The following is a 57671-nucleotide window of genomic DNA, read 5'->3' as shown; positions in this document are numbered from 1 at the left end:
CCGCGTGGATGTGAGCGCCTTACGGTTCTGCACCGCACCCGGATGCTCGTTATAAAGGTGATAGGCCTCGATCGCACCGGTGGGCCCGTATTCGATCCCCTCGATCACAAGGTTCTCGCCATGCGACTGGACAGTCGGATCGAGGTAATCGGCTTCGATCAGCTCGACCTGATAGGGCAAGCGAAGGTGTGGATCGAGCCGAGGGTTGCGCATCCGCCGCCGAGCCAAAACCTCGCCATCGGCAAAGACCGTCGACATCACGATCCCCTGCATCTCGAAGAGATCATACTCGCCAAGTGCATCCGCATCCTGCGTCAGAAGATGCTGGAGGTAGTGCTGCAGCCGCGCCTTGTCCGGTTCGTCCGTGGCGGTCCCCTCCATCCGGATCGAGGGGGCGATCCCCTCTCCCACCACATTGGCCACCACCACATCGCGACCACGCGCCGCATAGGGGCGGTTGCGGATCATATCGCGCGAGAGGTTGCGCAACCGCCCACGATGGCCATAGGCCGCCGCATCCGCCGAGGAGCCCGGAGCTTTCCAGCCATAGGTACGCCGCCCGCGCGAGGCGGCGTCGAAGTTCATCAGCTGCGCCGCTCCCGCACGGGCGCGCAGCCGTTTATAGCCCGCTTCAGGACTGAAGAAGGACACCACTCGATCGATAGGGTTCATAGGTCAGAGGCCTCGCAGCGTCTTCGGGTAGGAAACCTGGAACGCGCCGGCCGCAGCCCCGCGCAATTCCTCCTTCATCATCACCAGAATGGAGCGCATCTCCTCAAGCGATCGGTATTCCACCCGCTCGCCATTGATCTGCACGACCCGCGCCCCTGTCGCGATGGCCCGCTCCATCTGGGTAATATCGGACTGTGTCCAAGCCATGTTCTAACGTCTCCGAAGATAACGAATGCCCGAGAACGGGCGAGAGGCCGATTGCGATGCAGCGGCGGTGAAGTCATCGACCCCGTCCTGCTCGGGCGTGGCCTCTTCGTCAGATGGATCATGCTGTGCCAAAGACACTGCAAAGGCATTGGCCATGCCCAGAACTGCCCAGTCGGGCGGTGCTTCCCAGTTCACACGGTTCACACCCATATGCTCGGCGAGCGCCAAGGCTTGCACCGAGAGATCGAGACCCTCGTTGCGCTTGATACCGGCCTTCAGCTCATAGCCTTTGAGCCCCTTACGCTCGGCCACCAGCTCATTGCGGTGATCCTCTTCCAGCCAGTCGGGCGTATGCTGGGCACCAGAGCCACGCTCGAACCGCCCCATCGCCGCCATAACCGAGTCCTTCAACCGGTCGGTGGCCATGTTCAGAAGCTTGATCGACCGGGCTTTCTTGCCTTTCGATCCCCGCTCGGGCGAGGCGTACCAGACCCGATCCGACTGGTGGAAGCCACCGCGCCCGACCGAAAGAAACCACAGATCCCCGTCATTGGCCGAACGGCGCTTGCGCCAGAACTTCTCGGCATTATCCGACCAGCCCGCAGGCCCGTTGAAGTCGATGGCAATGGCGCAGGATGTCAGCCCCCAAGGCTGACCTTCCACGGGATAGACGCGGCCCGCCAGAGCCATGAGCGCATCCGCATCCTCGGCATAACGACCGGGATCAACGGCGCGATACTGGCCGTCCTCGTTACGCGCCTTGGGTGCATGATCCGGCGGCTGCGAGATCGCGAAGCGGTCGATGATGATCCGCTCGCCCTGCGACCCCCATGCCATGACCAGCACCTCGAAGCGGTTGCCTTGCACATCGACCGAGGTGGTGATGAAGCGGGCCCAGCCCGGTGCAACGCGCTTATCGAGGCGCACGGCATTTTCCGAAAGCATCGTAGCCGTCAGCTCGCCCTCGATCTGGGTGCGCTTCGGCAGATAAGGCTCGCCCCGCTCGGTGAAGTAGACGCGGGAAAGCTCGGTATAATCGCCAAACTGTTCGACCTGCCGGAGTGCCAGCTCGTAAGAGGTCACCAGCCCTTCCCAGCTCGCGAACGCTGCAGCTGCCCCGTTGAGCGAATAGCTCGCCACATCGGTGGCGCGCAGATCCGGATCATCGATCGTCACCAGCGCCCGCCTGCCATCCTCTCCGACAGATGTCCCCTCATGCAGCCAACCGCCGCGGCCTTTGAGGATCTGGCGGTTCATTTCGTTCTTGTGGCGGTGGCTGTAGAGGCTACCGCAATGCGGACAGCACATCTCTGCCTTGGCACCAGCCACAGCCGGTTCGAGCGTCTCATCATATTTGAGAAGCTTGAAGTGCGGCTCAAACAGCTCCCCGCAGTCGCGGCACTGCCAATAGAACCGCCCCCGTGTTCCCTCGTTATAGATCCGCACAATGCCCCCAGACACAGGCGGCAGCTCATGCGGGTTTTGCGGCCCCGCCTTCCAGGTCTCGTCAGTGACCGGAAAGGCGGGTGTGCTCTCGAGAAGCACGCAACCGCGCGACATGAAGGTCCGGATCCGCTGGCGCGCCATCCCGTAGGGGCTGCCCTCGGGCGCGTCCTTCGGCCCCAGCACCTGCGGCATGTGATCGTAATCCGTCAGCAGCACCAGCCGCTGCGAGCGCGAAGACAGCTGGCGTGCCACCGGATAGCCGATGGAGAGCCGCATGCCCTTGAAGCGCTTGCGCGAGAAGGTGCTGTCATCACGCGCCCGTCCCAGCCGCTCGCGCACCCTGCGGCTATGCTCGATCATCGGATCGAGCTTCTCTTCCACCCAGGCATCGGCATCGGGCTTCGACATATGGATGATCTGCACCGGCGCCGGCGCGCACATTACCGAATGCACCGCCACCGTGATCAGCATCGTGGTCTTGGCCGATTGCGAAGGCCCCACGAAACAGACCGATTTGAACTTGCGCGACTGGGTGATATCGGCAGGCTCGACCATATAGGGCGCAACCGAGCGGTCAAAGCGCGACCAGTCGGTCCCGATCGGCACCTGCATGAACTTCTCGGCCGCATCGGTCACCGAGATCCGCGAGGGCGGATCCAGAAGCGGTAGCGCATCGGCCAAGAGCTCGCGCGGCTGGATCCATGCCGGAAGCGGCGGGATGCTCAGCACCGAGGCCCCGCGATCCATCATCTCGACCATGCTTAAAGCCCCATGTCCTGCTGTTCGCTGTAATCGGCAAAGCTTGTCACCTGCCCCGTGCCCATGATCGACAAATCAATCATGTTACGCATTTTCATCACTACCTGATCGCAGCGGACCTCGACCTTCGAGACCTCCTCGACCCCGAGGCCCAGATCACGCTCGAGATGGTCGGGCATCGTGCCCAGGGCCGTGGCCACCACGCCGATCAGATCTTCCAAGAGCTCGGAGACCTTGGCCGCCCGCACCAGCTCGCCGCGCTGTTCGGCCACGCGGTTGCGGTGATACTCGGCTTCCGACCATTCGCGCAGCTGCTTGGCGGTCAGGCCGCCCTCTTCCTCTTCCTGCTCGCTATCGAGGTTGCGGAAGGCCAGAGACGCCTGCATCGCATGCGCATCGCGCGTGGCCTTGGTCGCGCGGCTCTGTTCGTCCCGCGTCCTGCGCCAGGCATAGCAATGCGAGAGCTGGAACTCGTAAGACACCCCGTTCTGACCGGCGGTCAGCACCGGCATGCCTTGGCCGACCCATTTGGTGACCGAGTTCTCCGAGACATTGAAGGCGATGGCGAGTTGTGCACGGTTCATCACCCCATCCGACAGCCCGTCGGGCAGCGGATAGAGCGCAGTATCGAGCACGCCCCCATCCGTCAGCGTGACAAGCGTATCCATGGGATCAACCCCCTGTAAAGAATAACAACAACAACCCCAACCCCACCTCCCCGAAACCCAGAAACAGGTGGATGTAACGGGGCGCGAATTACCCGCATGCGTAAAAATCGCCGGAAGGACCCATGCCATGGGCCATTTTTGTCGGGACCGACTATGCTCAGCCAGCACTTTTGCTCGGCCCGACTTTTCCACCCGAGCCGATGGTCTGGCCGGAGTTTCACCGGCGCGTGGCCATCGCCTTCGCGAATGCCGCGCGGAAGTTCTCGGCAAAGCGGGCGTCGAACACTTCCTGCGCCCCGTCATAGAACCCGAGGCGCATGTCATAATGCGGCATCGCATCGACGAAGGTCAGGACCGGCGCGAGATCGCCCGAGCGATCTCGCCGCCAAACGCCAGGGCTGAGCGCGCCATTCTTCGGCACGAAATAGGTGGCCCGCTTGGAGCCTTTACGTTTGCGCGACCGATCCGTCTCGTTCGACCGGCTATCGCGCTGCGCCATCAGCTGCGAAAGAACTTGGTTCCGCTCGCCCCGTGACCAGTTGCCATAGCTATCGAGCTTGGCCCCCGAGGCTGGCAGTGCCGCCGCGATAACCCCGTCATAAGCCAGCCGCCCAGCGAGCAGCTTCTCGATGCCGGTCTGGCCACGCGCTCCGCCTGTCTCCTGCCGCTTCAGATAATGCCGGGAGCCGACCGAAGGCCGCTCCTGAACGGCGGCGCTCAGATTGCTCTTCGTCGCCCGCCAGACCTGAAACGCATTCTTCGTGAACTTGGTCGGGCGGTCGAAGACCACGTCCATCCGATCCTGCACATGCTTGAGCACGTCGCTCGCGGTCTCGTTAAGCGCCAGCATCGTGGCGTAGGGCACCTGTTCCTTCTCGACCGAGAGCAGACCCCGCTCAAGATCCTTCTGATCATAGGACATGTTGAACATGTGGCCTCATCAACAAAAGAGCGGCGAGATTACAGTATCTGACAGAGATTTCTCCGATAATATCCTTGAAAAACAAAGGACATGATGCGCGGATGGTTTCTGTCAGATTCGATTTCAAGGCATCGCAAATGAAACTTTCTCACTATCCACTGACTATCGCGCTTCTTGCTGCTCCGATTAGTGCGCTTGCCGACGTGGCAGACTGCGTCAAAATTACCGACCCCGACGAGCGACTGGCTTGCTTCGATACTGCCACCGCCGAACAGAAGTCGGAAGAAGAGACCAAACCGGATACCAATGCTATCGCGAATGAAGAGACAGGCGACACAGGACTTTGGACGGTCCAACAGGAGACTTCTGAATTTGACGACTCGTCAACCGTCTTCGTTTCAATCGCGAGTTCTGAAAACACCAATTGCCCTTACAAAGACGAGCCCCTTAGGGTCACTCTTGCTTGTCGCGAAAACTCCACGAATGCTTGGGTTACGTTTGGCGGATGCTTCATGTCATCGCTTCAGGGCAGAGGAAAGGTAACCTATCGCCTTGATAGCCTTCCCGCTGTAACCAAATCATTTAGAGAGAGCAATAATCATATGGCGTTAGGCCTTTGGAGCGGCGGAACCGCGATTCCCTTTATCAAAGAAATGCTTGGCAAAGAGAAACTTGCACTTCGCGCAACCCCATTCTCTGACAGTACGGTTTCAGGCACCTTTGATATTAAGGGGCTTGATGAAGCGATAAAACCATTGAGGGCCGCCTGTAACTGGTGATCTTTCGCAACAAACAACAAAGCGCCCGAGGTCTTTCAACCTTCGGGCGCTCGTGTGGTGACTGCAAAATGTCAAATCGCGTTTATGCAGTCAACATTTATTTTTCCACGGAGAGAGCAAAGGCAGCGACGAGGTAACACGGATCGTGTCCAAATAGCCCGGCACACGCAGTTGCATAGACACCTCCAGAAGTGCGCCATACCAATCGAGATATGCCCTTCGCCGCGCCCCAGTTTCGGCACCACCACCGACATAAGAAATGGGGCAAAACTTTGAGCGCAGCTCCAACCGGTTGCGACAGGTTGGATGGCGATAGGCCCAGACATCCCCTTTCTGTTCCAAAGCCGTTTGGTTGCCCTCTTTGTCAAAGTCCCAACCGACCGGCACCACATGCCGCCGCGCTGATCCGCGCCAGTCAGGCGCAGTCCCTGCCCTCGCATGCGTGGCCACCAGCACCGCCATCTCGCGCCCGAACATCGGGTTCAGCTCCAGCGCCTCGACTGCCGCCGCGATCATCGCCGCGTCGGGATGCACATGCGGCGCGGGGCCAGCTCCGCCGCCATCGATCCGGCACCCGAGCTTGGCCTGTTGCATCATCCGCCACTCGGGCGAGACGCCCACGCGATCGAACTCATGCGCCCCGCTATGGTCGAAATCCATCCGCGCATTCTCCGGACCGAAGGCCCATTCCAGTGCCGAGCGCACACTCATCACCCGAGGCCCCGCCGCTACGATCCGGTCCCGCCGCACATCCGTCATCATCATTGCTCTGCCCCTGCCAGCTTCGCGATCTTCTCGCATTGGTTCATCGCCACCTGCCGCCGGTGGCGGAAGGCCATGTCATCATCAGAGACCTGCCGGCCGGCGGCCATGTTCTCTTCGATCAGCCTCAGGCGGCGCAGGTTTTCCCGCGCCTTCTCGCGCAGCTGGCTGGCGGCGAACGCATTGGGCCAGCGGCGGCTATCCTTGACCGCACGGCGCAGCTCGGGGGCCCAACCATCGCGCAGCGCCTCGCGCCCCATCCCGCTGGCAAAGACTGCCCGCATCAAGGGGCTGCCGGTCTCCTCCGGCGGATCAATCTCGGCGGCCTTCTTCAGGATCTGCGGCCCCGCCCAGATCCGGTCCTCACGGCTGCCGCCCGGATGCGCGACAATCTCTTCCTTGAGCGCGTCGAGATTGATCTCGGACATATAGGCAAGCTTGCCGCTCACCTCCTCGATCATCTCCTCGAAGACCGCCTTGGTCACGGTCGAAGGCCGCCCGAGCCCCAACCGCATAAGCGGCTCGAAGAGCACCGTCCGCACACGCTTCTCACCGGCTGCCTGTTCTGCACTGTCCATGTCGCCTCTCCTTTCTCTCAGCATTCCCCGCTCGGGCACTCTCGACTGTCACGGGGGTAAGGGGGGTCTGATCTGATCTTCTCTATTCAGACCGGAAAAAAGCGTGACAGTTTTCGGGCAAAAAAAAGCGAACCAGAACAGGTCCAATCAATATCTTGTGGAATTTGCTGCATCGGACACAAACGGACTGTCCGAACTCTGTCCACGGACTGTCCCGTGACTGTCCCGTGACTGTCCGGAAAGTGTCACGCGTGACAGTTTGTGACTGTCCACGGACTGTCCGTTTGTGTCCGCGGACAGTTTCCGGACAGGCCCGATGATCCCCGCCCGCGAGGCAGCATCATGGACAAGCCGCAGCTCGAGGCGGCCCTCGCCAAGCTCGGCCAGAACCATGTCCTGTACATCGCGATTGGCGGCACCGTCCTGCGACAGGCCGCATTTGATAAGCTGCTCGCCAAGCCGCTGCCGCCGCTTGCGCAGGGCGTCTTTCGAGGTCTTCCCCTTGCGCCGTCCCCATGCCGCCTCGATCAGAGGAACGCAGCGCGCCCAGTAACGGCGGCCATCGCTATGCACCGGCCAGAGCGCCAGCGCCTCTGCGATATCATCTCCACGCTCAAGCCCCGCGACCAAGCGGCAGATCTGGTCGGGACAGCCGGGCAACGAGCCCGCAGGCGATTGCCGGATCGAGGCGCTGTAAAGCCGGAACATGATGCCGAGAGCGGCATGCGACAGCCCGAGCGCCCATTCTTCCGAGAGCCAGTCAATCGGCATCTCGATCTGCTCGAAAGTGTTCAGCGACACATGCGCCTCAATCGGCGGCTCGGGCAGATAGCCCTCTTCGTTCCAAAGGTCAGTCATCACATCACCCCTTTCGCTTCGACCATGACCGGCACGCCACGCGAGGCAGCCCATTGCACATCGGCCCAGATTTGCGGGCAGCGTGCCCAGCCACGGCAGGCAGGCACCCAGATCGTGCCAGCCGCATTACGGAGACCTGCGACCTGTTTGGCCCACCCGACCGGCTCATTGATTTTGAGATGCATATCGACCTCGAGCATCGCGGCCCCGAGGACCACAGGCGAAACCGCCCAGATGCCCATGCGTGACAGCTCAGCACAGGCCCGCGCCGCCGAGAGCGCGTCGGCTTCGGTGACCTGACAGAGATCGAGGCGGACAGTCGAGGTCACATAGACAGGCTTGCCTCCCGAGCGCCCGACAATATCCGAAGGCCCGACCCCGAAGACGATCGGGCTGGACCAATCCAGCGGTTTCGCCGAGCGAGAACAAGCCTCCCATAGGTCATAGGGCTCGCATCGGGCTGGCGAAGCGGGGTGTCCGCGCATCACCGATCTCCTTCGCGCGCCGAGCGCCCGAAGGCCATAGCAGCGGTAATCGCGGTCACCGCCTCAGGACCTTCCTTGTCGAGCTTGGTGAAATCGCCGGTGCGTACCGCATCAAGAAGAGCGGGGCCGATATCGCCCACCTCCTTCATCGTCCGCACCGCCAGCTCGTCAAACTGCGCCTTGACCGGATCGCCGGGCACCCGCGCCATCAGCATCGTGCGGATCGGGAACCGCCCCGCAATCTCTTCCAGCTGGAAAGCGAGGTTCCAGTCGAACCGCCCCTCCCCGCTGATGATCTTGCTCAGCGTTCCTTCCGACATCTGCCGCCCCGTAGTTTCACGGATCGCAGCGACAACGGCGGGACCTTTCCCCGCGTGCTGCACAAGGCTGGCAAACATTGCCCGAAGCGCCGCGCTTTCGTAGCTTTCAATCATTGGTTTACCTCGGAAAGCGGTTTTCCTTGCCCGCTCGGCGTCAGGAAGCCGATAAATATTTCATGACAGACCTGATCAAAGCAGCGCCCCAATCCCATTATTCCCACCGCTCCGCCTTTAAGAGCGACGAAGGAAAGAAGTGTTCCGGCTTCAGTGGGATACCGCGAGCAACCGCCTCACGAAGAAGCTGCTGTTGTAGTTCTGCCGGAATAAGCCCGCCGCTACCGCCGCGAGCCTTCGGATATCCCCACCGGCGAACACGCACCTCACTACGAGACACCATCTCGGCCACAGCGGAGATCCCCCCGCAAATTCTAATCACTGTTTGAGCAGGTTCCATCATGACGAGAAACTTGCGAATATCGCATAATGAAGTCAATACAAAAGTTGCGAATTCGCCGATATTCATTATTTCGCAGATTTGCGACAATCGCAGTATGGAAGTGATCGATGCAGAATGGATTAGACGTCATCTGACGGGCGAGCGCGGGGAACAAACCCGGCTGGCGGATGCTATAGGGCTTTCACCTGACGTTATCTCCAAGATCATATCAGGAAAAAGGCGCGTTAAGTCGGAAGAAATCCCGAAGATCGTTTCCTTTTTTGGCGTCGATCTCAGCTCTACTGACCGGAACCATCACTTACTTGAGCTTTATGATTCTCTTTCTGAAGAGAAAAAGCGGCAGGCGGAAGAGTTTCTTCGTTTTCTAGCAGAGAAATAAGGTAGGAATACAGCTCTTCTCGCTGTGCATATGTCAATCTTTCTACCCGATCCTGAACTTCATCACGCGTCATAGGGCCTCCACAAGGTAGAGCCTAGCAAGAAACGCCCGCGCAATGAAGACGTAAAATCCTCAAGTCTTCTATTTTACGTCCAGTTTCATTTTTCGCAAATCCAAACTCCACCATCTTGCTGAGAATTCTTCTCTGAAATCAGAGCCCATCCTCAAGCGATACTAAAAATTGCGTTTTTCGCATTTTTTATGTTGACCAAATAGTTGCCAATATCGCAAGTTGCGTATATCGCTACATTTGGAGCCGCGCAATGCAGACGTTTTACCAGACCACCAACTCGCGGAAGCCCTTTAGGGCCATCGTCTGCGCCTGCGCGGCTCTCCTGCTTTTGCTGATCTACCTCGACCCCATCGCGCAGATGACCTGCGCCCGATGGCAGGCTGAGAACTCCGCCTTTTGAAATCGGTTGCCTGTGAACTGCTCGCAACCCAACTGCCGGGCGGCGCACTGCTCGCCGCCGCCCGGCCTTTTCTCGAGAAGCCCATCGTGAACGCCATGACGCCCATTCCCCAGGACACAGAGACGCCCGAGCTCCTCGCCCGCTCGGCCCATAACATCAGCCGCGCCAATGCAGGCAAGCCACCCATGAAAGCAGATGCCGATTTCCAAGCCGCCGCAGAGAAAGCCTATCAGGTGACCGGAGACGAGCTGCGCCAATTCATCGAGCAGTTCGAGAGCCTCGCCGCCGAGAAGGCCGATATCGCCGAGCAGCAGAAGGACGTGATGGCCGAGGCCAAAGCCCGCGGCTACGACACCAAGGTCATCAAGAAGATCATCGCGCTGCGCAAGCGCGACAAGAACGACATCGCCGAGGAAGAGGCGATCATGGACATCTACAAGCAGGCGCTCGGGATGGACTGACAGCATCCGGCCCCACCCCCTTTCCTCCCGGGGCCAGATACGGGGCGGCGCCCAATACCCACCAGCGCCGCCCCAAGATCCCGAGCTTCGGCTAGCGCCCTCGAGGCCCTGCCCCAAACTCAGGAATTCGGCGTGTCCCACGCGCGCCGGACAGGCGGACACGGCAACCAGTTCGGAGGCCCGCCGTGTCCGCCGACCATCATGAAAGGAAACGCGATGACCGCATCCACCAGACGCAAGCTCGCGGCGGCAGTAGACGACTATCACGAGCAGATCAGCAAGAACCGGCCTTTCTTCATCATGGGCTACCCGAGCGAGGCCGATCGCATCGGAGCGCTCCGCGCAGCAGCCCGCGCCCATGGTCTGACGATGGAGGCGCTCTGCCCGCAGGTCGGGCTCTGTGGTGGCCCCTGCAAAGGCCACACCGCCGCCGGTCGCGCGGCCTTCAGCCAGAAAGGAGCCGCATGATGCGCAGTACCGAGAAGCGGACCGTCACTATCCCCGACGGGCTTGGCAAACTCGATTTCAGCCGCCGCGATGTCAGCCTTCCCCGTGCCCCTTGGGACACCAGCCGCAGCACTCTGGCCGCTCGCCCCGAAACTGCCCCGCGCCAACCCATCATCATCACCGCAACGCCCCGCAGGCAGACAAAGGGCGCGGCCCTCGGCGCGGTCATGGTCAGCCTGATCGCCGAAGAACTCCGCCGCCCGCGCGACGACCACGGACCCACCGAAGTTTTCATCTGAAAGTAATTCGCGCGATGGTCGCGCGGATGATCTGCGGGGGACCACGCTGTCCGACGCGCCCTCGCAGATCCGGCAACTCAGGAGGCCGTCATGACACCTACACAAAAGAAGCTGGCGCGCCATGCACTTGGCCTCCCCAATCGAAACCATACCAGCTACCGGAATTGCTTCGTTACGCCCTATGGGCCGCATAGTGATTTCACCGCATGGGAAGAAATGAAGGATCTCGGTTTTGCCGAGAGAACGGAGCTGCAAAGCAGGATCAACACGGTGCGCTTCTGGCTGACGAGGAAAGGTGCAATGGCCGCCATTGATCCCAATGAGAAGCTAGACAGCGAAGACTTCCCCCACCCCCATTAACAAGAGAGGTTTCAACATGGGAAAGCAGGATCAAAGCATATTCCGGCCCTCGGATTTACGGCGGGCGGTCTCCGAATGGGTCACCAAAGGGTTTTCGGTCCGCATCGGCCCGGACGGCATGATAGAAGTGAAGCCCGCCGAGCAGCCTATCAACAGCGACCCCTTCGACATGGTGAACCTTAAGCGATGAAACGCGATCTACCGGCCTATATCTATAACAAGAAGGGCGTCCTGTATTTCCAGCGCCGCGGCTTGCCGACCGTCAGAGTGGAGCATGCCCCGGGAACGAAGGAATTTGCGCTTGAGTATGCTCAGCTCCTGAATGGCCCCGAGGCCCCCGTGATCCGTGGGCGGACATTCGATGATCTTTGCCGGTCCTATGAGCGAAGCCCGCGCTACCGGAAGCTGGCCGAGCGAACCCGTCGTGATTACGACAAGGTCATAGCGTGGGTCCGCGACAAGCTCGGCGCCCTGCCCGTGGAGGGCTATCGCCGGAAAGATGCGATCAGGGCGCGCGATGCCAACGCCGATACCGTGCGCTTTGCCAACTACACGGTGCAGGTGACCCGAATCCTTTTCGAGCATGCGATCGATCTTGGCTGGCGCGACGACAATCCGGTCAAAGGGGTCTCGCTCCTCAAATCGGAGACCAAACCCCGCGAAGCGTGGCCCACACCAATGGTCGAGAAATTCAGGGAATCCGCACCACCAAGAGCGCGCCTGATCTTCGAGCTGTGCCTGCAGACCGGCCAGCGGATCGGCGACGTACTCAAGATGCGCTGGGATGACATTGAGGATGGAGGGATCAAGGTCAGCCAGGGAAAGACCGGCGTCAGGCTCTGGATCCCCATGACGCAGAACCTGCGCAGCGTTCTGGATAAGACGCCGAGAATCGGCCTGACGATCTGCGCATGGGGTGATCATGGGAGGCCGCTCAAATACCGGACGGCGCATGAGGCCGTGATCGCCGTGCGTCGGGAAATCGGGGCCGAGGATTACGACCTTCACGGTCTGCGCTATACGGCTTGCGCCGAACTCGGGGCGCTCGGCCTTGACGACGATATGATCATGGCCGTGTCGGGCCATACGACCAAAGCAATGGTCGCAAAATATGCAGGCCCCGCTCGGCAGAAAGCGCGCGCAAAAATCGCGCAATCCATGCGCGACAAGAGCGATATTTGAGGCTGGAACAGAACAGGCCCGAAACAGGAATGTTGAGAGATTTGTTGAGAGCAATAAAACAAAGAGCCTAAAAGCCCTGCCGCGCTCTCGAAAACATCAATGTTTTGAAGTTGGTACGGGCGGCCGGACTTGAACCGGCACTCCTCTCGGAAGCGGATTTTGAATCCGCCGCGTCTACCATTCCACCACGCCCGCAATGCAATGTGCCAAGCCCTCTTACTGGGCTTCACAACCTTAGTCAACGCGGAGATCTTCAAAACGGCTATGGAAATGATTTTTCTGTCGAATACCGGCCAGATACTGCCCTATCACGAAGGTTTCCCCCGCAAGCGCTTGACCACCTGCAGCGGACGGGGCATCCCTTAGCGAGGCTGTATCAGGGGGCATTATGATCCGTCGTCTCTATGACTGGATGATCGCGATAGCGGGGCATCGCCATGCGCTTTGGGCGCTGGCCGCGGTGGCATTCCTCGAAAGCTCGATCTTCCCGATTCCGCCTGACGTGCTGATGATCCCGATGATCATCGCCGCCCCTACCAAAGCCTTCCGGATCGCGCTGGTGGCCACGATCGCCTCGGTGACGGGCGGGCTGGCGGGCTACGGCATCGGTTACGGGCTGATGGACAGTATCGGACAGCCCGTGCTCGAATTCTATGGCAAAGCCGATAAGTTCGACGAGCTGGCCGCGGGTTTCAATGAATACGGTGTCTGGGCGGTGATCATCGCGGGCGTGACCCCTTTCCCGTTCAAGGTGATCACGATCTTCTCGGGTGTCACCCATCTGTCGCTGCCGCTCTTCGTCGCCTCGTCGATCTTCGCCCGCGCGCTGCGCTTCTTCATCGTGGCGGGGCTGTTGTGGAAATTCGGTGAGCCGGTGCGCACCTTCATCGAAAAGCGCCTCGGCCTTGTCTTTACTGTCTTCGTCGTCCTGCTGATTGGCGGGCTCTATCTGGTGAAATATCTATGACCCATTCCCGCCTCTCCATCCTCTTCGCTTCGCTTGGCTCGGCCGCCCTTCTCGCCGGAGCGTTCCTCTTTCAGGCTTCTGGCTTTGCGCCCTGCCATCTGTGCCTGCTGCAGCGCTGGCCCCATGCCGCGGCCATCGTCATAGGGATCGCCATCCTCGCGCTGCGCCTGCCGCGCCAGTTCGCGTGGCTGGGCGCAGTTGCCGCGCTGGCGACCGCAGGCATCGGCGCCTATCACTCACTGGTCGAGCGGCACATTATCCAAGGCCCTACCAGCTGCACCTCGAGCGGCGTCTCGGGTTCGGTCGATGATCTCATGGCGCAGATCAACTCCGCCCCGCTGATCCAGTGCGACCAGATCTCCTGGGAGATGTTCGGCGTGACCATGGCCAATCTGAACGTGATCCTCTCGCTCGTTCTGTGCCTCTTCTGGATTCGCGGTGCACTGGGCGCGAAACGCTGAACCCCACACCGCTTTACCTGACCCGACGGCCCGGACAGGCCGTCGGGTTTTTCTTTGCCCACTCATCGGGGTTTGGAAGTTGCATACCAGCCCTCGGGCGCGCTATAAGAAGGTCCAACAAGATCTAGAAGAATTGAGGCGCGCGTGAACGATACTCCCGATACGCCGGACACCGAGGAAAACGGGGCGGGGCGCCCCTCCTCTGAACAGTTTCCCATAGTCTCCATCGCGTCCGAGATGAAGACGGCCTATCTCGATTACGCGATGAGCGTAATTGTATCGCGCGCGATCCCTGATCTGCGTGACGGCCTCAAGCCCGTGCACCGCCGCATCCTCTATGCGATGCATGAGACGGGCAATACGCATGACAAGCCCTATCGCAAATCGGCGCGTCCGGTGGGCGACGTGATGGGGAAATACCACCCCCATGGCGATGCCGCGATCTATGATGCGTTGGTCCGCATGGCCCAGCCCTTCTCGATGTCGCTGCCGCTTCTGGATGGTCAGGGCAATTTCGGCTCGATGGATGGCGATAGTGCCGCCGCCATGCGCTACACGGAAGTCCGCATGCAGAAGGCCGCGGCCTTCCTGCTGGCCGATATCGAGAAAGACACCGTCGATTTTCAGGACAACTACGATGGCAAGGACCGCGAGCCGGTCGTCCTGCCCGCGCGGTTCCCGAATATGCTGGTCAATGGTGCGGGCGGTATCGCGGTGGGTATGGCCACCAATATCCCGCCGCATAACCTGGGCGAAGTGGTCGATGCGACCCTTGCCCTGATCGACAATCCCGATATGTCGACCGAGGCGATCATGCAGATCGTCCCCGGCCCCGACTTCCCGACCGGCGGTCTGATCCTTGGCCGTGGCGGTGCGCGCAAGGCCTATCTCGAGGGCCGCGGCTCGGTGGTGATCCGCGCCAAGACCCGCATCGAGGAGGTTCGCAAGGACCGTTTCGCCATCGTGGTCGACGAGATCCCCTATCAGGTCAACAAAGCCTCGATGATCGAGAAGATCGCCGAGCTGGTGCGCGACAAGCGCCTCGAAGGCATCTCCAACATTGCCGATGAATCCGACCGTGTCGGTGTGCGCGTGGTGATCGAGCTGAAGCGCGATGCGACGCCGGATGTGGTGCTCAACCAGCTCTACCGCCTGACGCCTTTGCAAACCTCGTTCGGCTGCAACATGCTGGCGCTCAATGGCGGCCGCCCCGAGCAGCTCACCCTGCGCGATTTCCTGTCGCATTTCATCACCTTCCGCGAGGAAGTGGTCGCGCGTCGCACCGCGTTCGAGCTGCGCAAGGCGCGCGAGCGCAGCCATGTGCTCTGCGGTCTCGCCGTGGCGGTTTCGAATGTGGACGAGGTCGTGGCCACGATCCGCTCCTCGGCCGATGCGGCCGAGGCCCGCGAGCGGCTGATGACGCGGCGCTGGCCCGCACATGATATCGTCGAATATCTGAAACTGATCGATGACCCGCTGCATCCGGTCAATGATGACGGCACCTACAACCTCTCCGAGGTGCAGGCCCGCGCGATCCTCGATCTGCGCCTGCAGCGCCTGACCCAGATCGGGGTCAAGGAAGTCACCGACGAGCTGGCGGAACTGGCCGAGAAGATCAAGGACTACCTTGCCATCCTCGCCTCGCGCGAGCGGATCATGGCGATCATCTCGGACGAGCTGCGCGAAGTACGCGAGCTGTTCGCCGTCCCGCGCCGCACCGAGATTGCCGATTTCATCGGCGATATCGACGACGAGGATCTGATCGAGCGCGAGGATATGGTCGTGACTGTGACGCAGTCGGGCTATATCAAGCGCACGCCGCTGGCCGATTTCCGTTCGCAGAAACGCGGTGGCAAGGGGCTGTCGGGCGGCGGTCTGAAGGATGATGATGCGGTGACCACGATGTTTGTGGCCAATACCCATACGCAGCTTCTGTTCTTCACGACCGAAGGCATGGTCTACAAGATGAAGACTTGGCAGCTGCCGGCCGGTTCGCGTGCCTCCAAGGGCAAGGCGATCGTCAATATTCTGCCGATCCCTGCGGGCGTCTCCATAGCCGCCATCACACCGGTGGACCGCGACGAGGCCGAGTGGGACGATCTGCAGATGGTCTTTGCCACCTCGGCAGGCACCGTCCGCCGCAACCGCCTTTCGGATTTCACCAATGTCATGCGTAACGGCAAGATCGCGATGAAATTCGAGGAGGAGAATGCGGGCATGCGTCTGATCAATGCGCGCATCTGTTCCGAGGATGACGATGTGATGCTGGTCACGGCCAAGGGCCGCGCGATCCGCTTCCCCGTGCCGGAAGTGCGGGTGTTCAATTCGCGTAATTCGGTCGGCGTGCGCGGCGTGAAGCTGCTGGGCGAGGACGAGGTCGTCTCGATGTCCGTCATCCGCCACTTCGATGCCACCTCGGAAGAACGCACCGCTTATCTCAAGCAGCGCCGTCTGATGGCCGGTATCACCGAAGAGGACGAGACCGACGAGGAGGACGACGCGGTCGAGGGCGGCCAGCTCTCGCCCGAGCGCTATGCCGAAATGTCGGCGGCCGAGGACCTGATCCTGACGATTACCGCCAAGGGCCTTGGCAAGACCTCCTCGAGCCATGACTACCCCGTGCGCGGGCGTGGGGGCATGGGCGTCACCGCCTTCGAGAAGAAGATGCGCGGCGGCGATCTCGTGGCATCCTTCCCTGTCGAAATGGGAGACCAGATCATGCTGGCCACCTCGACCGGCCAGTCGATCCGCTGTCCGGTGGACGGGATCTCCTTCCGCTCGCGTGGCGCAGGCGGTGTGCGGGTCTTCAACACGGCTGTCGGCGAGACGGTGGTCTCGGTCGCCCGTATCGCCGATCAGGGTGATGAGGATGGCGAGGAGCTGCCAATCACGGAAACGTCACAGACTGACGATACGCCACCCGCTGACGGCGCTTCCGAAGACGAGTAAAACCAAGGGCAGGCACAGCGATGTGACCTGCCCTTTCCTTTACGGCTTACCAGAATCTGTGGCGCAAGATCACAGACCAACGAGCAGAGTAGACATATGAAAAAGACAGCCATCCTCGCCCTGCTGGCAGGGTTCGCGCCCATGGCCTCCCATGCGGCCGATATCGTCGGCGCCAATGTCGGCGCTTCACATTTCAATTATCTCGACGCGGATTCGCGCGACCAGTCGCGCACCAACATCGGTGGGCAGATGGAAGTCGGCTTCACGCCGCAATTCTCGCTTCAGGGCGATATGGCGCTCAATCGCTACTGGGATGACAGCTGGGATGGCCATACCACCGCGCTCCATGCCATCTACAATATGAATGGCATGATGAAATTCGGTGCGCGTGCCGGTTTCGAGCGGATCGACGGCGATGATTACACCACGCTAGGCGTCGAGTATAAGGGCGATTATGGCATGTTCTCGGTGGAGAGCGCCTATAATCACGTCAAGAGCGATGATGCCGATATGCAGGGCAACCTCTATAACGTCTCCGCAACCATGCCGCTGAATTCGCAGGTCAAGGTTGGCGGCCGCCTTGATTATTACGACACCGATGATGTCACGGGCCGCCGCTATGCGGCCACCGGTGAATATGATCTGGGCAATGGCTATGCGATGACGGGCGAGCTGGGCTTCAACGATGCCAATCATGATGATGCGGAAAGCTATGTAGGCATCGGCCTGCGTGCGGATCTGGGTCAGGGTGGTGTGAGCTTCAGCGATCACAGCCTGTCGGATCTGATCGTCGGCCACTGAACCGGGCGATCTGCGCAAGATCAGGGGCGGCCCTCTTGGGGGTCGCCTTTTCATATGCAGAAACTGGTGATCCCTGTTTCCGCTCTGGCCTATTACAGTCTGCAACCAGAGCGGGTGGAAGGATCCCGTCCCCAGCCTCGAAAGGTTTGTGTCAAAACCGATAGAAAGGTTCTTTTTGAGGGGCTTTTTTTAATCGAATATCAAAATGTTCCTGCTCTTTTCGAGGCGTGACCGGGAGGGCGGAGATGAATCTCTATCATTGTATGATCGAATTGAATTCGGGCAGTAAGGCGCTGGCTTTTGCTGCGGCAGCCGATGGCTGGTATGGGGCTTTGCAGGAGCGCGGACTGATCCGCTCGTGGCGGCTGATGCGGCGCAAGCTGGGGCTCGGGGCCGATGGTCAGGCCGATTTCCTGCTGGAGATTGAGGTGACGGATATGGCCATGCTCGAGGAGGCGTTCCGCGCCGTGGGGCATGGCGACGATGCGCTGGCTCATAAATATGACCTGATGCATGGTATGATCGCCACAAGCAGCGTGGGGCTCTACCGCGAGTTCCCCGACCCGGAGCGCCGCGAGCGCATCGCGCTGATCTGAGGGTCCCGCGCGGCAAAGCGGCATCGAGCCCCTTCACCGCGCGCGGGATCGGGCCTGTGGCCCGCCCCGAGGGGGCCTTGTGTCTCCTCAACGCTCCAGTTGGCTTGGCCACGAGAATGTCTCTTTTCAAATTACCGGCTTTGGCCTAGACCCGCGCCATGACAGATACACTCCATATCCTTGGCGGCGGCATGGCCGGTTCCGAAGCCGCGTGGCAGGCCGCATCCGCAGGCGTGCGTGTCGTGTTGCACGAGATGCGCCCCACCGTTGAAACCTTTGCCCACCGCACCGGTGATTTCGCCGAGATGGTGTGCTCGAATTCCTTCCGCTCGGATGATGACGAGCAGAACGCCGTGGGGCTCCTGCATTGGGAAATGCGGGCCGCGAACGGTCTGATCATGTCGATGGCCGATCGTCACAGCCTGCCCGCAGGGGGCGCGCTGGCCGTGGACCGCGATGCGTTCTCGGCAGGTGTGACCCGTGCGATCAAGGATCACCCGCTGATCGAGACGCGCTATGGCGAGATTACCGAACTGCCCAAGGACGGGCATTGGATCGTGGCCACCGGCCCGCTGACCTCGGGCGCGCTGGCCGAGAGCATCCGCCTCGAGACCGGCGCCGACGCACTGGCCTTCTTTGATGCCATCGCCCCGATCATCTATTTCGACACGATCGATATGGACACGGCATGGCTGCAATCGCGCTATGACAAGGGCGAGACCGAAGAGGAACGCACCGCCTATATCAACTGCCCGATGACCAAGCCCGAATATGAGGCCTTCATCGACGCGCTTCTGGCCGCCGACAAAACCGAATTCCATGATGGCGAGACGGCGAAATATTTCGATGGCTGCCTGCCGATCGAGGTGATGGCCGAGCGTGGACGAGAGACGCTGCGTCATGGCCCGATGAAGCCTATCGGCCTGACCAACAGCCATAAGCCCGAAGAGAAAGCCTATGCCGTCGTGCAGCTGCGCCGCGATAACGCATTGGGCACGCTATATAATATCGTAGGCTTCCAGACCAAGATGAAATATGGCGCACAGACCGAAGTGCTGCGGATGATCCCGGGCCTGCAGAATGCGAGTTTTGCACGGCTGGGCGGCATCCACCGCAATACCTTCATCAACTCGCCCACGCTTCTGGATAATCAGATGCGACTGAAATCGCGCCCCAATATCCGCTTTGCGGGGCAGATCACCGGCGTCGAGGGCTATGTGGAATCCTCGGCCATGGGGCTTCTGGCAGGCCGGATGGCCGCCGCCGAGATCCTTGGCCGCGATCTGCCGCCGCCCTCATACGAGACCGCAATGGGCAGCCTTGTGAACCACATCACTGGTGGCGCGGAGGCCAAGACCTTCCAGCCGATGAATGTGAATTTCGGGCTTTTCCCGCCGGTCGAGGCGCGTGGCGGGCGGCGCGGCCGCAAGGACCGCTACAAACTCTATACCGACCGCGCGAAAGAGCAGTTCACCGCGTGGCTTGACGCCCAGCCCAAGTGAGGGCCGATGCGCACGCGGTTTGCTCCCTCGCCCACGGGGCTTCTGCATCTGGGGCATGCCTATTCCGCGCTTCTTGCGTGGGATAGGGCGCAGGCCGAGGGCGGCGTCTTCCTCCTGCGGATCGAGGATAACGACACGCAGCGCTGCCGCCCCGAATATGAGGCGGCCTGCTACGAGGATCTGCGCTGGTTGGGGCTGTCATGGCCCGAACCCGTGATGCGGCTCTCGGACCGGCGCGAGACCTATCAGGCCGTGATCCATGATCTGATCGACCGCGGGCTGGCCTATCCCTGTGCCTGCACGCGGCGCGACATCCAGGAGGCGCTCTCGGCACCGCAGGAAGGGGTGGCTGCCCCCCATCTCTATCCGGGCACCTGCCGCCACCGCAAAGGCGAATATCCGCAGGAGGGCGATGCGGTGCGGCTGGATATGGCGGCGGCACTTGGCACGATCCAGCATCCGCTGACACGGGAAGAAACCGGCCTTGGGGCGGGACAGCATGTGCTCGACCCTGCCCGCCTGCTGCAGGACCATGGCGATATCGTCCTGATGCGCAAGGATATCGGCACGGCCGCCTATCATCTGTCGGTGGTGGTCGATGACGCCGAACAAGGCATCACCGATGTCATCCGTGGGGCGGACCTTGCGGAGGCGACGATGCTGCACCGGCTGTTGCAGGCGGTGCTGGAGCTGCCCACGCCGCGCTACCATCACCACCGGCTGATCCGCGACGAGAATGGCAAGCGGCTGGCCAAGCGCGATGATGCGCGCGCCATCTCGCTTTACCGCCACGAGGGCGCATCGCCCGCTCAGATACGGGCGATGGTCGGACTTTAGTCGTCCATCGGCTCGGAGGTGATGACCTCGTGGCCATTCTCGACCAATGTATAGAAGCAGCTGCGGCGGTTGGTGTGGCAGGCCGGCCCCTTTTGCGTGACCTTCATCAGCAGGCAATCACGGTCGCAATCGATGCGCAGCTCGACCAGATGCTGCATATGCCCCGAGCTCTCGCCCTTGGCCCAGAAGCTCTGGCGCGAACGCGACCAATAGGTCACATGGCCGCTCTCGATCGTCTTCGCGAGGCTTTCGGCATTCATCCATGCCATCATCAGCACCTCACCATTCTCGGCATCCTGGGCGATGGCGGGGATCAGACCATTGGCATCATATTTCAGGCTGGAAAGATCGAGCGACATAGGGGTTTCCTCTGCAAGGTGAAGGCCCTATCTATCGCAAACGGAAGTAAGGGGAAAGACCATGAGCGACGGCGATCTGTTCAAGCTGTATTCGCAGCGCATACTGGCGCTGGCGGCCGATATTCCCCATACCGCCCCCCTGCCCGCCCCCCACCACACCGCCAAGAAACGGGCCCCTCTGTGTGGCTCGACGGTCGAGGTGGCGCTTGATCTGAAGGATGGACGGATCGCGGGTTACAGCCAGAATGTGCGGGCCTGCGCGCTCGGTCAGGCCTCTGCTGCGATCTTCGGTCAGAATGTTATCGGCCGCTCCCGCGCCGAGGTGCAAAAACTGCGCGACGACCTGGCACTGATGCTGGCTGGCCAAGGGCCGGTGCCAGACACGCCCTTTGGCGACTACGAAGTTCTGACCGCGGCTCAGGACTATCCCAACCGGCATGGATCTATCCTGCTGGCGCCCGATGCCACGTTGATGGCCTTTGAGCAGGATTAACGGCTTCTCAAAGCTTCTCTGAAAGGCTCCTCCCATAAGTGTGGAGGCGCTTTTTGATGAATGATCTGTCCTTTTCCGCGAGTGAGGCCCGTCCTGCGTCGGATGATCTGAGCCAGATCGGGCGCGAAGCGATTACGCTCGGGCGCGAGATCGTCGAGATCGCAGCCGCACTGGATTTGCTCGCAATGGCGGCCGCAGATCAGAGCACCCATCTGGCTGCCGCCGATCGGGCCGCGCATACTATCCAGTCGGCCAATGAGAGCGTGCTGAGCGGCATCAGCGCCGTGTCCGATGCCGCAGAACGCACACAGAGCAATGTCACAGAGACCGCAGCCCAGATGCGGAAGACGGCGGAGCACGCGCATAAGATCGCTGGCTGGGTTACCTCGGTGGCCACACGCATGGCGGATATCGGCCAGACGCTGGCGCAGGTGACATCACAAAATAGCAGCATCCGGCAGATCGCCACGCAAGTGAACATCCTCGCCATCAATGCCAAGATCGAAGCCGTACGTGCAGGCGATGCGGGGCGTGGCTTTGCCGTGGTGGCCGAGGCCGTGAACGAACTCTCGCGCAAGACAGCCACTACGGCGGACGGGATCAGCAATGCGATCGAGGGCTTGGACCGCGGCATTAAAACCCTGCGTAACGAGGCAGAAGCTATCACCAATGATGCCTCTCAGGTGCTCAGCGGGACCGAAGAAACCGATCGCGCGATGGCGCGCATGACGCAATCAGTCGGCGAGACCCGTCAGGCCATATCGGATATCGCACAACGCACCGCTGAGGTGAGGGAGGCCAATAGCCGCTTCGGACCTGCCTTTGCCGCGATGACCAAGACAATGCGCCAGGGTGCGGATCAGGTGACGCAGGCACAGGGCCGCGCCAATGCGCTGATCACCGTTGGCGAAACCATTGTGCAGCACTCCGTCCGGCTTGGCGGAGCGATTGAAGATGCCGCGCTTATCAGGTTCGTGCAGCACGAGGCAGCACGGGTCAGTGACCTGTTCTCCACGGCGGTGGCCAATGGGCGTATCGATATGGCCGCCCTCTTCGATAGGCAGTATCAGCCCGTCGCGGGTAGCGATCCGCTGCAGGTCATGACGCGCTTCACCGGTTTCACCGATGAGGTTCTGCCGCCCATTCAGGAAGCGGCTCTCGAGATCGACCCGAAGATCGTGTTCTGCGCCGCCGTGGACCAGAACGGTTATCTGCCAACCCATAACCGCAAATTCTCCAAACCACAGGGCCAAGATCCCGTCTGGAACGTGGCCAATTGCCGGAACCGTAGGATCTTCGACGACCGGGTGGGCCTGCGCGCGGGCCGTTCCACCGCGCCCTTTGTTCTGCAGATCTACCGCCGCGACATGGGAGATGGGAACTTTGTTCTGATGAAAGACCTCTCTGCGCCGATCACCGTCAACGGACGCCACTGGGGCGGCTTGCGTATCGCCTATGCGTTCTAGGTAAAGAAAAAGCCGCCATCGGGGAGATGGCGGCAAGTCATGCGCTTTGAAGGCATCCTTGGTGTGATGAGGCATCGTTCAGGCAAACGATAAGGATGCGGCCCGCGGGGACAGTGCGGCCAAAGCGCGAGGCAGAGGAGCTTCAGAAAAGCCCCGGAAGGCACAGAAGACCGAAGAAGGTCACACAAATCGACGCAACGCCAAGCACGTCGGACACAAGATTATCGCCCTCAATCATCGAACCGATTTTACGAAGCATTCTGTAACCTCCTTACATCTGTTGCCACTTTGTTCTCACTAAAATGAGAACAAGTAAAGAACATTTTTAGAAAGTTTTAGATTACCCTACGGAAATAAGACGGATGGCACGATCCTGTTCCATCAGCCAGAGCAAGGTGCGCGCTGCGCGCCCGCGCTCACTCTCGAGGGTCGGGTCGCGTTCCAGAAGCGCGCGCGCATCCGTCTGTGCAGTGGCCATCAGCCCTGCCTGACGTTCGAGATCGGCCACACGGAAGCGCGGCAACCCCGATTGCGCCGTGCCGATCATATCGCCCGCGCCCCGCAGCGCGAGGTCTTCCTCGGCAATGCGGAACCCGTCCTCGCTATCGCGAAGCACCTTCAGACGCCGCTCGCCGGTTTCGGTCAGCGGCGCACGATACATCAACAGACAGGTCGAGGCCGCAGCCCCCCGCCCCACGCGCCCGCGTAGCTGGTGCAACTGGGCCAGCCCGAAGCTCTCCGCCCGCTCGATGACCATGATCGAGGCATTGGGGACGTTCACCCCCACCTCGATCACCGTCGTCGCCACCAGAACCCGCTTGGCCCCCGACACGAACTCCGCCATCGCGGCATCTTTGTCGGCAGGGCTCATCTGACCGTGGACCAGCGTCACCACCTCATCGCCAAGCGTCGCGCGCAGATGCTTGAACCGCTCCTCGGCGGATTGCAGATCGGATTTCTCGCTTTCCTCGACCAGCGGGCAGACCCAATAGGCCTGCCGCCCCTCCTCGACCGCGCGCGCCAGATGTGCGGTGACCTCGGCCAGCCGCTCGTCGGCGATCAGCGCGGTCTTGACCGGCGTCCGTCCGGGTGGCTTCTCGTCAAGGATCGAGACATCCATATCGCCATATTGGGTCAGCGCCAGCGAGCGCGGGATCGGCGTTGCGGTCATCACGAGGATATCCACCGCCTGTCCTTTGGCCCCCAATTCCATGCGCTGTGCCACGCCAAAACGGTGCTGTTCATCAATCACCACGAAACGCAGATCGTGGAACTGCACATCTTTCTGGAACACCGCATGGGTGCCGAGCAGAATGTCGATCCGCCCTGCGGCCAGATCCTCGAGCTTGGCCGCGCGATCCGACCCCTTGTCACGCCCAGTCAGCAGCTCGACCCGGATGCCCGCCGCACGCGCCATGGGGGCGATCCCCTCCATATGCTGGCGCGCGAGGATCTCGGTGGGCGCCATCATCACGGATTGCCCGCCCGCCTCGACCGCCGTAACCAGTGCGAGCAACGCCACCAGCGTCTTGCCTGCGCCCACATCACCCTGCAAAAGGCGGTTCATCCGCTTGTCCGATGCCATATCGGCGCGGATCTCGGCCACGGCGCGGCTCTGCGCCGCAGTCGGGCTATAGGGCAGCGCCTTCAGGATGCGCGCCGCGATCCTGCCGTCGCCCTGCGTGACACGGCCCGGCTTGCGCTTGGCAGTGCGTCGCGCCAGCGCCAGAGTGAGCTGATGGGCGAAGAGCTCGTCATAGGCCAGCCGCAGCCGCGCGGGCGATTGCGGCATACATTGTGCCAGATCCTCGGGCGCATGCGCCCCGTGCATGGCCTGCGCCCAATCGGGCCAGCCCTCACGCGTTTTCAGATTGGGGTCGATCCATTCGGGCAGCTCCGGCAACAGCTCCAACGCGCCGGCTGAGGCTTTGCCCATCACCTTCTGCGTGATCCCCGCCGAAAGCGGATAGACCGGCTCGAAGCGCGGGATGTCCTTTACCTCATCGGGCAGCAGGATAAAATCGGGATGCACGATCTGCGCGCGGCCCTCATAGATCTCGATCTTGCCCGACACGATCCGGCGCTCGCCCAAGGGCAGCTGCTTCTGGAACCACTGGTCATTGCCACGGAAGAAGACCAGCGTGATCTCGACCTCGGCATCTTCGACAATCACCCGCGAAGGCGCCCCCGCCCGAGATGCCTTGATATGGCGCAGCACGGTGACCTCGGTCGTGACCACCTGCCCATGCGGCATGCCATTCACCGTCGGAACCGGCCGCCGGTCAATGAGGCTGTAGGGCAAAGTCAGCAGCAGATCGCGGGGCTTCTCGATCCCCGCCTGCGCCATGGTCTGCGCGAGCTTCGGGCCGATCCCCGGCAGGCTTTCAAGCTTGCCGAAGAGCGGAAACAGGATCTCGGGACGCCCTGCCATCAGCCCTGTCCGGCAAGCGTGAGCCACTCGTCCTCATCGATCACCCGCACACCCAGATCGGCGGCTTTGGTGGCCTTCGATCCGGCACCAGGCCCCGCCACAAGAATGTCGGTCTTTTTTGAGACCGACCCCGCCACCTTCGCCCCCAGCGCCTCGGCCCGCGCCTTGGCCTCCGAGCGCGTCATCTTCTCGAGCGTGCCGGTAAAGACAATGGTCAGTCCCGCAACCTCGCTATCGGCTTTGGGCTTCTCGGCTTCCTGCACATCCAGCTCGGCAATCAGCCGGTCGATGGAGCCGCGCTCGGCCTCCTGATGGAAAGTGCTCACAACACTTTCGGCCAGAACCTTCCCGACACCGTCGATCCCCATGAGATCCTCCCATGCGGCATTGCCTTCGGCAGCCTGCGTCATCGCCTCCTCGAAAGCGGTCCAATTGCCGTAATGGCGTGCCAGCAGCGTGGCGGTCTGCTCGCCCACATGGCGGATGCCGAGCGCGAAGATCACCCGCGCCAGCGCGATCTCGCGCCGATCGTCGATCGCATCGAACAGCTTGAGCGCGGATTTCTCGCCCCAACCATCGCGGTTTTTCAACTGCCGCACCTGACCCGGCCCGTAATTCGCGCGCAGACGGAAGATGTCGACCGGCTCCCTGACCCAGCCATCCTCGTAGAAAGCCTCGACCTGTTTGGCACCCAGCCCGTCGATATCGAAGGCCGCGCGCGAGACGAAATGCTTGAGCTTCTCGACCTGTTGGGCCGGACAGATCAGGCCGCCCGAACAACGGCGCACCGCATCGCCTTCCTCGCGGATCGCGTCGGACCCGCATTCGGGGCAGTGATGCGGGAAATCATAGGGCTGAGCGTCCTCGCTCCGGCGGCTCAGATCGACATCGGCAATCTTCGGGATCACATCACCGGCGCGATACACCTGCACCCAGTCTCCCTCCCGGATATCACGCCCGCCACGGATTTCCGCCCCCCTGGAATCGCGCCCTGCGATGTAATCCTCGTTATGGAGCGTGGCATTGGACACCACGACACCGCCGACGGTCACCGGCGTCAGACGGGCCACGGGGCTAAGTGCGCCGGTGCGACCGACCTGAATCTCGATTTTCTCGAGTTGGGTCCAGGCCAGTTCGGCAGGGAATTTATGGGCGATCGCCCAACGCGGCGTGGTCGAGCGGAAGCCCAGACGTCCCTGCAATGCAAGCTCGTTCACCTTGTAGACGACGCCGTCGATATCATAGCCCAGAGCGGCGCGATCCGCCTCGATCGCGTGGTAATGCGCGATCATCTCCTTTGATCCGGTGCAGAGCTTCGTAAGCGGATTGGTCGAGAAGCCGAGCTCGGCCAGACGCTCGATGGCGCCTTTCTGCGTCTCGGCCAGCGGGGCCGAGAGCACGCCCCACGCATAGGCGAAGAATTTCAGCGGGCGGCGCGCGGTCACCTTGGGGTCGAGCTGGCGCAGGGAGCCTGCGGCCGCGTTGCGCGGATTGGCAAAGCGCTTGTCGCCACGCTCTTCCTGCGCCTCATTGAGCGCCGCGAAATCGGCATGGCTCATGTAGACCTCGCCGCGCACCTCCAGAATATCGGGCGCGCCCTGCAGGCTCTTCGGGATATCGGGGATGGTTCTGGCATTCTCGGTGACGTTCTCGCCGGTCTCGCCATCACCGCGAGTGGCCGCATAAACCAGTTTTCCCTGCTCGTACCGGAGCGAGAGCGACAACCCGTCGATCTTCGGCTCCGCCGTAAACGGCAGGGGCGCGTCGGCGGCAAGTCCCAGATATTTTCGGATGCCACGGACAAAATCCTCGACATCTGCGTCCTCGAAGGCATTGCCGAGGCTCATCATCCGTTGTTCATGGCGGATCTTGGCAAAGCCATCAGCGGGTGCCGCGCCGATTTTTTGCGTCGGGCTATCCGCGCGACGCAACTCCGGAAACGCCTCTTCGAGGGCAAGAAGACGACGCTTGAGCGCATCATAATCCGCGTCGGAAATCTCGGGGGCATCTTCGGTATGATAGGCCTGATTGGCCTGCCCGAGCTTTGCCGAGAGCTCCTCCACCTCCTGCACAGCGGCCTCTTTTGTCAAATCACCGATGGGAGTGGCGGAAGTCGTCATGGGCGGGGTCCTGTGTCTAAGCTCGATCGCGCGCCCCACAGATATGATCTTCTCCTGCCCTCGTCCAGCGCATCGCAGACACAAAGCCGCACCCTATGACGTCCGCGGCGCTCTTCGTTAATGGCGTTAACCAAAAGAAAAAGCCGCACTTTCGCGCGGCTTCCGATGGCTCTACAAGGAACAGGTGGTTACGAGGCCGGCCTTAAACAGCAACCCGACGCTCCATCTCACCCGGATCGGGATCACGCAGAACATAGCCACGGCCCCAGACGGTCTCGATGTAATTCTCGCCGCCAGTTGCATCCGCGAGCTTCTTGCGCAGTTTGCAGATAAACACGTCGATAATCTTCAGCTCGGGCTCGTCCATACCACCATAGAGGTGATTGAGGAACATCTCCTTGGTGAGGGTCGTCCCCTTGCGCAGGCTGAGCAGTTCGAGCATCTGGTACTCTTTGCCCGTGAGATGGACAGGTTTGTTTTCGACCTCGACCGTTTTCGCATCGAGATTGACCGAGACCTTGCCGGTACGGATCACGGATTGCGAATGGCCTTTGGAGCGCCGGATAATCGCATGTATCCGTGCCACAAGCTCTTCACGGTGGAAGGGTTTGGTCATGTAGTCATCGGCACCAAAGCCGAAACCCTTGATCTTGTTCTCGGTGTCATCGGCACCGGTCAAAATCAGGATCGGCGTATCGACTTTCGACAGACGTAGCTGACGCAGAACCTCGTGACCATTCATATCGGGCAGATTGAGATCGAGCAGAATAAGATCGTAATCATACAGCTTGGCGAGATCGATCCCTTCTTCACCAAGATCAGTGCAATAGACGTTTAGATTCGCATGAGTCAGCATCAACTCAATGCTTCTCGACGTCGTGGGATCGTCCTCCACCAACAAAATCCGCATATTCCGTTCTCCGCATTAATTCCTTGGTTATCTGAAACCCTCGCACCAAATGGTTAACACACTCTTACCCCAGAACGTTAATTTTTTCAATTCCCCCTAAGGTTGTCGGAATTTCTGGATTGCCGTCACTTTCAATCCCGCAAGCCCGTGTTTCTGAACGGCCTGGGTCCAGATATCGAGCTCTTCATCGGACAGATCGTACCGTTCAAGGACCTCGTTGCGCGTGATGAGGCCGTGGGATACGGCATTCACAATAATTGCCTTACGCGACGCCACCCAACGGCGCGTTTCGGCAGGCGGGAGGTCCGCGCGGGTCAGAATCGTACCATCAGGTAGTGTGATCGACCTCGGACCATCGACTTTTTTAAGATACATGGGCACACCCCTTCACTTCGATGTAAAGCAATGTGACTGACGGGTCTTAACGACGGGTGAAACTAACCCTTGAGAATAGGTAGCATTTTCTGATATTTCTGCCCATCTGGTTAAAGGACGTTTTCCATGAGCAAGGATATGCCACTCAATTCGCTCGGTTTTGCCAAGCGCCCCGAAGACACGCGAGTCGTCGTAGCCATGTCTGGCGGCGTCGATAGCTCTGTCGTTGCGGCAGAACTGGCGGAACAGGGCTATGATGTCGTGGGCGTGACGTTGCAGCTATATGACCACGGCGCGGCACTTGCAAAGAAAGGGGCCTGCTGCGCGGGACGTGACATCCATGATGCGCGCCGTGTTGCGGAAACCATGGGCTTTCCACATTATGTGCTTGATTATGAAAACATCTTTCAGGAGGCGGTGATCGACGAATTCGCCGATGCCTATCTTGGTGGAGCCACGCCCGTACCTTGCATCCGCTGCAATGAACGGGTGAAGTTCAAGGATCTTCTGGAAACTGCCAAAGATCTCGACGCCGATTGCATGGCCACGGGTCATTACATCCAGCGCAAGATGGGCGCCAATGGCCCCGAGCTTCACAGCGCAGCCGATTCGAATCGTGACCAGAGCTATTTCCTGTTCTCGACGACCCCCGAACAGCTCTCCTTCCTGCGTTTTCCCCTCGGACATCTGCATTCCAAAGCCGAAACCCGCGCATTGGCGGCAAAACACGGCCTTCCCGTCGCAGATAAACCCGATAGCCAGGACATCTGTTTCGTGCCTGATGGCAATTATGCCAGCGTGATCGAGAAACTCCGTCCCGGGGCAGCCGATCCCGGGGAAATCGTCGATATGGACGGCAATGTTCTGGGAGAGCATCGCGGTGTGATCCATTATACCATCGGACAGCGGCGCGGTCTGGGCATCGGCGGCATGGCAGATCCGCTCTATGTCGTCAAACTCGACCCCGATAACCGGCGGGTTATCGTCGGCCCGAAAGAGGCACTGGCCACCCGCACCATCCCCGTGCGCGAGATCAACTGGCTCGGTGACGAGCCCTTCACCTCCCGTAAGGAATGGCATGTCTCGGTGAAGGTGCGCTCCACCCGTCCGCCGCGGGCCGCCATTATCCGGCCTCTCTCTGACCGCGAGGCGGAAGTCGAGCTGATCGTGCCGGAAGAAGGCGTCTCGCCGGGCCAGGCCTGCGTCTTCTATTCCAATGACGACAGCCGTATCTTCGGCGGCGGCTGGATCTGGAAGGGACGCTGAGCGAGCCTGTGCAGGACCGCACCAGTGCCAGCATGACATAAATCGCGTATCGAACTGAAACACATAGGCCTGTGCACCCCTGACATGGACAGGCCTACGAGACATATTAGGATCGGGCTATTCTATAGGGCCCGATCATGCACAAACTCCGCGAAAATATTCTGCCCCTGACCATCGCCTTTGCTCTGCTGATGGAGCTGATCGACGCGACGATCCTGTCAACCGCCCTTCCCGTGATGGCGCGCGATCTGGATGTCGCCGTGCTCTCGCTAAAGATGGCGATGACCACATATCTCATCGCATTCGCGGCATTCGTGCCGGTGTCGGGCTGGATCGCGGACAGGTTCGGGGCCCGACGGGTGTTTCTCTCCGCGATGAGTGTGTTTATCGGCGCCTCCGCACTTTGCGCGATGCAGTCCGATCTGGGTGGGCTGGTCGCCGCTCGCGCCCTCCAGGGACTGGGGGCTGCAATGATGACACCGGTCGGCCGACTGATCGTACTGCGCAACACCGATCGGAAAGAACTGGTCCGCGCGATGGTGTACCTGACCGCGCCCGCCCTTCTCGGGCCGGCACTGGGTCCGTTCATCGGTGCACTCGTGACGCAATCTCTCGGCTGGCGATGGATCTTCCTCATCAATATCCCGCTCGGGAGCATCGCCCTGATACTGGCCGCGCGACACCTGCCCCGGAATCTGCCCGCAGATCCCGTCCCGTTCGACATCACGGGGTTCATCCTCTCTGCAATAGGTCTTGCGGCGATCATGGCAGGGCTGAGCTCACTCGGAGAACATATTATGCCGATGCCCGCCGCATTGGGCCTGAGTGTAACGGGATTTGGGCTGATGGTCCTCTATACGCTGCGCGCCAGAGGCCGCAGCGACGCATTGCTCGATCCGCGCCTGTTCCGGCACCGGACCTTCTCGATTGGGATATGGGGAGGCACGGCCTTTCGGTTGAGCAACGGAGCCATTGCCTTGTTACTGCCGCTCCTCTTCCAGTTGGGCCTCGGTATGTCCATTCTTGCCTCGGGCGCATTGGCCGGACTGACTGCGATCGGAGCCTTGAGCATCCGGGGATTTTCCGGTCGCGTCGTCGACCGTTTCGGCTTCCGGCCGGTCCTGATATTCGGCACGTTTATTCGGGCGGCTAGCCTGCTCGGCTTCGGGACCATCAGTAGCCCGACCGACTGGTATCTCGTTCCCCTGCTTCTGACCGGAGGCGTGGCGCAAGCGCTGACCTTTACCGCGATCAATGCTATCACCTTCGCAGATCTTCCGCCCGAAGAGATGAGCAAGGGCGCCTCCCTCTCGGCCGTCGCCCAGCAGATGTCCCTGACACTGGGTATTGCCCTGGCCGGAGGCGCGCTCGAACTTTCGGCCTATTCTCTGGATCTGACGATCAGCAACAGTCTGATCCCGCTCCATGCCTTCACGCTGGCCTTCGCCCTTGTTGCCGTAACCGGCCCCATTGCCATGCTGGTCTTCAGCAGGCTGCGCCCCGAAGACGGCGCGGCCCTGCGCCATAAGGACGTCAAGCCGCGATTGTCGACGCAACATTGATCAGGCAGCGCGATGCGATATCGCATGTGCTGGCGGATCAACCTCGCTCAAGTAGATCGATATATGCGTTCCGGCCACCGAGCTGCGCAACGTTAATCCGCCACCCGACTGGCGCGCGAAGCCCAATACCATCGAAAGCCCTAGCCCCGACCCTTTCCCGACCGGTTTGGTAGTGAAGAAGGGCTCGAGCACATGATCCAGCACCGCTTCCGGAATGCCAGTTCCGGTGTCGGCCACAGTCAGTTCAACATAATTCCCGGGTTGGAGAATATGCCCGTCCGCCATCAGTTCGGGGCTGTCGAAATGCCGGTGCATGGCCGAAATTCGGATGCGGCCCCCTTTGGGCATCGCATCGCGTGCATTGACGATCAGGTTGATCAGGGCGGTCATCAGCAGGGTCTCGTCGACCTTGACCCAGTTCTGCCGGTGCGTGCTGACCACCTCCAGCGAGATAGATGCCGGAATGAGCCGTGCACCAAGCACCCTGACCCGCTCGAGCATCACCTCGATATCGCGAGCTTCAGCCTGCAGGTTGGATTTGCGCGAATAGGCCAGAAGCTGTTGGACCAGGGTCGCGGCACGTTCCGCCGCCTCTTTGGCATTGCGCACCATATCATCCCGCTCGGGCCGCTCGTCGGTGAGTTCGTAAAGATCCAGATTGCCGATGATCGCGGTGAGAATATTGTTGAAGTCATGCGCGACCCCGCCCGCAAGCTGCCCTACGGCCTCCATTTTCTGGGCCTGCAGCGTCCGCTCCGATGCGCGCTCGGCATCAAGCCGCATTTTGCGACCTTCGAGCAAGGCATTGGCGAAATAGACAATCAGCGCTACACAACAGACCAGCATCGCAGATTTGGCACTCAACGAGGAAACCTGTGGCAGCACCAGAAAAGCGACCGCGCCCAATGTCACGCCTACCAGCAGGATCTCCCCGTAGATCATCACCATCAACCGGTCACTCCGCCGGATCAGGAAAACCATCAGGCAGCCCAGCCCCGCTGCTGCACTGATACGCAGCGCCGTGTCCTGCTCGAGCAGCATCAATGCGGGTAGCCAGATGAACCAAGCGAGCAGAACAAGAAACATCGCGCAGGCGATGTAGGTGTCGCGCGCAGTGCAGACTTTGCCGCGCGTGCGCAGGAAGACGAAATAGAGGGCCTGCAGCGCGAAATAGACCGGTGTCCATAACAACGCCGAAGTCCACTGGAGATAGAAATGCAAGGTGAGGCCACCGTTGAACACAGCAAGATAACGCAAGAGCAACTCGCTTCGTGAACCGAATTCAAGCCTCATCAGCCTGTCGATCTCGCGCCTATGATCCATGGGATGGAGGGTATCACGTTGCATTGATTCAGCCGTACTCGGATTAGAAAAGCTCGACATCATTACTCGGCGGCGGCGGCGGCGGCGTCTCGATCACTTGCGCCTCGCCCAGAAGACGCTGTCGTGCCCGCCCTCCATTTGGCCAGAACTCGACACGTCGCGCCTGTGTGCCGCCAAGGCTTTGACCGACACAGGCGATGCCCTCACGACGCAGGAAATCCAGAACGAAGCTGCCGTTTTTCGCGCCCACATCCGAAAGCCCGGCAATCATCCGCGCGCCCCCAAAAACCTTCGCCTTCAAGGTCGCACGATTGCCGCCGTTCTTGATGATTTCGTTGATAAGAAGTTCCATCGCATTGACGCCGAAACTTGCGGTCGAGCCCGTACCTTCGGGCAGGAGGAAATGGTTCATTCCCCCGACGCCGCTATGTTCGTCATAGAGGCAGGTCGCCACGCAGGAGCCCAAGATGGTTGTGATCGACATACCATCCAGAGTGCCCACCGAGAACTCTCCCTGAGAGATGTGTTTTGGTCGCCCAATACCAAGCGTGTTCATGCAAACCGCCCTCCGCGTGCGACACTGGCTGCCTGACGGCCGCATTGCGCAAGAACCGTCGACGCGATCCGGCCGAGTGGCACGGCCTTCTCGGCGGCGCCATTCTCGACCGCAGCCCGCGGCATCCCGTAGACGACGCTGGTGGCCGAATCCTGCGCAAAGCACCGCGCTCCAGCCTGCCGTAACCGCAACATCGCATCGGCGCCATCACGCCCCATACCGGTCAGCATAACGGAGACAACTTTGGAGGCCATCGGCAAGGCCGAGTCGAAGAGCACCTCGACAGAGGGTCGGTGTCCGTTACGTTTTTCTCCTGTATCGAGCCGGCATCTGGCCGGCTCTCCCGGTCTTAGCGCAAGGTGGTGCGCGCCCCCCGGCGCCAGATAGACATTGCCCTGTGCAAGCGGCACCCCGTCTCTAGCCAGCGCCATGTTGGGTGCGATACAGCCTTGGAGACGTCGCGCAAAACTCGCGAGGAAGCTTTCCGGCATATGCTGGGTGATCAATGTCGGCGGACAGTTTACCGGAAAGCCGGACAGCACCGTCTCCAATGCATCCACCCCGCCTGTCGATGATCCGATCAAAATAATCTTGCCGTTCCAGGTAAAACCGCTTGCCGGCTCGACCTTCTTTCGTGGTCCGGAACGAAGGCGGGCATCGGCGGCGGCGACGAGCAGATCCGGTAAAATGCCGAACGCCTCGATCGGGTTTCCGTATTTGGGCTTCCCAATACAGTCCACCGCACCGAGCGAAAGCGCTTCCATGGCTTTTGTCGACCCGCGTTGTGTCAAGGTCGAGACCATAATGACCGGCATCGGCCTAAGGCGCATAATCTTTTCTAGAAATTCCAGCCCATTCATACGCGGCATTTCGACGTCAAGCGTTAGAACATCGGGCGCCAAAGCCTTTATTTTTTCTCGTGCATCATATGGGTCAGAAGCCTCACCCACAACCACCAAGCGCGGATCCCCCTGCAACTGGGCGCGGATCAACTGCCGGATAGTAGGAGAGTCATCGACGATCAAAACACGTTTGGCACTCATTTCTTGCCTTTCCTGCCGTCAAAATCGACGTGCTAAGTTTCTTGCTAGTCATGCCGAGGGGATCATGCCCCTCGGACAGGTCTTAAAAGTCTTCCCAGTCGTCATTCACTGGCGGAGGCTCGACCTTTCTCGCCAGATTACCTTCGACTTTTGGTACGGGAGGTGCCTTGAGAGCCGGCGCTTTCGGTTTGGCTGCACTTTTGACCGGTATGCTCGGTTTGACCACAGGCTTGGTTTCCGGCATCGCCGTCGGAACAGCCTTTCTATCGCCGAGAGAAAACCGACGGGTCGTCTCGTTGAGGGCATTCGCGCTCTGGCTCAGAGACTGGCTTGCCGCCGTCGTTTCTTCGAACATTGCCGCGTTATGCTGTGTCACCTGATCGAGTTGGTTCACCGATGTATTGATCTCCGAAAGACCGGAGGCCTGCTCTTTGGCCGAAGTCGCAATTCTTCCGACGCGCTCGGCGATGTCGCTTACGGAGCGAAGGATCGTCTCCAGCGCATTCCCGGCCTGACCGACGAGGCCCACACCACGATTGACCTGATCGGACGAGGCGGTGATCAGACCATCGATTTCGCGGGCCGCCTCTGAGGATCTCTGGGCCAGAGCGCGCACTTCCGAGGCGACCACCGCAAAGCCGCGCCCCGCTTCCCCGGCCCGTGCAGCTTCAACGCCAGCATTCAGAGCGAGGAGGTTCGTCTGGAAGGCAATGTCATCAATGACACTGATGATTTTCGAGATTTTCTGGGAGCTTTCCGAGATTTCGCCCATCGCCTCGACCGCCTGCTGCACGACCTGACCTGAGCTTTCCGCATCCTTGCGGGCCTGCATGACAATCAGATCAGCTTCGTTGATACCGTCGGAGGCGCTGGCAACCGAAGAGGTCAGCTGATCAAGTGCTGCTGCCGTCTCTTCGAGGGTCGCTGCCTGCTGTTCGGTCCGACGGCTTAGATCTTCTGCCGCATTCGAAATCTCGCGCGCCTCATTATCGATAGCTACGGCATTGTCGATAACGATCCGCATCGCGTCGGCAAGACGATCGACGGCTGTGTTGAAATCTCCGCGCAGCTCTTCGTACTCGTCCCCGAGGCGCTCGGAAATTTGCGAAGTCAGATTGCCGTCCGAAAGTGATTTCAGCCCAACGCGCAGCGCTTCGACAACTTTGGTCTGGCGCAATGTCATCTGGCGGCTGGCCTCGGCAGACGCCGCGAGTGCTTTGCGCGCGGCCGTAACGTCGCTACCGATGAAGATGATCTTGACCACTTCCCCCATCTCGTCATGGACCGGCGAAATGATCCCTTCCGAGATGGCCTCTCGACCGTCCTTGGTATAGATCCGCCAGGTGCCGGTGACGGAGACACCGTCGCCCACAACACGCTGTGCCACATCTGCCATGGTCAGCTCGCTATCTACTGTATCGGTGACGTCAACGAAGGGCTGGCCGATAAACTCGTCGGCGCTGATACCTACGGCGTCGCAATAGTTCTGGTTCACATGGGTAATACGCCCATCCAGACCACCCTCGCCCAACATCTGCGCTGAATCGAGTGCTTTGAGGACCGCACGCGAGATACCGATCTCGGTGACATCGCGCCATTCCACCACATAGCCGATCCGTCCCTCGCCGGGCATAATGACTTCGGAAATCCCCAGCGCGAATTGCGCCTGACCGATTTTCAGATTGGCCGAATAAGGCAGGTTCGCGCTATCGGACAGGAAATCTCGGATCCGCTGCGGGTTTTTATGGAAGGTATCGATTGAACGGCCCACCATCGAATCCGCAGTGATCGACGGATCCAGAACGTGGAAATCATCAAGCCTTGTCGCGATCAGCTCGGTCATGGCAGGATTGACATAGCTGATGTTAAAATCGGTGTCAGCCATCATCATTGATGACGAGCCTGCGTTGAACGCTGCTCCCTTTAGGGTAACATCAAGCGATGCAGCCTCGGCCGTGGCAAGTGCGAGCTGGAAGTCCTCGAGCGCAACCGCCATCTTGCCTACCTCGTCCTTGCGGCGGGTAAACGGGACGGTGATATCGAAGTCTTTTGCCGCCAGCTTATCCATAGTCGCCTTCAGCCCGAGCAGCGGCTTGGACAGTCCACGCGCCATCCACCATGCCAGTCCGATCAAGGCCAGAAGGACCAGTCCACCATGCAGGCTCATCGATTCTGCCAGCTTGAGGATGGGTGCGAAAAGTTCGCTATTCCCTTGCTCCACGACCAGAGCCGCTTTGTGGTTGAAAAGATTGATCGGGACATAGGCGGCCGTGACATCACGGTCACTCAGAACCGATTTGATCTCCGACACCCCATTTTGTCCGGCCAATGCACCTTGGATCGCCGCGTTGTCGGGGGCGGTTTTCATGACCGTCGGTCCATCCGCCAGACGCAGATTATTCTGGTATTTCAAATCATCCGTAACGAGATAGCTCTGCCCCGTCTCCTGCAGACCGCGATTATCGGCCAGGATCGCATCCAGACCTGAAAGCGGGATCTCGAAGGCCAGCGCCCCCTTGACCTCTCCCGCACGATCGAGAATCGGCGCCGCCATGAAATAGGACAGCGTGCCGCTGTGGTCGGCGGAATGCATGCTGGCATCGGAAACAAGCGGGTTCTCGGTGCTCGCCTTCAGGGCTTGCTGGAGCAGCATCCCGACATTGCTACCCGCGAAAGGTCCATCGATGATGTTGGTCGCGAAATCGTCGGCTTTCTCGATAGAATAGAGAATGTCGCCTTCGGCGCTGGCCACGAAGATATCGGAGAACCCTGCGCGCTGCGCCATCTGCAGGAGCAGGGGGTGATATTTCTCGTGCCGTTTGGTATAGAGAGAGCCGTCACTAGAGCCGTTCAGCTTCCAGCGGTCCTCGGCACGATAAGCGTTATCGGTGACATAGGCAGAATGGATCTGGTCTGCTGCACCATCCCCGAGCCGGGTCCACGAATTCTGGAAATCGCGCAGGGCTTCCCGGACGATATCGGAACCGATCGTGTTGCGGACTTCGGAGCGGATATTGGCTTCCCACTCCTGCACCCGATCTGACTGGACATCGGCGACATGACTAAGACGTTCGATCGCGGCGTCTTCCAAGAGCGCCCGCGAGTCCCGATAGGCGGTAAATGCCATAACCGACAAAGCGATAAGAGCAATAGTAAACAAGAACAGGGGCAGCTTGACCCCGATCTTCATATTATCAACAACTTTCATCCAGCAGCCTCCACTCGGGCACCAGCAGTACCCAAACCCAATACGGAGCTTTGCCCCCGCGTTAGGTCACGACCATGCTGTGAACTGCTGAAGATTCATTTAAGCTGGAATAGGCTTAGGCTCTCATCGCCGCAAACAGGAAGGAAAACTGTCGCTTCAACCTGTTTTTTATTGGAAAATCTTGGCTAACACTTTCTGGATCCTGAAGAATATCGCTCAAAATTGCACGACTTTCCCACGCCGGAAGCAATGCGCGCCGTCCAAGACGCGACAAGGACCCTGCATCAAGCCGCATCAGGCCCTCTGCCGCCAGCGCCGCCACGGCCTCCGGCCGTCCGTCAGGCAAGGGGTGACGTCCCCGCCGCACGATCTCGGGCACCGCGCGTAGATAGGCCGCAAGCCCCGCCGCCTGTGCGTGTGGCCGCATGGCCACCTCCGCATCGGAGGCTCCAATGAGCTGCGCCGCCGCGCAATAAAGCGCCCCGGACGTTCCGTCGAGATAGGCCCAGAGCGCCTCCCCATCGGCAAATTCCTCCGGCCAGCAATCACGCCGTCGCGTCTCGGCCAGCGCGACCAGATACCCCGCAACGGGGCGCAACCCTGCCAGTGCCGGACCGATCTCCGATGGCGGCAGCGATCCATCATCGCGCAGCGCCTCCAGCACATCGACCCACCATTGCACGCGCATTTCGGCAATCATCGGCTCCTTAGAGGCCCAGGGCGCACGCGCAAGCTCCAGATTGACCGCATAGAGCGGCCAGAGCCTGCGCCGGTCGGCCGCGGGCGTCGCCATCAGTGCGCGAAACCGTTCGGGATCCCCCTCCTCGACAAGTTTCGCACAATGCGCCTCGGCCTCGGTCAACCCCCCCTTCATAGCGGGCGCACCCCGTCACGCAGGAATTTCCACTGAATCGCTTCCAGAAGCGCCTCGAAGGAAGCGTCCACGAGGTTGGCATTCACGCCCACTGTCGACCAGCGGTTGCCATTGCCATCCTCGCTATCGATGACCACGCGCGTCACGGCCGCCGTCCCGCCGCCGGTGATCCGCACCCGGAAATCGACCAGTTTCATATCCTCGATATGGCACTGATAGGGCCCCAGATCCTTGGCCAGCGCCTGCCATAAAGCGTTGACAGGCCCCTGATCATAGCCCTCGTTATCCCAGCTTTCCGAGACCGAGAGCATCCGCTCCCCGCCCACTTCCAGCACGACGACCGCCTCGGAGGAATTTGCCATCTCGCGCCCGTTATGACGGCGCTCGATCACGACGCGGTAACGTTCGACCTTGAAATAGCGCGGCAATTCCCCCAGTGCGCGGCGCGCCACCAGCTCGAAACTCGCCTGAGCGCCGTCATAGGCATAGCCGTGATCCTCGCGGCGCTTGATCTCGTCGAGAATCTGCCCCAGCCGCTCGTCGCCCTTGGTGATATCGAGCCCCATATCCGCCAGACGCGCGCGCAGGTTCGACTGCCCGGCCTGATTGGACATCGGGATCTGCCGCGTATTGCCCACCGTCTCGGGCGGGATATGCTCGTAGGTCGCCGGATCCTTCAGGATCGCGCTGGCATGAAGCCCTGCCTTGTGGGTAAAGGCAGAAGCGCCGACATAGGGGGCCGAGCGCAAAGGCACACGATTGAGAATATCATCGAGTTTGCGCGAGAGCCGCGTGATCCCCGCAAGCTCGGCCTCCGGCACTCCCGTGTCAAAGCGCGAGCGATAGGGCTCTTTCAGAAGGAGCGTCGGGATCAATGCGGTGAGATTGGCATTGCCACAGCGCTCGCCCAACCCGTTCAGCGTGCCCTGGATCTGGCGCACCCCCGCATCCACCGCGGCCAGCGAACAGGCCACAGCCATGCCTGTATCATCATGGCAATGGATGCCCAGACGCTCTCCCGGAATACCCGCCGAAATCACCTCGGCCACGATGGCGGAAATCTCGGCAGGCAGTGTCCCGCCGTTGGTATCACATAGCACGATCCAGCGTGCACCCGCCTCATAGGCCGCCCGCGCGCAGGACAGCGCATAGCCGGGATTCGCCTTGAATCCGTCAAAGAAATGCTCGGCATCAAACAGCGCCTCACGCCCCTCGGACACCATATGGGCAACACTGGCGCTAATGCTTTCGAGATTTTCTTCGAGCGTGATCCCGAGCGCTGTGGACACATGGTAATCATGGGTCTTGCCGACCAGACAGACCGCAGGCGTTTTGGCATTCATCACCCCCGCCAACACCTCGTCATTGGCCGCTGACCGCCCCGCCCGCTTGGTCATGCCAAATGCGGTAAAGGTCGCGCGGGTCTCGGGACGCGCCTCGAAAAAATCGCTATCGGTCGGGTTTGCCCCCGGCCAGCCGCCCTCGATGTAATCCACCCCGATCCGGTCGAGCGCCTGCGCGATCTTGACCTTTTCGGCCACCGAAAATTGCACCCCTTGGGTCTGCTGCCCGTCGCGCAGGGTCGTGTCATAAAGATAAAGACGCTCTTTCACCGTTTCTCTCCCTCTCTGCCGCACCTCAGAGCGCAGGCAGCTTCTCCGGTGCAAATCCCGCGGCTGGCAAAAGCTCCACCCCCGCCTTCGACATCCGCACTTCGACCCCCGCCGCAACCAGCGCCTGTTTCATCGCATCGACGGGGGCAAAATCCTTGGTCTCCATCGCGCTCGCGCGCAGGGCGGCGAGATGCTCGGCATAGGCCGACAGATCCACCACCGGTGCCTCGGCCCACGCGCCCATATCGTCCAGCAACAGCCCCAGCATCTGTGCCGATGCCTTCAGCTCCGCCGGATCGCTCAACGCATGCAATGCCGCAATGGCGCCCGCCGTGTTCAAATCATCCGCAAGCGCGTCGATGACAGAGGGCGCTGCGGCCGGCGCGGGTTCGATGCCCGCAACGGCCGCCCGCCACTTGCGCAAAGTGGCCTCGGCTTGGCGCGCCTTCTCAGCCGTCCAGTCCATCGGCTTCGAATAATGCGTCTGCAGGAACACAAAGCGGATCACCTCGCCCGGAATGCCCTCATCGAGAAGATCGCGCACGGTGAAGAAATTACCCAGGGATTTGGACATCTTCTTGCCCTCCACCTGCAGCATTTCATTATGCAGCCAGAAACGGGCAAACTCGCCATGCGGATGGGCGCAGCAGCTTTGCGCGACCTCGTTCTCGTGATGCGGGAATTGCAGATCGATGCCACCGCCATGGATATCGAAACTCTCGCCAAAGAGCTCGTAGCTCATTGCCGAACATTCGATATGCCAACCCGGACGGCCACGGCCCCATGGGCTGTCCCAACCGGGCAGACCGTCATCCGAAGGCTTCCACAAAACGAAATCCATCGGGTCTTCTTTATAAGGTGCCACCTCGACCCGTGCGCCCGCGATCATATCGTCGACCGAACGCCCCGAGAGCTTGCCGTATTCTTTATAGGAGCGCACACGGAACAGCGCGTGACCCTCGGCGGCATAGGCATGGCCGCCCTCGATCAGCCGCTCGATCATCGCGATCATCGCATTGATGTAATCGGTCGCGCACGGCTCGTGGTCTGGACGGGCAGCGCCCAAAGCATCCATATCCGCATGATACCACGCGATGGTTTCCTCGGTGCGGGCGCGGATCAGTTCCTCGAGGGTGCCTGCAGCCCCCTCTTCGCGGCGTTTCAAAGCGGTCGCGTTGATCTTGTCATCCACATCCGTGAAGTTGCGGACATAGGTCACCTGTTGCGCCCCGTAAACATGGCGCAGCAGCCGCTGCAGCACATCGAACACCACCACAGGGCGGGCATTGCCCAGATGCGCGCGGTCATAGACCGTCGGCCCGCACAGATAGAGCCGCACATTTGTCGGATCAATCGGCGCGAAATCCTGCACCTGACGGGACATCGTGTTGCGCAAGCGTATCTGGGTCATCTCTAATCTCTCCCCCACAGCATGGAACGGCCACCGCTCGGGCGGGTTCGGGGTGTGAGCTTTGGGAAAGCATGACCGGACCGCCCGACGAATGTCAGCCGATAATGCAGCAGATCGTGATGGTTGCGGTCTGGGTCATGGGCCATCTCTTAGCCTGAGTGCGGACAGATGTGAAGCGCAAACTCAACACATGGGGGCCAATCGGAACGTCAGGACAAACGGCGCGTTACCTTGATGCCTTACGGGACTATCCTTCCCGCGACAAACAGGAAATACGCATGAACGAGACCGTGATCCCTGACCGTTCCTTTCGCGCCGTGACCGAGGAGGCCCGTCAATCGGGTGGATTCTGTCACGAGCTGGCACATCACGCGCTGGCCTATCTGCCGCAAGGCGGGGCCGCGGGGCGGCATCTGGTGGTCAGCTTCGGCAATCTTACGACAAGCCAGACTGGCGGCGAGCAGCATCCTTGGGGACAACACCTGCTTCAGGGACAAGGCTGGTCGGTGCTCGGCGTCATCAACAACCGCAATGACTGGTATCGCGATGCAGAACTGATCGCGGCGCTCGAGACCCTGCGCGACGAAGGCTTTTTCAAACGCTTCGACCGTGTGAGCTTTTACGGCGCCTCGATGGGCGGGTTCGGGGCGCTGACCTTCTCGCAGCTCGCGCCGGGGGCGCATGTGGTCGCCTTTGCGCCGCAATCGACGCTCGATCCCTCCCGCGTGCCTTTCGAGGACCGGTACGCCGCTGCGGCCCTGAAAGGCGATTGGTCCCTTCCTTATGGTGATGCCGCCTATAGCACGAGAGATCTCGCCTCGGCGGAGATCTTCTACGACCCGTTCATCGCCCAGGATAAAGCCCATGCCGAACGGCTTACCGCCCCGCAGGTCCGGTTTCACCAGCTACGCCATTTCGGCCATAAGCTCCCGTTCGTTCTGCTGAAACTCCGTCTCCTCAAAGAGGTGTCGCTCCACGCGCTGACGGGCGATCTGAGCGACAGATGGCTGGCCCGGGCGCTCCGCGTGCGCCATCAATATGTGTATTACACGACGTTGATGCTGACGAATGCCCACGCGCGCGGGCATGACACGCTGGCGATGCGCGGGACCGATCTGGCATTGCGGCAGACCGATCACTGGAAACTCAGAAAACTCCGCAAAAGCCTGCGCACTACCACGGACGACAGTGAGGCCCGCGTCGCGACGCGCCCCTGAAGGCGCCTCGCGCAAGATCTGAGGGTCAGTCCATCGCCTCGACGACGAGCAGTTCGCGCTCGGCTGCGCCTTTGGCATGGGTGAGCGCGGCCTGATAGGACGGACCGTTATAGCAATCCACGGCGGCCTCGAGGCTCGGGAACCAGGCCACTACATTGCGCGGGCGCTCCTTGCCCTCGAGTTGCACGAAACGCGCCCCACGCGCCAGAAACTTACCGCCACTCTCGGCAATTGCAGGGCCTGCCAGCTCGGCATATTTGCCATAGGCCTCGGGGTCGGTCACGGTCACATGGGCAATCCAATAAGCACCCGGCATCGGTTCTCTCCTGTCAGAAAAAAGGGCCGCGGATTTCCCCGCAGCCCCGTTTGGTTATTTGCTTTCGATCAGCGCTTTGACCGCGGCAATGGCCTCATCCGATTTCGACGGATCGGCACCGCCTGCCTGCGCCATATCGGGACGACCACCGCCGCCCTTGCCACCCAGCGCACCGGCCGCCGCACGGACCATATCCACAGCCGACAGACGCGCGGTCAGATCCTCGGTCACACCTGCGGCCACAGCTGCCTTGCCACCGGCATCGGCCACCAGAAGCACCGCGCCCGAACCGAGCTTGGTCTTGTATTCATCCACCAGCGGCGGCAGATCCTTGCCGGTGACACCAGTCAGGAACTGCGCCACAACCTTGATGCCGTTGATCTCTTCGGCCTCGTTACCGCCGGTGGACCCACCCGACATAGCCAGTTCCCGGCGCAGCTGTGCCACTTCATTGGCCAGAGCCTTGCGCTCGTCCGAAAGCGCTTTCACACGCTCTGCCAGGTCAGCAGGCGCCGCCTTGAGAACATGAGCTGCCTCGACCAGATGCGCTTCCTGCGCCTTGAGATAGTCGATCGCGGCCTGACCGGTCAGCGCCTCGAAGCGGCGCACGCCCGCGGAGGAGGCGCTATCGCCAAGCGCCACGAAGGCCCCGATATCACCGGTGCGGGTCACATGGGTGCCGCCGCAAAGCTCCAGCGAATAGACATCACCCGCCGTGCCCTTGCCCGAGCCCGCCAGCTTGCCCATCGAGACCACGCGGACCTCATCGCCATATTTCTCGCCAAAGAGCGCCTGGGCGCCAAGGCCGCGGGCGTCATCGGGGGTCATGATGCGAGTATCAACGGCAGTGTTCTGGCGGATGAACTCGTTCACCTCGGCCTCGACGCGGGCCATTTCCTCAGGCGAAAGCGCCTTGGCATGGCTGAAATCGAACCGCAGACGGTCCTCGGCATTGAGCGAGCCCTTTTGGGCCACATGATCGCCCAACGCACGGCGCAGCGCCTCGTGCAAGAGGTGCGTGGCCGAGTGGTTCGCACGGATCGCCGAGCGGCGCGCATGGTCCACAACCAGACGTGCGCCCTGACCGCGGGCAATCTTTCCCTCGGTCACCTCGGCGATGTGGATGAACACGCCCGCCACCTTCTTGGTGTCGGTAATGCGCGCCTTGCCTGTTTCGGTCTCGATCAGGCCGGTATCGCCGACCTGACCACCGGACTCGCCGTAGAACGGCGTCTGGTTGACCACGATCATGCAGGTGCCGGTGCTATCGGCAATCTCCGCCCCTTCCGCGACAAGCGCGGTGATCTGGCCTTCGGCCACTTCTGAATCGTAGCCCAAGAATTCGGTCACGCCCAGCTTATCGGCCAGCTCGAACCAGATCTTGCCATCTGCCGCCTCACCCGAGCCGGACCATGCGGCACGCGCCTTGGCCTTCTGCTCTGCCATCGCCGCATCGAACCCGTCGGTATCGACGGTCAGTTTCTTCTCGCGCAGCGCGTCCTGCGTCAGATCCAGCGGGAAGCCATAGGTATCATAGAGCTTGAACGCCGCCTCTCCCGGAAGGGCCGCCCCTTCGGGCAGGTTCGCCAGTTCGTCATCGAGCAGCTTCAGACCACGGTCGAGCGTGACCTTGAAGCGGGTCTCTTCCAGCTTCAGCGTCTCCTCGATCAGCGCCTGCGCCTGACCCAGCTCGGGATAGGCTGCACCCATCTCGCGCACCAGCGCCGGCACCAGTTTGAACATCACCGGATCCTTGGCCCCCAGCATATGCGCATGGCGTGCGGCACGGCGCAGGATGCGGCGCAGCACATAGCCGCGTCCGTCATTCGAGGGCATCACGCCATCGGCGATCAGGAACGAGGTCGAGCGCAGGTGATCGGCAATCACGCGGTGATGGACATTGCCCGGACCATCGGCATCGGTCGAGGTGGCATGGGCCGAGGCCTCGATCAGATGACGCATCAGATCGGTGTCATAGTTGTCATGCTTGCCCTGCAGGAGCGCGCCGATCCGTTCCAGCCCCATGCCGGTATCGATCGACTGCATGTCCAACTCGACCATCGAACCGTCTTCGAACTGCTCGTTCTGCATGAAGACGTTGTTCCAGATCTCGATGAAACGGTCGCCATCCTCGTCGGGGCTGCCCGGAGGACCACCTGCAATATGCTCGCCGTGGTCGAAGAAGATCTCGGTGCAGGGGCCGCAAGGGCCGGTCGGCCCCATCTGCCAGAAGTTATCCTTGGTGGGGATGCGGATGATGCGGTGATCCTCGAAACCGGTGACCTTTTTCCAGATCTCGGCGGCCTCGTCATCGGTGTGGTAAACCGTGACGAGAAGCTTGTCCTTCGGGATATCGAAATCCTTCGTCAGAAGCTCCCATGCGTAATTGATCGCACCTTCCTTGAAATAGTCACCGAAGGAAAAATTCCCCATCATTTCAAAGAACGTGTGGTGACGCGCGGTATAGCCCACATTGTCGAGATCGTTATGCTTGCCGCCTGCGCGCACGCATTTCTGCGCGGTGGTCGCGCGGGTGTAATCCCGTTTCTCGACACCGGTGAAGCAGTTCTTGAACTGCACCATGCCGGAGTTCGTGAACATCAGGGTGGGGTCGTTGCGCGGCACCAGCGGCGAGCTGGGCACGATCCGGTGCCCGTTCCGCTCGAAGAAGTTGAGGTAGGTGGACCGGATTTCGTTCAGAGAGACCATATCATGCGCCCTTTTTGGGGATTTTCACCCGTTTAGCGCCGCGCGGGCTGGCTGTCCAGCAAAGCGCGGCGAGATCGGGCTGTTGTGGTCTATAATTCCTTGCGGAAGAAATAATCGGCATAGGGGTTATCGTTATAGCGCTCGGTCTCGGACCAGCCCGTTTTAAGATAGAAAGCCCGTGCCTCGGGAAGTTTTGCCGAAGTATCGAGCACCAGTTCCCGATGCCCCAAAGCATAGGCGCGTGTCTCGGCCTCGCGCATCAAACGCTGAGCGAGCCGCATCCCACGCGCCGAAGGATCGAGCCAAAGTCTTTTGATTTCAGCACGTTCCCCCATATCCTTGACCGCGACACATCCCATAGCTACCCCTTCCGACAAGGCCAGCAGGAAGGTGCCACGCGGCGCACGCATCGCATCGGCCTCGGGTTCACCTGAACGCGCACGATCGAAATACTCGCCAAATCGGCGAGAAAGTTCGGCCACATAGGCGTTCACACAGGCGATCGCGCGGGCATCATCGGGATCGACCTCGATAATTTCGATCCGCTCGCTTCCGATCACCGAGGCGACAAGATCCACAGCCTTCAGGAACGCGTCGCGATCTTTGACCCGCGCAAGCACGGCCTGCGCCGCCTGATCGGATAGGGCCTCATAAGCCTCGAATTCCCGCTCCCCTTTACGCGTGCGCAAAATGCGCTTGCGGCGGCCGTCTTTCGGATCGGGCGAGAGAACGATCAGCTCCTCGGCCTCGAGCTTGCGCAAAAGCCGGCTCATCAGGCCGGAATCGAGATTCAACCGCTCACGCAGTTCACCGACATCGGAAACTCCCGATCCTACCGAATGCAGCACCCGCGCCTCCAGAAGCGGCCGCCCGCGCCCCAGAAAGCTCGCATCCAGCGCTCCGAGTTCCAGCGTCACCACCCTGTTGAAGCGCCGCAGGCGATCCACGCCTCTTTCGACATCCCGCATAATACCTGACCTATGTTTTACATTATATCTGACTTTAGTCAGCTTAATCTGCCAAGCAATAAAAAACCGGGCCATGACGGTCCGGTTTTCTTACTACGCTTACAAAAGAGGCTTATTCCTCTTCTGTCAGCGCATCATCCTTATCGTCGGAATCGAGGTTCAAACCATGGCTCGAACGGATCTTCGCTTCGATCGCATCCGCAACATCGGGATGATCACGCATGAACTGCTTGGCGTTCTCGCGCCCCTGCCCGATCCGCTCATCTCCGTAGGAATACCACGCGCCCGATTTCTCGACGACACCGGCCTTTACGCCAAGGTCGATCAACTCGCCAACCTTGGAGATGCCTTCGCCATACATGATGTCGAATTCGACCTGTTTGAAGGGCGGCGCCACCTTGTTCTTGACCACCTTCACGCGGGTCGCGTTCCCCACCACCTCGTCACGGTCCTTCACCGCGCCGGTACGGCGGATATCCAGACGCACGGAGGCGTAAAATTTCAACGCGTTACCACCCGATGTGGTTTCGGGGTTACCGAACATGACGCCGATCTTCATACGGATCTGGTTGATGAAGATGACCATGCAGTTGGAACGGCCGATCGATGCGGTCAGCTTGCGCATGGCCTGGCTCATCAGGCGTGCCTGCGCACCGACCGTCGCATCGCCCATGTCGCCCTCGATCTCGGCTTTCGGCGTCAGTGCCGCGACAGAATCGACCACAACAAGGCTCACCGCGCCCGAGCGCACGAGCGTATCGACGATTTCAAGCGCCTGCTCGCCGGTATCGGGCTGCGAGATCAGTAGTTCATCAAGATTAACGCCCAGCTTGCGTGCATAGGACGGATCCAGCGCATGTTCGGCGTCGACGAAGGCACAGACCCCGCCCTTCTTCTGTTCTTCCGCGACCGTGTGAAGCGTTAGCGTGGTCTTGCCCGAGCTTTCGGGCCCGTAGATCTCGACGATCCGGCCCTTCGGCAACCCACCGATACCCAGTGCGATATCCAGCCCCAGAGAGCCTGTCGAGGTCGATTCAATATCGATCTTGGCGCCTTCGCCAAGCTTCATGATCGAGCCTTTGCCAAATTGTCGCTCAATCTGCGAAAGCGCCGATTCCAGTGCTTTCTGCTTATCTGCTTTCATCTTGTCCGCCATATCGAAAAGGCCCGCCGTTACCATTAGGATCATCTCCTTATTTCACAGTGCACGCCGGATCACAATTGCCCGGACATGGTGAATGTTCTAGTAATGTTCGTTAAGCCGAATTTGGGACCAAAACAAGAACAATTCAAGCCATCGGCTTCATAAACCTTGCGCCCGTTTGGTTAATCAATAGTTTATATGCCAATTGCATCGCGGCAGATGCACAGGATCGATAAAATTTTAGGCGGACAATGCTCATATTCTGGGACCAAAAGCTGGTTTTTCTTGCGACACCAAAGGCCGGATCGACAGCGATCGAAACCGCGCTGGAACCCCTCGCCTCTGTTTCGATGCAGCGTCCGGTTCCTCTCAAGCATATGACGGCGCTCGATTTCCACAACCATCTCAAGCCCTATCTGACAGAGAATTCCGACACCCCTTTCACAACCGTCGCCCTGATCCGGCATCCCGTGGAGTGGTTGCGCTCATGGTATCGTTTCCTGCTGCGGGATAGCTTCGATCTACCCGAGAACCCCCTTCAGGGGAAAAGCTTCGAGACCTTTACCCTGGATTTCATGACAGGTTCTCTTCCGGCTTATGCGCAACTCAAAACTCAGGCCCATTATCTGACCGACGGTCAAGGCAAACTGCTTGTGGATCGACTCTACCGCTACGAAAACATTCAGGATTTCGTACATTTTCTCGAAGACCGGTTGATGTTCGAGATATCGCTGCCACGGATCAATGTGCCGCCTATGGTCAACACGGATCTGAGCGCGCCCGTCGAGGCGCGCTTGGTTGCATTCATGGCAGATGATTTCCACCTCTATGAGGAAATGGCTCAGCCTCAGCCAAGCTGATTCTGCACCGTCGCAGTGAGTTCGCTGAGCGAGAAAGGCTTGGGCAGGAAGGCCGAGCCCTTGATCGGCGGTTTGCCATCAAGGAAAACATCCTCGGCATAGCCCGACATGAAGACAACCGCCGTACCGGGACGCTTCTTGAGCGCCTCGACCACCCATGTCGGCCCATCCATTCCCGGCATGATGACATCGGTCACGAAAATATCCACTGTCAGTCCCTCGTCCTCGAGGATTTCCAGCGCTTCTTCGGCATTCTCGGCTTCGAAAACGGTATAGCCGCGCAATTTGAGCGCGCGCGACGCAAAGGCCCGCACCGGGGCCTCGTCCTCGACCAGCAATACAGTGGCCGTGCGGTCATTCTGCGCCAGTTCCTGCGTGACGATCGGCTTGGCAACATCCTCCTCATCGGCCTGTGTCTTGTCATGCGCGGGAAGCAGGATCGTGAAACAGGTGCCCGAGCCGAGCACCGAGTCGCAGAAGATATAGCCCCCCGTCTGCTTGATGATCCCGTAGGCCGTCGAAAGCCCCAAGCCGGTGCCCTCGCCCGTGCGCTTGGTCGTGTAGAAGGGTTCGAAAATCTTGATCAGCTTGTCGGGCGCAATCCCCATACCCTCGTCGATCACCTTGACGGAGACGTAATCGCCTTTGGGTACCGAGACTCGATCGCGTTTGAAATCTTCCTTGAGATAGAGGTTCTCCGTCTCGATCCGGATCTCTCCGCCTTCCGGCATGGCATCGCGCGAATTCACCACGAGGTTCATAAGAACCTGTTCGAGCTGGCGTTTATCGGCCCTGATCTGGCGCAGATCGAGGGGGTGCTGGAGCGACAGCAAGACCTTCTCCCCAACGAGGCGATTTAGCAGATGGGTCAGATCGGAAAGCGTATCGCGCAGATCCAGCACCTGCGGTTTCAAGGTCTGCTTGCGCGAGAAGGCCAGCAGCTGTCCGACCAGCGACGCCGCACGGTTGGCATTCTGCGAGATCTGGTCGAGATCGGCAAAATCGGGATCGCCCTTATCGTGGCGCAGCATCAGCAGATCGCAATGGCCCGAAATCGCCGTCAGCAGGTTGTTGAAATCATGCGCAACACCGCCAGCCAGCTGGCCGATAGCCTGCATCTTCTGGCTCTGGACAAATTGCGCCTCCAGCGTTTTCAGCTGCGTCGCATCCGAAAGAACCGCAACCAATCCGGGACGCCCCTCCTCGACCACACGGCTGAGCGTGATCTGAAGATAGGTCTCCTTATCGCCGTGACGGGTCCGGAGCACTTCAGGGCGATGTTCGGCACGTCCTGCCAGCGCATCGACGACCCAGTCATTCACCGGCCGCCCCAATCCCTCGAACATATCGACCATCGTCGGATTGGGCGGCAAAAGCCCCAGAAGCGCCCGGCTGGCGCGGTTGGAAGCAATGATGCGCCCCTGCCCGTCCACACGCAAAAGCGCCACGGGAAGCGCCTCGAACGAGGCCGGATCATGCGGGATCGGCCGGTTTTCCGACACCGGGAGCAGATAGATCTCGCGCCGACCCGCGCGAGCCTCGATCTCGGACACAAGGCAGCGGATCGGGCCGTTCGGCGTTCCGATCTCGTGCTCTTCGCCCGAACGCAGAGGCAGGTCATTGAAAATACGGTCGAGCGTGCGATACCGTTCGCCCGTCAGGCGGCGCAGTGCCTCATTCATAAACAGGATCGTGCCGTTTTTAGACGCGGTCAGCATCGGCAGGCTAATGGTCTCGGCCCCGCGCCCGCCAGAGGGGCGCTCGGCCATATCTTCCAGCCGCCAGAGGAAATCACCATCGCCGATCTGATGCACCGACAACCGCACATGGCCGCGACGGGTTACAAGATCCTCGCGCGCAGCGCCCAGAGCCGTAGCCTTTGCCTGCAACCGGTTCAGCACCGATCCGGGATTGGCAAACAACTCGCCCAATGCATGGGTCAGGCTTTGCTGCCCGCGCGAGCCGAACCGTTCCAGCGCCGCGCGGTTCTGATAGCCGATCTCTCCTTCCGCATCGGTCGTGAAGGAGGGCGAGGCATCCTGCGCCACGAAATTCGCGATCTGCAGATGCATCTGTCGCCGCTGCCTGCGCGCCCAGACCTGGGTCAGCTTCATTCCGACCGAGATCGCCACAAAAGTTGTGGCCACCGCAAACAGCGCAATCATCACGATCCGGTCCTGCACCACCAGCCCCGCCACGATCGCCCCCAGCGCCGCCATCAGCAGATAAACGGCACCAGAGCTCGCAACACCGGCATTTCTGCCAATGTTCTCCACGGGCTGATCGGGATGCGCCACCTTATGAACCTCGTTTTTGTCTTTGTTCTCAGGCATGAAGCATCAAATCAGTTAAGGGCAAATTAACAGGCATCAAAGCACAACCTCTAATTGTGTCTCCTGCGGCGGATATATACGAGGCCAGCGACCACAGATCATTCGGCCACACGCTTGAATATCGAATAGAAAAACCCGTCCGAGCCATCCTGAGTGGTCAGCTGGCGATGGTCAATCCATTCCCATTCAGGGTTAACCGAAACTTTCTGAGCCTGCTGGTCATTCTCGCATTTAAGCAGCGAACAGGTCATGTAGACGAGATATCCGCCCGGCCCGACATAGGCCTGAGCCTCGCGCAGGATCCGGTCCTGAAGACGCACCAGCTCGTCGAGGCGGGCGGGCGTCAGTGCCCATTTCGCATCGGGTGTCCGCCGCCAGGTGCCCGATCCCGAACAGGGCGCGTCGATCAGCACCATATCCCACTCTCCCGCCACGGTCTCGGGCAGGAGCACATTGATCCGCGTGCCCGCGCGCCCGGCACGGACCGGCAGATCCTTCATCCGTCCCGCATCGATATCATGCGCGTCGATCTTCAGATGCGGTGCATGCGCCGCAAGCGCCAGCGCCTTGCCGCCACCGCCCGCGCAGTAATCGAGCACGCGCGAGACGCCCTCGAGCGGCAGCGCCTCTATGGCGATCTGCGAGGCAAGATCCTGCAGCTCGACCGAACCTTCCTGATAGGCACGGGCATTGCGCAGCTTGCGCGCGCCCCGCGTCACCTTCAGCGCACTCAGCGCCGCCGGATGCGGCTCGGCATCGATATCATCGCAGCGCAGCTGGGCTTGTGCATCCTCGCGCGTGCATTTCGCCAGATTGACCCGTAAGAACACTGGCGCGCGTTCGCGCTGCGCCAGACTGACCGGCCCGAAATCCGCGCCCAGATCGTCCTTGAGCCGGGGAACCAGCCATTCGGGCCAGTCAAGCAGCTCCACCCCCTCGGGAACCGGCCCCAGCAGCGCCTGTTCTTCCTCGGGCGAGAGCGGCGTGGGCGCATGCCCGATGCCGGAAAACACCTCGGCCAGATCCCGCCCCTCGGCGCGGCAGGCCCCGATCATCAGACCCCGTCCGCCCGCGCTCCCGCCCAGACGGGCAAAACTCTCGCGGCAACGCAGCGCATCGAACACATGGTCGCGGATCGCTGCACGGTCTTTCGAGCCTGCAAAGCGGTTATTGCGTGCCCATGTCGTCAGGCACCGCTCCGCCGGATCGCCCGACAGAACCAAATCCAAAATCTCGATCGCTGCTGCGACCCGGGCTGCCGGGGTCATGGGAACCTCTTCCTTTTTCCTATCGCTACGCAAAGATCGGTGACTTTGCCAGTGTTGTTCACGATTTAGCCAGTGCCTTGTGGCAATCAAACTCCCGACGTTGCGTGAGCCCCACACCCCGACCCATTGCCCTTTTCTCGGGATGCACAGCCCCTATGCACGAATCATTACGTTCATGGGGTTGCTTTTCCTGTGAAGTGGTGAAAGGAGGAAGCGTCAAACGAACCCTGCCACGGAGACCCGGTCATGCAGATTCGCGAGGCGCTTACCTTCGACGATGTCCTTCTAGTTCCAGCAGCATCCAGTGTGCTGCCCTCGACGGCCGATGTTTCGACCTTCGTTACCAAATCGATCCGCCTGAATATCCCGCTTCTTTCCTCGGCCATGGATACCGTGACCGAAAGCCGCATGGCGATCGCCATGGCTCAGGCTGGCGGAATGGGCGTGATCCACCGCAACCTGTCGGTGGACCAGCAAGCCGAGGAAGTCAGCCGTGTGAAGCGGTTCGAATCCGGTATCGTCTACAACCCGATCACCCTGCGTGCCGACCAGACGCTGGCCGATGCACAGGATCTGGTGACCCGCTACAATGTCTCGGGCTTCCCCGTGGTGGACGAGAACAACCGCGTGGTCGGCATCGTGACCAATCGCGACATGCGTTTTGCCTCGGATGCCAAAACCCCCGTCTCGGCGATGATGACTCGCGATAATCTCGCCATCCTGCAAGAGCCCGCCGACCGCGACGAGGCCCGCAAGCTGATGAAAGAGCGCCGGATCGAGAAGCTTCTGGTGACCGATGCCAATGGCCATCTGACGGGTCTTCTCACGCTGAAGGATAGCGAGAAGGCTGTTCTGAACCCGCTCGCCTGCAAGGACGAGAAAGGTCGCCTGCGCGTGGCTGCGGCCTCGACCGTCGGCGATGCAGGCTATGAACGTTCGACCGCGCTTGTGGATGCGGGGTGCGATTTGATCGTGATCGATACCGCGCATGGCCACTCTGCGGGTGTTGCCAAGGCTGTCGAGGCGATCAAGGCCTACCGTTCGGATGTGCAGGTTGTTGCAGGCAATGTGGCAACGGCGGCCGCCACCAAGGCGCTGATCGATGCGGGCGCGGATGCTGTGAAGGTCGGCATCGGTCCGGGCTCTATCTGCACCACCCGTATTGTGGCGGGTGTCGGTGTTCCGCAGCTGACCGCGATCATGGATTGTGTGGCCGGCGCAGGTGATACCCCGATCATCGCCGATGGCGGCATCAAGATGTCGGGCGATTTCGCCAAAGCCATCGCGGCAGGTGCCAGCTGTGCCATGGTCGGCTCGGCGATTGCCGGGACCGATGAATCTCCGGGCGAGGTCATCCTCTATCAGGGCCGCTCCTACAAGTCCTATCGTGGGATGGGGTCACTGGGTGCGATGGCACGCGGCTCGGCCGACCGTTACTTCCAGAAGGATGCCGCCTCCGACAAGCTCGTGCCTGAAGGGATCGAGGGTCAGGTTCCCTATAAAGGGGCAGCCGGTGCCGTGATCCACCAGATGGTGGGCGGTCTGCGCGCGGCTATGGGCTATACCGGTTCGGCCACGATCCAGGATATGCGCAAGGGCTGCGAATTTGTCCGTATCACCGGCGCGGGCCTGAAGGAAAGCCATGTGCACGACGTGCAGATCACCCGTGAAAGCCCGAATTACCGCATCGGCTGATTGCGGGCCTTTGGTGACAGAACCCCGATCCGGAGCATGGGAATGCTCCGGATTTTTCTTTGCCCGAAGACGCTCAGGCGGAGGTGCCTAGATCGGCAGCACCAGCATGGTTGCCCCGAGGCGATGCACACTCGCGCCTGTGCCAAGCTTGAAACGCATCAGCCCGGCGCCCTCTTCGGAATTGATATCGCCCAGATCGATATAACGAATACCCTGCGCCCTAAGCGCGATCGAGACCTGCCAGAGCAGGAAGTTATGCGCCCCCGTCTTGCGCCCTTCCTCACCGGACCAGCCCAGTTGATAGGTCGCCGAGCGCCCATGGCACATCATGACAACCCCTGCCAGCCGCTCTCCCGCATCGGATTGCACCCCAAGAGAGAGCACCGATCCGGGCATCGCCATCTCCCATGCGGTGGTAAAGTCACGCGGCAAGGCCTTGTAACCACGTTTTTTTCTTTGCTGATGCTCGGCATCCAGAAGCCAAGCCGGATCTTCCTCCAGCGTGATCCGCATCCCCTTTCGTTCGGCCGAGGCCAAGCGGTTGCGCCATTTTCCGTCCAGAGAAGACCGCAGATTGGCCACATCCGGGCCCAAGGCCCAGAGCGCCTGATGGCGCGCGGTGACGATGGGGATCAGGCCACGCCCTGCAACCGGTGCCTCGGGCGTTGCGATAAACAGACCCGGCGCAAAACGCCGTGCGAGTGCCCGCAAAGCCCGTGCCCGATCCGCCTCGGAAACCCCCTTGGCAAAGACGGGCCCACGCCCGAGCCACCACAGACCGCGCCGTCCGATCACCTGCGCCAGCGCGATGCGCTCTTCCTTCAGCGAGAGCACCAAACGGGCCACACGCCGCCCCCCCGCCCGCGCAATCTCGCCATAGGCACCGAATTGCTGATAGGCAGGTGGATATGCAGCATTGAATGCCTGCAGAGCGGCATTCCACCCTTCGGCATCCAAGCGCGATTCTGTAACCGATATCCTGTTCATAGTCTCTGTTAAGCACAAATTCACCTAACGCGTGCTTAATGCCATCCGAACTCTCGAAAAAAGGGACCGGAAATGTCGAGCAAAATGAACCTGCCGGAGATACCGGCCCCGCGATATACGGTCTGGGCCGCAGCTATCATCGCCTGTGCGCTTTCTGCCATATGGTTGATCGGATTCACGATCTTTCATAATTTCTGGTGACTTATAGCGCAAACACACCTAGGGGGCGAGTTGCGCCAGACGTAGCCTCACACGTCCGATTTCTTTGATATTTCCCTTGATGGACCTCTGCCATGCTTGCACCGCTCACGCTGATGATGACTTGTGCCCTCTGCGCTCTTTCGACCGCGCCGGTATTTGCGGGCGGCATCGAGCGCACTGCCTTTTCGACTGGCCTCCTCTTCGAACAGGGGCGTGTCGTGCAATTCGAGCTGGGCGGCTTCCGGCCTGATGTCTCGGGGCGGCTTTCTCCGGCCTTCGGGCCGCTGGCGGGCACAGGATCGGGAGATATGACGACGGATTTCGGTCTCTGGACATTGGGCGCCAAGCTGCCTCTGGGGGACAGAACGGATCTGATGATCAGCTTCGATCATCCCTACGGGGCCGATGTCTCCTATCCGCGGACCGGCTCCGGCTATATTCTCGAGGGCTCCACCGCAACTCTGGATAGCAGCGCCCTGACCGGCGTTCTGCGTTACCGCCTGACCCCTGCCATCTCCGCCCTCGCAGGTATTCGCGTGGAACAGATGACAGGGATCGCCAATCTGAACCTTGCCCCGCCCAGCCTGCCGGGCGTCACCCTCGGCTATGATGTGGACGCCTCGCGCGAGACGGATATGGGGTACATCCTTGGGGTGGCTTGGGAAAAGCCCGAGATCGGCGCGCGCGTGGCGCTCACCTATCTCTCCTCGATCACGCATGACTTCGACGGGCGGGAAACCTATAGCACGCCCTATGGCAGCCAGACCGCCACCACGAGCTGGACGAGCGAGATCCCGCAATCGGTGCTCCTGGAAGCGCAAACCGGTATCGCCCCCGACACGCTTCTCTTCGGCACCATCCGCTGGACCGACTGGAGTGCGTTCTCGGTGGCTCCCGGCCTCTACCGCGCCACCGCCTTCAGCAGCGACGGTAGCAATCTCGTTGATCCGATCGAGGATACGGTGACCTATTCGCTCGGTCTCGGGCATCGTTTCACCGAAAGCTGGTCGGGCGCGGTGATCGCGACCTATGAACCCTCGAGCGGTAATATCGTGGGCAATCTCGGTCCGACCGATGGCTATCGAAGCCTCACGCTTGCCGCGACCTGGACCCATGAGGCCGTGTCGAGCAGCTTTGCACTGCGCTATGTCGAGATTGGCGGCGCCGACACACGCATCGCCGGGTTCGATGACAATTCCGGCTGGGGTGCGGGGATGCGGATCAGCTACCGTTTCTGAGCGCAAAACACCCGTGACCTCCGCCCCATAACCCGATAAAGCTGCAACCAAATGCAGACGGGGTGGGCATGCCGATGAGTTACAGATCACCGATCTACAAAACACAGGCCGAGTGGCTTTCGGCAAAGAACAAGCAGGTTCTGCTGTTTGCCATGTCGGGTCTGGGCAAGACCTATCTTTCGTCGATGCTCCGCGCGGCGGGCGGCTGGTTCCATTACTCCGTCGATTACCGGATCGGCACCCGCTATATGGGCGAGTATATCGCCGACAACTTCAAAAGCGAGGCGATGAAGGTCCCGTTCCTGCGTGAACTGCTGTTGCAAGATGCGGTCTATATCGCCTCCAACATCACATTCGACAATCTGGCGCCTCTCTCGACCTATCTGGGCAAACCCGGATCGCCGCAAAAGGGTGGTCTGCCCTTCGAGGAATACATGCTGCGCCAGAACCAGCATATGCGCGCCGAGACGGCGGCCCTGCTGGACACGACCCATTTCATTCGTCGCGCCCGCAGCATCTATAACATCCCGAATTTCATCTGTGATTCCGGTGGTTCGATCTGCGAGGTGGTCAACCCCGAGGATCCAAAGGACCCGATCCTGTCGGAGCTGTCCACCCACAATCTGATGGTCTGGATCGAGGGCTCTGACGCCCATACCGACGAGCTGGTGCGCCGTTTTGATCGTGCCCCCAAGCCCATGTATTACCAACCCCAGTTCCTCGAACGGAAATGGGTGGAATACCGTGTGGAGCGCGGCCTCAAGGAAGACGAGGTGAACCCTGATGATTTTGTCCGCTGGACCTACCGTCAGGCGCTCGAACACCGTCAGCCGCGCTACGACGCGATGGCGCGGAACTGGGGCATCACGCTGAAGGCCGAACAGGTGGCAACCGTGCGCGATGAACAGGACTTCACGCAGCTGATCGCCTCCGCCCTTCCCAAATAACCTGTTAGCACCTATCTGCTAAATCCCGCCAATACCCCTTTTCAGGATTAGACCAATGCCCATCACCCTCCCCGAAACGCTTCCCGCCTTTGACATCCTGTCGAAGGAAGGCGTCATGGTGATGAGCCCGGGGCGTGCGGCGACGCAGGAC

The 57671-nt window shown here is 60.6% G+C and carries 56 protein-coding genes and 1 tRNA gene (2 of these 57 only partly in view); 26 read left to right on the top strand and 31 right to left on the bottom strand.

Annotation, left to right across the window (positions count from 1 at the left end):
• The 5 genes from VSX56_RS12840 to VSX56_RS12820 all read right to left on the bottom strand — a co-directional run.
• Positions 1–672: the 5' portion of a phage portal protein gene (locus VSX56_RS12840; RefSeq protein ID WP_350937616.1), read on the bottom strand. It extends 789 nt beyond the left edge of the window; the window shows 672 of its 1461 coding nt (coding positions 1–672); the start codon lies at positions 670–672; its stop codon lies off the left edge, out of view.
• A 3-nt stretch (positions 673–675) separates the two neighbouring features.
• Positions 676–879: a phage head-tail joining protein gene (locus VSX56_RS12835; RefSeq protein WP_350937614.1), complete on the bottom strand. Its 204-nt coding sequence runs from the start codon at positions 877–879 to the stop codon at positions 676–678.
• Between the two features lie 3 nt (positions 880–882).
• Positions 883–3084 carry a terminase gpA endonuclease subunit gene (locus VSX56_RS12830; RefSeq protein WP_350937612.1) on the bottom strand — a complete coding sequence of 734 codons (2202 nt, stop codon included), beginning with the start codon at positions 3082–3084 and terminating at the stop codon, positions 883–885.
• Positions 3085–3086: 2 nt separating this feature from the next.
• Positions 3087–3752, bottom strand: a complete 666-nt coding sequence (locus VSX56_RS12825; protein WP_350937610.1) for a DUF1441 family protein — start codon at positions 3750–3752, stop codon at positions 3087–3089.
• 217 nt (positions 3753–3969) lie between these two features.
• A complete protein-coding gene (locus tag VSX56_RS12820) occupies positions 3970–4683 on the bottom strand; it encodes a hypothetical protein (protein ID WP_350937608.1) in 714 nt (237 codons plus the stop codon).
• Between the two features lie 128 nt (positions 4684–4811).
• Here VSX56_RS12820 and VSX56_RS12815 point away from each other — a divergent pair, with 128 nt between their 5' ends.
• The gene (locus VSX56_RS12815; protein WP_350937606.1) at positions 4812–5453 is read left to right on the top strand and encodes a type VI secretion system-associated protein TagO; all 642 of its coding nucleotides are present in this window, start codon (positions 4812–4814) and stop codon (positions 5451–5453) included.
• 90 nt (positions 5454–5543) lie between these two features.
• On the opposite strand, the gene VSX56_RS12810 is transcribed toward VSX56_RS12815, so the two are convergent.
• The 6 genes from VSX56_RS12810 to VSX56_RS12785 all read right to left on the bottom strand — a co-directional run bounded on the left by VSX56_RS12810 (position 5544) and on the right by VSX56_RS12785 (position 8979).
• On the bottom strand, positions 5544–6218 hold the full coding sequence (locus VSX56_RS12810; protein WP_350937604.1) for a hypothetical protein: 675 nt from the start codon (positions 6216–6218) through the stop codon (positions 5544–5546).
• Complete coding sequence (locus VSX56_RS12805; RefSeq protein ID WP_350937601.1) at positions 6215–6793, bottom strand: hypothetical protein; 579 nt, start codon at positions 6791–6793, stop codon at positions 6215–6217. The genes VSX56_RS12810 and VSX56_RS12805 overlap by 4 nt, the downstream gene beginning before the upstream one ends.
• Positions 6794–6940: 147 nt before the next feature.
• Positions 6941–7651, bottom strand: coding sequence for a hypothetical protein (locus tag VSX56_RS12800; protein ID WP_350937599.1), 711 nt, complete (start codon positions 7649–7651; stop codon positions 6941–6943).
• Complete coding sequence (locus VSX56_RS12795; RefSeq protein WP_350937597.1) at positions 7651–8136, bottom strand: DUF1937 family protein; 486 nt, start codon at positions 8134–8136, stop codon at positions 7651–7653. The genes VSX56_RS12800 and VSX56_RS12795 overlap by 1 nt, the downstream gene beginning before the upstream one ends.
• Complete coding sequence (locus VSX56_RS12790; protein ID WP_350937594.1) at positions 8136–8570, bottom strand: hypothetical protein; 435 nt, start codon at positions 8568–8570, stop codon at positions 8136–8138. Before VSX56_RS12790 ends, VSX56_RS12795 begins: the two co-directional genes overlap by 1 nt.
• A gap of 97 nt (positions 8571–8667) precedes the next feature.
• Positions 8668–8979 carry a hypothetical protein gene (locus tag VSX56_RS12785; RefSeq protein ID WP_350937592.1) on the bottom strand — a complete coding sequence of 104 codons (312 nt, stop codon included), beginning with the start codon at positions 8977–8979 and terminating at the stop codon, positions 8668–8670.
• A gap of 28 nt (positions 8980–9007) precedes the next feature.
• Here VSX56_RS12785 and VSX56_RS12780 point away from each other — a divergent pair, with 28 nt between their 5' ends.
• The 8 genes from VSX56_RS12780 (at position 9008) to VSX56_RS12745 (ending at position 12514) form a co-directional block, all read left to right on the top strand.
• Positions 9008–9292, top strand: coding sequence for a helix-turn-helix domain-containing protein (locus VSX56_RS12780; RefSeq protein ID WP_350937590.1), 285 nt, complete (start codon positions 9008–9010; stop codon positions 9290–9292).
• A gap of 323 nt (positions 9293–9615) precedes the next feature.
• On the top strand, positions 9616–9765 hold the full coding sequence (locus VSX56_RS12775) for a hypothetical protein (RefSeq protein ID WP_350937588.1): 150 nt from the start codon (positions 9616–9618) through the stop codon (positions 9763–9765).
• 185 nt (positions 9766–9950) lie between these two features.
• Positions 9951–10226 (top strand): DUF2312 domain-containing protein, encoded by a 276-nt coding sequence (locus VSX56_RS12770; RefSeq protein ID WP_350937661.1) that lies wholly within the window; start codon positions 9951–9953, stop codon positions 10224–10226.
• A gap of 216 nt (positions 10227–10442) precedes the next feature.
• Complete coding sequence (locus VSX56_RS12765; protein WP_350937585.1) at positions 10443–10694, top strand: hypothetical protein; 252 nt, start codon at positions 10443–10445, stop codon at positions 10692–10694.
• Positions 10691–10972: a hypothetical protein gene (locus VSX56_RS12760; RefSeq protein ID WP_350937583.1), complete on the top strand. Its 282-nt coding sequence runs from the start codon at positions 10691–10693 to the stop codon at positions 10970–10972. Before VSX56_RS12765 ends, VSX56_RS12760 begins: the two co-directional genes overlap by 4 nt.
• 90 nt (positions 10973–11062) lie before the next feature.
• Positions 11063–11332 carry a hypothetical protein gene (locus VSX56_RS12755; RefSeq protein WP_350937580.1) on the top strand — a complete coding sequence of 90 codons (270 nt, stop codon included), beginning with the start codon at positions 11063–11065 and terminating at the stop codon, positions 11330–11332.
• Between the two features lie 16 nt (positions 11333–11348).
• The gene (locus VSX56_RS12750) at positions 11349–11522 is read left to right on the top strand and encodes a hypothetical protein (protein WP_339107146.1); all 174 of its coding nucleotides are present in this window, start codon (positions 11349–11351) and stop codon (positions 11520–11522) included.
• Positions 11519–12514, top strand: coding sequence for a tyrosine-type recombinase/integrase (locus VSX56_RS12745; RefSeq protein WP_350937577.1), 996 nt, complete (start codon positions 11519–11521; stop codon positions 12512–12514). Before VSX56_RS12750 ends, VSX56_RS12745 begins: the two co-directional genes overlap by 4 nt.
• A 111-nt stretch (positions 12515–12625) precedes the next feature.
• Here the strand turns inward: VSX56_RS12745 and VSX56_RS12740 are convergent.
• Positions 12626–12709, bottom strand: a tRNA-Leu gene (locus tag VSX56_RS12740).
• A gap of 193 nt (positions 12710–12902) precedes the next feature.
• Between VSX56_RS12740 and VSX56_RS12735 the strand changes: the two genes are divergently transcribed.
• From VSX56_RS12735 to gluQRS, 7 genes are all read left to right on the top strand, one after another.
• Positions 12903–13481, top strand: a complete 579-nt coding sequence (locus tag VSX56_RS12735; RefSeq protein WP_339112926.1) for a YqaA family protein — start codon at positions 12903–12905, stop codon at positions 13479–13481.
• Positions 13478–13942, top strand: coding sequence for a disulfide bond formation protein B (locus VSX56_RS12730; RefSeq protein WP_339112927.1), 465 nt, complete (start codon positions 13478–13480; stop codon positions 13940–13942). Before VSX56_RS12735 ends, VSX56_RS12730 begins: the two co-directional genes overlap by 4 nt.
• A gap of 144 nt (positions 13943–14086) precedes the next feature.
• On the top strand, positions 14087–16891 hold the full coding sequence (gyrA, locus tag VSX56_RS12725; protein ID WP_350937575.1) for a DNA gyrase subunit A: 2805 nt from the start codon (positions 14087–14089) through the stop codon (positions 16889–16891).
• Between the two features lie 96 nt (positions 16892–16987).
• Positions 16988–17692: a porin gene (locus VSX56_RS12720; protein ID WP_339112928.1), complete on the top strand. Its 705-nt coding sequence runs from the start codon at positions 16988–16990 to the stop codon at positions 17690–17692.
• 245 nt (positions 17693–17937) lie between these two features.
• Positions 17938–18288 (top strand): DUF6614 family protein, encoded by a 351-nt coding sequence (locus VSX56_RS12715; protein WP_339112929.1) that lies wholly within the window; start codon positions 17938–17940, stop codon positions 18286–18288.
• Positions 18289–18446: 158 nt separating this feature from the next.
• A complete protein-coding gene (trmFO, locus tag VSX56_RS12710; RefSeq protein ID WP_350937571.1) occupies positions 18447–19790 on the top strand; it encodes a methylenetetrahydrofolate--tRNA-(uracil(54)-C(5))-methyltransferase (FADH(2)-oxidizing) TrmFO in 1344 nt (447 codons plus the stop codon).
• A gap of 6 nt (positions 19791–19796) precedes the next feature.
• Entirely contained in the window at positions 19797–20627 is an 831-nt protein-coding gene (gene gluQRS / locus VSX56_RS12705) for a tRNA glutamyl-Q(34) synthetase GluQRS (protein ID WP_350937569.1), read from the top strand.
• On the opposite strand, the gene hisI is transcribed toward gluQRS, so the two are convergent.
• Complete coding sequence (gene hisI, locus VSX56_RS12700; protein WP_350937567.1) at positions 20624–20986, bottom strand: phosphoribosyl-AMP cyclohydrolase; 363 nt, start codon at positions 20984–20986, stop codon at positions 20624–20626. The two genes, gluQRS and hisI, sit on opposite strands and share 4 nt — an antisense overlap.
• Before the next feature lie 61 nt (positions 20987–21047).
• On the opposite strand from hisI, the gene VSX56_RS12695 reads away from it, so the two are divergent.
• Both VSX56_RS12695 and VSX56_RS12690 read left to right on the top strand, forming a co-directional pair.
• Complete coding sequence (locus VSX56_RS12695) at positions 21048–21479, top strand: iron-sulfur cluster assembly scaffold protein (protein WP_339112933.1); 432 nt, start codon at positions 21048–21050, stop codon at positions 21477–21479.
• Positions 21480–21535: 56 nt separating this feature from the next.
• Entirely contained in the window at positions 21536–22945 is a 1410-nt protein-coding gene (locus tag VSX56_RS12690; protein WP_350937563.1) for a methyl-accepting chemotaxis protein, read from the top strand.
• A 340-nt stretch (positions 22946–23285) separates the two neighbouring features.
• On the opposite strand, the gene recG is transcribed toward VSX56_RS12690, so the two are convergent.
• The 4 genes from recG to sciP form a co-directional block, all read right to left on the bottom strand.
• On the bottom strand, positions 23286–25376 hold the full coding sequence (gene recG / locus VSX56_RS12685) for an ATP-dependent DNA helicase RecG (RefSeq protein ID WP_339112935.1): 2091 nt from the start codon (positions 25374–25376) through the stop codon (positions 23286–23288).
• A complete protein-coding gene (gene ligA / locus VSX56_RS12680; RefSeq protein WP_350937561.1) occupies positions 25376–27496 on the bottom strand; it encodes an NAD-dependent DNA ligase LigA in 2121 nt (706 codons plus the stop codon). Before ligA ends, recG begins: the two co-directional genes overlap by 1 nt.
• Before the next feature lie 202 nt (positions 27497–27698).
• Entirely contained in the window at positions 27699–28406 is a 708-nt protein-coding gene (gene ctrA / locus VSX56_RS12675; RefSeq protein WP_339112937.1) for a response regulator transcription factor CtrA, read from the bottom strand.
• Positions 28407–28502: 96 nt separating this feature from the next.
• Complete coding sequence (sciP, locus tag VSX56_RS12670; protein ID WP_339112938.1) at positions 28503–28781, bottom strand: CtrA inhibitor SciP; 279 nt, start codon at positions 28779–28781, stop codon at positions 28503–28505.
• Between the two features lie 126 nt (positions 28782–28907).
• On the opposite strand from sciP, the gene mnmA reads away from it, so the two are divergent.
• Both mnmA and VSX56_RS12660 read left to right on the top strand, forming a co-directional pair.
• The gene (gene mnmA / locus VSX56_RS12665; RefSeq protein WP_339112939.1) at positions 28908–30047 is read left to right on the top strand and encodes a tRNA 2-thiouridine(34) synthase MnmA; all 1140 of its coding nucleotides are present in this window, start codon (positions 28908–28910) and stop codon (positions 30045–30047) included.
• Positions 30048–30184: 137 nt separating this feature from the next.
• A complete protein-coding gene (locus tag VSX56_RS12660; protein ID WP_350937558.1) occupies positions 30185–31609 on the top strand; it encodes an MFS transporter in 1425 nt (474 codons plus the stop codon).
• Here VSX56_RS12660 and VSX56_RS12655 read toward each other — a convergent pair whose 3' ends face one another.
• From VSX56_RS12655 to cysS, 7 genes are all read right to left on the bottom strand, one after another.
• Positions 31610–32866, bottom strand: a complete 1257-nt coding sequence (locus tag VSX56_RS12655; RefSeq protein WP_339112941.1) for an ATP-binding protein — start codon at positions 32864–32866, stop codon at positions 31610–31612.
• 109 nt (positions 32867–32975) lie between these two features.
• Positions 32976–33416, bottom strand: coding sequence for a chemotaxis protein CheD (locus VSX56_RS12650; RefSeq protein ID WP_339112942.1), 441 nt, complete (start codon positions 33414–33416; stop codon positions 32976–32978).
• Positions 33417–33484: 68 nt separating this feature from the next.
• Complete coding sequence (locus VSX56_RS12645; RefSeq protein ID WP_350937555.1) at positions 33485–34531, bottom strand: protein-glutamate methylesterase/protein-glutamine glutaminase; 1047 nt, start codon at positions 34529–34531, stop codon at positions 33485–33487.
• A gap of 82 nt (positions 34532–34613) precedes the next feature.
• Positions 34614–37739, bottom strand: a complete 3126-nt coding sequence (locus tag VSX56_RS12640) for a methyl-accepting chemotaxis protein (protein ID WP_350937553.1) — start codon at positions 37737–37739, stop codon at positions 34614–34616.
• Positions 37740–37854: 115 nt separating this feature from the next.
• Positions 37855–38613: a squalene/phytoene synthase family protein gene (locus VSX56_RS12635; protein ID WP_350937551.1), complete on the bottom strand. Its 759-nt coding sequence runs from the start codon at positions 38611–38613 to the stop codon at positions 37855–37857.
• Positions 38610–40226: a citramalate synthase gene (cimA, locus tag VSX56_RS12630; protein ID WP_339112946.1), complete on the bottom strand. Its 1617-nt coding sequence runs from the start codon at positions 40224–40226 to the stop codon at positions 38610–38612. Before cimA ends, VSX56_RS12635 begins: the two co-directional genes overlap by 4 nt.
• A 25-nt stretch (positions 40227–40251) precedes the next feature.
• Positions 40252–41637: a cysteine--tRNA ligase gene (gene cysS / locus VSX56_RS12625; protein WP_350937549.1), complete on the bottom strand. Its 1386-nt coding sequence runs from the start codon at positions 41635–41637 to the stop codon at positions 40252–40254.
• Positions 41638–41915: 278 nt separating this feature from the next.
• Here cysS and VSX56_RS12620 point away from each other — a divergent pair, with 278 nt between their 5' ends.
• Positions 41916–42854 carry a hypothetical protein gene (locus VSX56_RS12620; RefSeq protein ID WP_350937547.1) on the top strand — a complete coding sequence of 313 codons (939 nt, stop codon included), beginning with the start codon at positions 41916–41918 and terminating at the stop codon, positions 42852–42854.
• A 25-nt stretch (positions 42855–42879) separates the two neighbouring features.
• On the opposite strand, the gene VSX56_RS12615 is transcribed toward VSX56_RS12620, so the two are convergent.
• The 4 genes from VSX56_RS12615 to recA form a co-directional block, all read right to left on the bottom strand.
• Positions 42880–43170, bottom strand: a complete 291-nt coding sequence (locus VSX56_RS12615) for a DUF1330 domain-containing protein (RefSeq protein WP_339112949.1) — start codon at positions 43168–43170, stop codon at positions 42880–42882.
• 54 nt (positions 43171–43224) lie between these two features.
• Positions 43225–45879, bottom strand: coding sequence for an alanine--tRNA ligase (gene alaS, locus VSX56_RS12610; protein WP_350937544.1), 2655 nt, complete (start codon positions 45877–45879; stop codon positions 43225–43227).
• Positions 45880–45968: 89 nt separating this feature from the next.
• Positions 45969–46847 carry a bifunctional helix-turn-helix transcriptional regulator/GNAT family N-acetyltransferase gene (locus VSX56_RS12605; RefSeq protein WP_350937542.1) on the bottom strand — a complete coding sequence of 293 codons (879 nt, stop codon included), beginning with the start codon at positions 46845–46847 and terminating at the stop codon, positions 45969–45971.
• A 112-nt stretch (positions 46848–46959) separates the two neighbouring features.
• A complete protein-coding gene (gene recA / locus VSX56_RS12600) occupies positions 46960–48027 on the bottom strand; it encodes a recombinase RecA (protein ID WP_339114522.1) in 1068 nt (355 codons plus the stop codon).
• Positions 48028–48242: 215 nt separating this feature from the next.
• Between recA and VSX56_RS12595 the strand changes: the two genes are divergently transcribed.
• Positions 48243–48851, top strand: coding sequence for a hypothetical protein (locus VSX56_RS12595; protein ID WP_339112952.1), 609 nt, complete (start codon positions 48243–48245; stop codon positions 48849–48851).
• Here VSX56_RS12595 and VSX56_RS12590 read toward each other — a convergent pair.
• Complete coding sequence (locus VSX56_RS12590; protein WP_350937540.1) at positions 48839–51184, bottom strand: ATP-binding response regulator; 2346 nt, start codon at positions 51182–51184, stop codon at positions 48839–48841. The genes VSX56_RS12595 and VSX56_RS12590 overlap by 13 nt on opposite strands.
• A gap of 98 nt (positions 51185–51282) precedes the next feature.
• Positions 51283–52452: an RsmB/NOP family class I SAM-dependent RNA methyltransferase gene (locus VSX56_RS12585; protein WP_350937538.1), complete on the bottom strand. Its 1170-nt coding sequence runs from the start codon at positions 52450–52452 to the stop codon at positions 51283–51285.
• Between the two features lie 246 nt (positions 52453–52698).
• Between VSX56_RS12585 and guaB the strand changes: the two genes are divergently transcribed.
• Positions 52699–54147 (top strand): IMP dehydrogenase, encoded by a 1449-nt coding sequence (gene guaB, locus VSX56_RS12580; RefSeq protein ID WP_339112955.1) that lies wholly within the window; start codon positions 52699–52701, stop codon positions 54145–54147.
• An 87-nt stretch (positions 54148–54234) separates the two neighbouring features.
• Here the strand turns inward: guaB and VSX56_RS12575 are convergent, their stop codons facing one another.
• Positions 54235–55104, bottom strand: a complete 870-nt coding sequence (locus VSX56_RS12575) for a GNAT family N-acetyltransferase (protein ID WP_350937535.1) — start codon at positions 55102–55104, stop codon at positions 54235–54237.
• A 323-nt stretch (positions 55105–55427) separates the two neighbouring features.
• Here VSX56_RS12575 and VSX56_RS12570 point away from each other — a divergent pair, with 323 nt between their 5' ends.
• The 3 genes from VSX56_RS12570 to VSX56_RS12560 form a co-directional block, all read left to right on the top strand.
• Positions 55428–56573 carry an outer membrane protein transport protein gene (locus VSX56_RS12570; protein ID WP_350937532.1) on the top strand — a complete coding sequence of 382 codons (1146 nt, stop codon included), beginning with the start codon at positions 55428–55430 and terminating at the stop codon, positions 56571–56573.
• Between the two features lie 74 nt (positions 56574–56647).
• Positions 56648–57520 carry an ATPase gene (locus VSX56_RS12565; RefSeq protein ID WP_350937530.1) on the top strand — a complete coding sequence of 291 codons (873 nt, stop codon included), beginning with the start codon at positions 56648–56650 and terminating at the stop codon, positions 57518–57520.
• Positions 57521–57575: 55 nt separating this feature from the next.
• Positions 57576–57671 carry the beginning of a homoserine O-succinyltransferase gene (locus tag VSX56_RS12560; RefSeq protein WP_350937527.1) on the top strand. It continues 825 nt past the right edge of the window, so 96 of the gene's 921 nt are visible here — the first part of the coding sequence; its start codon is at positions 57576–57578; the stop codon falls past the right edge of the window.

It is taken from the genome of Thioclava kandeliae (assembly GCF_040297545.1).
Classification (GTDB): Bacteria; Pseudomonadota; Alphaproteobacteria; order Rhodobacterales; family Rhodobacteraceae; genus Thioclava; species Thioclava kandeliae.
This window is presented reverse-complemented; position numbering and strand designations above follow the sequence as displayed.

Coding starts and splice junctions, on each gene's coding strand:
- VSX56_RS12835 (WP_350937614.1), bottom strand. CDS start 879: ATGGCTTGGACACAGTCCGATATTACCCAGATGGAGCGGGCCATCGCG.
- VSX56_RS12830 (WP_350937612.1), bottom strand. CDS start 3,084: ATGGTCGAGATGATGGATCGCGGGGCCTCGGTGCTGAGCATCCCGCCG.
- VSX56_RS12825 (WP_350937610.1), bottom strand. CDS start 3,752: ATGGATACGCTTGTCACGCTGACGGATGGGGGCGTGCTCGATACTGCG.
- VSX56_RS12820 (WP_350937608.1), bottom strand. CDS start 4,683: ATGTTCAACATGTCCTATGATCAGAAGGATCTTGAGCGGGGTCTGCTC.
- VSX56_RS12815 (WP_350937606.1), top strand. CDS start 4,812: ATGAAACTTTCTCACTATCCACTGACTATCGCGCTTCTTGCTGCTCCG.
- VSX56_RS12810 (WP_350937604.1), bottom strand. CDS start 6,218: ATGATGATGACGGATGTGCGGCGGGACCGGATCGTAGCGGCGGGGCCT.
- VSX56_RS12805 (WP_350937601.1), bottom strand. CDS start 6,793: ATGGACAGTGCAGAACAGGCAGCCGGTGAGAAGCGTGTGCGGACGGTG.
- VSX56_RS12800 (WP_350937599.1), bottom strand. CDS start 7,651: ATGACTGACCTTTGGAACGAAGAGGGCTATCTGCCCGAGCCGCCGATT.
- VSX56_RS12795 (WP_350937597.1), bottom strand. CDS start 8,136: ATGCGCGGACACCCCGCTTCGCCAGCCCGATGCGAGCCCTATGACCTA.
- VSX56_RS12790 (WP_350937594.1), bottom strand. CDS start 8,570: ATGATTGAAAGCTACGAAAGCGCGGCGCTTCGGGCAATGTTTGCCAGC.
- VSX56_RS12785 (WP_350937592.1), bottom strand. CDS start 8,979: ATGAATATCGGCGAATTCGCAACTTTTGTATTGACTTCATTATGCGAT.
- VSX56_RS12780 (WP_350937590.1), top strand. CDS start 9,008: ATGGAAGTGATCGATGCAGAATGGATTAGACGTCATCTGACGGGCGAG.
- VSX56_RS12775 (WP_350937588.1), top strand. CDS start 9,616: ATGCAGACGTTTTACCAGACCACCAACTCGCGGAAGCCCTTTAGGGCC.
- VSX56_RS12770 (WP_350937661.1), top strand. CDS start 9,951: ATGAAAGCAGATGCCGATTTCCAAGCCGCCGCAGAGAAAGCCTATCAG.
- VSX56_RS12765 (WP_350937585.1), top strand. CDS start 10,443: ATGACCGCATCCACCAGACGCAAGCTCGCGGCGGCAGTAGACGACTAT.
- VSX56_RS12760 (WP_350937583.1), top strand. CDS start 10,691: ATGATGCGCAGTACCGAGAAGCGGACCGTCACTATCCCCGACGGGCTT.
- VSX56_RS12755 (WP_350937580.1), top strand. CDS start 11,063: ATGACACCTACACAAAAGAAGCTGGCGCGCCATGCACTTGGCCTCCCC.
- VSX56_RS12750 (WP_339107146.1), top strand. CDS start 11,349: ATGGGAAAGCAGGATCAAAGCATATTCCGGCCCTCGGATTTACGGCGG.
- VSX56_RS12745 (WP_350937577.1), top strand. CDS start 11,519: ATGAAACGCGATCTACCGGCCTATATCTATAACAAGAAGGGCGTCCTG.
- VSX56_RS12735 (WP_339112926.1), top strand. CDS start 12,903: ATGATCCGTCGTCTCTATGACTGGATGATCGCGATAGCGGGGCATCGC.
- VSX56_RS12730 (WP_339112927.1), top strand. CDS start 13,478: ATGACCCATTCCCGCCTCTCCATCCTCTTCGCTTCGCTTGGCTCGGCC.
- VSX56_RS12720 (WP_339112928.1), top strand. CDS start 16,988: ATGAAAAAGACAGCCATCCTCGCCCTGCTGGCAGGGTTCGCGCCCATG.
- VSX56_RS12715 (WP_339112929.1), top strand. CDS start 17,938: ATGAATCTCTATCATTGTATGATCGAATTGAATTCGGGCAGTAAGGCG.
- trmFO (WP_350937571.1), top strand. CDS start 18,447: ATGACAGATACACTCCATATCCTTGGCGGCGGCATGGCCGGTTCCGAA.
- gluQRS (WP_350937569.1), top strand. CDS start 19,797: ATGCGCACGCGGTTTGCTCCCTCGCCCACGGGGCTTCTGCATCTGGGG.
- hisI (WP_350937567.1), bottom strand. CDS start 20,986: ATGTCGCTCGATCTTTCCAGCCTGAAATATGATGCCAATGGTCTGATC.
- VSX56_RS12695 (WP_339112933.1), top strand. CDS start 21,048: ATGAGCGACGGCGATCTGTTCAAGCTGTATTCGCAGCGCATACTGGCG.
- VSX56_RS12690 (WP_350937563.1), top strand. CDS start 21,536: ATGAATGATCTGTCCTTTTCCGCGAGTGAGGCCCGTCCTGCGTCGGAT.
- recG (WP_339112935.1), bottom strand. CDS start 25,376: ATGGCAGGGCGTCCCGAGATCCTGTTTCCGCTCTTCGGCAAGCTTGAA.
- ligA (WP_350937561.1), bottom strand. CDS start 27,496: ATGACGACTTCCGCCACTCCCATCGGTGATTTGACAAAAGAGGCCGCT.
- ctrA (WP_339112937.1), bottom strand. CDS start 28,406: ATGCGGATTTTGTTGGTGGAGGACGATCCCACGACGTCGAGAAGCATT.
- sciP (WP_339112938.1), bottom strand. CDS start 28,781: ATGTATCTTAAAAAAGTCGATGGTCCGAGGTCGATCACACTACCTGAT.
- mnmA (WP_339112939.1), top strand. CDS start 28,908: ATGAGCAAGGATATGCCACTCAATTCGCTCGGTTTTGCCAAGCGCCCC.
- VSX56_RS12660 (WP_350937558.1), top strand. CDS start 30,185: ATGCACAAACTCCGCGAAAATATTCTGCCCCTGACCATCGCCTTTGCT.
- VSX56_RS12650 (WP_339112942.1), bottom strand. CDS start 33,416: ATGTCGATCACAACCATCTTGGGCTCCTGCGTGGCGACCTGCCTCTAT.
- VSX56_RS12645 (WP_350937555.1), bottom strand. CDS start 34,531: ATGAGTGCCAAACGTGTTTTGATCGTCGATGACTCTCCTACTATCCGG.
- VSX56_RS12640 (WP_350937553.1), bottom strand. CDS start 37,739: ATGAAAGTTGTTGATAATATGAAGATCGGGGTCAAGCTGCCCCTGTTC.
- VSX56_RS12635 (WP_350937551.1), bottom strand. CDS start 38,613: ATGAAGGGGGGGTTGACCGAGGCCGAGGCGCATTGTGCGAAACTTGTC.
- cysS (WP_350937549.1), bottom strand. CDS start 41,637: ATGACCCAGATACGCTTGCGCAACACGATGTCCCGTCAGGTGCAGGAT.
- VSX56_RS12620 (WP_350937547.1), top strand. CDS start 41,916: ATGAACGAGACCGTGATCCCTGACCGTTCCTTTCGCGCCGTGACCGAG.
- VSX56_RS12615 (WP_339112949.1), bottom strand. CDS start 43,170: ATGCCGGGTGCTTATTGGATTGCCCATGTGACCGTGACCGACCCCGAG.
- alaS (WP_350937544.1), bottom strand. CDS start 45,879: ATGGTCTCTCTGAACGAAATCCGGTCCACCTACCTCAACTTCTTCGAG.
- VSX56_RS12605 (WP_350937542.1), bottom strand. CDS start 46,847: ATGCGGGATGTCGAAAGAGGCGTGGATCGCCTGCGGCGCTTCAACAGG.
- recA (WP_339114522.1), bottom strand. CDS start 48,027: ATGGTAACGGCGGGCCTTTTCGATATGGCGGACAAGATGAAAGCAGAT.
- VSX56_RS12595 (WP_339112952.1), top strand. CDS start 48,243: ATGCTCATATTCTGGGACCAAAAGCTGGTTTTTCTTGCGACACCAAAG.
- VSX56_RS12590 (WP_350937540.1), bottom strand. CDS start 51,184: ATGCCTGAGAACAAAGACAAAAACGAGGTTCATAAGGTGGCGCATCCC.
- VSX56_RS12585 (WP_350937538.1), bottom strand. CDS start 52,452: ATGACCCCGGCAGCCCGGGTCGCAGCAGCGATCGAGATTTTGGATTTG.
- guaB (WP_339112955.1), top strand. CDS start 52,699: ATGCAGATTCGCGAGGCGCTTACCTTCGACGATGTCCTTCTAGTTCCA.
- VSX56_RS12570 (WP_350937532.1), top strand. CDS start 55,428: ATGCTTGCACCGCTCACGCTGATGATGACTTGTGCCCTCTGCGCTCTT.
- VSX56_RS12565 (WP_350937530.1), top strand. CDS start 56,648: ATGAGTTACAGATCACCGATCTACAAAACACAGGCCGAGTGGCTTTCG.